This window comes from Mesorhizobium sp. M0340 (genome assembly GCF_040321535.1).
In the GTDB taxonomy this organism is placed as follows: Bacteria; Pseudomonadota; Alphaproteobacteria; order Rhizobiales; family Rhizobiaceae; genus Mesorhizobium.
The window spans coordinates 1-54,135 of the sequence record NZ_JAMYRR010000010.1; the positions used below are offsets into that span (position 1 = coordinate 1).

The 54,135-nt window shown below is 63.1% G+C and carries 58 protein-coding genes and 2 pseudogenes (1 of these 60 only partly in view); 26 read left to right on the forward strand and 34 right to left on the reverse strand.

Annotated features, from left to right (window positions below; all coding sequences use genetic code 11):
- The 4 genes and pseudogenes from NKI79_RS16105 to NKI79_RS16120 form a co-directional block, all read left to right on the forward strand.
- Positions 1–103 (forward strand): annotated as a pseudogene (locus NKI79_RS16105) (ADP-ribosylglycohydrolase family protein); the annotation flags it as partial.
- A 281-nt stretch (positions 104–384) separates the two neighbouring features.
- Positions 385–705, forward strand: a complete 321-nt coding sequence (locus NKI79_RS16110; RefSeq protein ID WP_352802669.1) for a hypothetical protein — start codon at positions 385–387, stop codon at positions 703–705.
- 80 nt (positions 706–785) lie between these two features.
- Positions 786–1,826 (forward strand): CapA family protein, encoded by a 1,041-nt coding sequence (locus NKI79_RS16115; RefSeq protein ID WP_352802672.1) that lies wholly within the window; start codon positions 786–788, stop codon positions 1,824–1,826.
- A 72-nt stretch (positions 1,827–1,898) separates the two neighbouring features.
- Entirely contained in the window at positions 1,899–2,870 is a 972-nt protein-coding gene (locus NKI79_RS16120; protein ID WP_352802673.1) for a hypothetical protein, read from the forward strand.
- A gap of 13 nt (positions 2,871–2,883) precedes the next feature.
- Here the strand turns inward: NKI79_RS16120 and NKI79_RS16125 are convergent, their stop codons facing one another.
- Complete coding sequence (locus tag NKI79_RS16125; protein ID WP_352802675.1) at positions 2,884–3,378, reverse strand: YegJ family protein; 495 nt, start codon at positions 3,376–3,378, stop codon at positions 2,884–2,886.
- A 247-nt stretch (positions 3,379–3,625) separates the two neighbouring features.
- Here NKI79_RS16125 and NKI79_RS16130 point away from each other — a divergent pair, with 247 nt between their 5' ends.
- The gene (locus tag NKI79_RS16130) at positions 3,626–5,191 is read left to right on the forward strand and encodes an FAD-binding oxidoreductase (RefSeq protein WP_352802678.1); all 1,566 of its coding nucleotides are present in this window, start codon (positions 3,626–3,628) and stop codon (positions 5,189–5,191) included.
- A 7-nt stretch (positions 5,192–5,198) separates the two neighbouring features.
- Here NKI79_RS16130 and NKI79_RS16135 read toward each other — a convergent pair whose 3' ends face one another.
- The 3 genes from NKI79_RS16135 to NKI79_RS16145 form a co-directional block, all read right to left on the reverse strand.
- Complete coding sequence (locus NKI79_RS16135) at positions 5,199–5,708, reverse strand: RAD23 family protein (protein ID WP_352802680.1); 510 nt, start codon at positions 5,706–5,708, stop codon at positions 5,199–5,201.
- A 158-nt stretch (positions 5,709–5,866) separates the two neighbouring features.
- Positions 5,867–6,997, reverse strand: coding sequence for a hypothetical protein (locus tag NKI79_RS16140; protein WP_352802683.1), 1,131 nt, complete (start codon positions 6,995–6,997; stop codon positions 5,867–5,869).
- 6 nt (positions 6,998–7,003) lie between these two features.
- Positions 7,004–7,438 carry a DUF4383 domain-containing protein gene (locus NKI79_RS16145; RefSeq protein ID WP_352802686.1) on the reverse strand — a complete coding sequence of 145 codons (435 nt, stop codon included), beginning with the start codon at positions 7,436–7,438 and terminating at the stop codon, positions 7,004–7,006.
- 735 nt (positions 7,439–8,173) lie between these two features.
- On the opposite strand from NKI79_RS16145, the gene NKI79_RS16150 reads away from it, so the two are divergent.
- Positions 8,174–9,112 carry a diacylglycerol/lipid kinase family protein gene (locus NKI79_RS16150; RefSeq protein WP_352506695.1) on the forward strand — a complete coding sequence of 313 codons (939 nt, stop codon included), beginning with the start codon at positions 8,174–8,176 and terminating at the stop codon, positions 9,110–9,112.
- A gap of 613 nt (positions 9,113–9,725) precedes the next feature.
- Here NKI79_RS16150 and NKI79_RS16155 read toward each other — a convergent pair.
- From NKI79_RS16155 to NKI79_RS16165, 3 genes are all read right to left on the reverse strand, one after another.
- Entirely contained in the window at positions 9,726–10,937 is a 1,212-nt protein-coding gene (locus tag NKI79_RS16155) for a mandelate racemase/muconate lactonizing enzyme family protein (RefSeq protein WP_352777026.1), read from the reverse strand.
- On the reverse strand, positions 10,934–12,550 hold the full coding sequence (locus NKI79_RS16160; RefSeq protein ID WP_352802689.1) for a GMC family oxidoreductase: 1,617 nt from the start codon (positions 12,548–12,550) through the stop codon (positions 10,934–10,936). The genes NKI79_RS16155 and NKI79_RS16160 overlap by 4 nt, the downstream gene beginning before the upstream one ends.
- 299 nt (positions 12,551–12,849) lie before the next feature.
- Positions 12,850–13,422 (reverse strand): GNAT family N-acetyltransferase, encoded by a 573-nt coding sequence (locus NKI79_RS16165; RefSeq protein ID WP_352704139.1) that lies wholly within the window; start codon positions 13,420–13,422, stop codon positions 12,850–12,852.
- 215 nt (positions 13,423–13,637) lie between these two features.
- On the opposite strand from NKI79_RS16165, the gene NKI79_RS16170 reads away from it, so the two are divergent.
- The 3 genes from NKI79_RS16170 (at position 13,638) to NKI79_RS16180 (ending at position 15,838) form a co-directional block, all read left to right on the forward strand.
- Positions 13,638–14,747, forward strand: coding sequence for an MBL fold metallo-hydrolase (locus tag NKI79_RS16170; protein WP_352802692.1), 1,110 nt, complete (start codon positions 13,638–13,640; stop codon positions 14,745–14,747).
- Between the two features lie 232 nt (positions 14,748–14,979).
- A complete protein-coding gene (locus tag NKI79_RS16175) occupies positions 14,980–15,375 on the forward strand; it encodes an acyl-CoA thioesterase (RefSeq protein WP_023678380.1) in 396 nt (131 codons plus the stop codon).
- A 142-nt stretch (positions 15,376–15,517) separates the two neighbouring features.
- On the forward strand, positions 15,518–15,838 hold the full coding sequence (locus NKI79_RS16180; RefSeq protein ID WP_352802695.1) for a hypothetical protein: 321 nt from the start codon (positions 15,518–15,520) through the stop codon (positions 15,836–15,838).
- 50 nt (positions 15,839–15,888) lie between these two features.
- Here NKI79_RS16180 and NKI79_RS16185 read toward each other — a convergent pair whose 3' ends face one another.
- Positions 15,889–16,257 (reverse strand): winged helix-turn-helix transcriptional regulator, encoded by a 369-nt coding sequence (locus NKI79_RS16185; RefSeq protein WP_352506704.1) that lies wholly within the window; start codon positions 16,255–16,257, stop codon positions 15,889–15,891.
- A gap of 90 nt (positions 16,258–16,347) precedes the next feature.
- On the opposite strand from NKI79_RS16185, the gene NKI79_RS16190 reads away from it, so the two are divergent.
- Complete coding sequence (locus NKI79_RS16190; protein ID WP_352477902.1) at positions 16,348–16,953, forward strand: NADPH-dependent FMN reductase; 606 nt, start codon at positions 16,348–16,350, stop codon at positions 16,951–16,953.
- Positions 16,954–17,028: 75 nt separating this feature from the next.
- Here the strand turns inward: NKI79_RS16190 and NKI79_RS16195 are convergent, their stop codons facing one another.
- Positions 17,029–17,421, reverse strand: coding sequence for a winged helix-turn-helix transcriptional regulator (locus tag NKI79_RS16195; protein WP_352802698.1), 393 nt, complete (start codon positions 17,419–17,421; stop codon positions 17,029–17,031).
- Positions 17,422–17,519: 98 nt separating this feature from the next.
- Here NKI79_RS16195 and NKI79_RS16200 point away from each other — a divergent pair, with 98 nt between their 5' ends.
- Positions 17,520–18,500 (forward strand): quinone oxidoreductase family protein, encoded by a 981-nt coding sequence (locus NKI79_RS16200; protein ID WP_352802701.1) that lies wholly within the window; start codon positions 17,520–17,522, stop codon positions 18,498–18,500.
- A 49-nt stretch (positions 18,501–18,549) separates the two neighbouring features.
- Here NKI79_RS16200 and NKI79_RS16205 read toward each other — a convergent pair whose 3' ends face one another.
- The 5 genes and pseudogenes from NKI79_RS16205 to NKI79_RS16225 all read right to left on the reverse strand — a co-directional run bounded on the left by NKI79_RS16205 (position 18,550) and on the right by NKI79_RS16225 (position 21,684).
- Positions 18,550–19,227, reverse strand: coding sequence for an HAD family acid phosphatase (locus NKI79_RS16205; RefSeq protein WP_352802704.1), 678 nt, complete (start codon positions 19,225–19,227; stop codon positions 18,550–18,552).
- 282 nt (positions 19,228–19,509) lie between these two features.
- A pseudogene (locus NKI79_RS16210) lies at positions 19,510–19,943 on the reverse strand (FKBP-type peptidyl-prolyl cis-trans isomerase).
- A gap of 235 nt (positions 19,944–20,178) precedes the next feature.
- On the reverse strand, positions 20,179–20,904 hold the full coding sequence (locus tag NKI79_RS16215) for an SDR family oxidoreductase (RefSeq protein WP_352753876.1): 726 nt from the start codon (positions 20,902–20,904) through the stop codon (positions 20,179–20,181).
- A 35-nt stretch (positions 20,905–20,939) separates the two neighbouring features.
- On the reverse strand, positions 20,940–21,425 hold the full coding sequence (locus NKI79_RS16220; RefSeq protein ID WP_352802707.1) for a VOC family protein: 486 nt from the start codon (positions 21,423–21,425) through the stop codon (positions 20,940–20,942).
- A gap of 73 nt (positions 21,426–21,498) precedes the next feature.
- On the reverse strand, positions 21,499–21,684 hold the full coding sequence (locus tag NKI79_RS16225) for a DUF1127 domain-containing protein (protein WP_352802710.1): 186 nt from the start codon (positions 21,682–21,684) through the stop codon (positions 21,499–21,501).
- Positions 21,685–21,888: 204 nt separating this feature from the next.
- Here NKI79_RS16225 and NKI79_RS16230 point away from each other — a divergent pair, with 204 nt between their 5' ends.
- A complete protein-coding gene (locus NKI79_RS16230; RefSeq protein WP_352506712.1) occupies positions 21,889–22,782 on the forward strand; it encodes a transcriptional regulator GcvA in 894 nt (297 codons plus the stop codon).
- Positions 22,783–22,815: 33 nt separating this feature from the next.
- Here NKI79_RS16230 and NKI79_RS16235 read toward each other — a convergent pair whose 3' ends face one another.
- The 3 genes from NKI79_RS16235 to NKI79_RS16245 form a co-directional block, all read right to left on the reverse strand.
- Complete coding sequence (locus NKI79_RS16235; RefSeq protein WP_352802713.1) at positions 22,816–23,610, reverse strand: class I SAM-dependent methyltransferase; 795 nt, start codon at positions 23,608–23,610, stop codon at positions 22,816–22,818.
- An 81-nt stretch (positions 23,611–23,691) separates the two neighbouring features.
- Entirely contained in the window at positions 23,692–24,165 is a 474-nt protein-coding gene (locus tag NKI79_RS16240; protein ID WP_352802931.1) for a VOC family protein, read from the reverse strand.
- Between the two features lie 252 nt (positions 24,166–24,417).
- Entirely contained in the window at positions 24,418–26,406 is a 1,989-nt protein-coding gene (locus NKI79_RS16245) for an ABC transporter ATP-binding protein/permease (RefSeq protein WP_352802716.1), read from the reverse strand.
- A gap of 312 nt (positions 26,407–26,718) precedes the next feature.
- Here NKI79_RS16245 and NKI79_RS16250 point away from each other — a divergent pair, with 312 nt between their 5' ends.
- Entirely contained in the window at positions 26,719–27,009 is a 291-nt protein-coding gene (locus NKI79_RS16250; protein WP_254819239.1) for a hypothetical protein, read from the forward strand.
- Between the two features lie 46 nt (positions 27,010–27,055).
- Here NKI79_RS16250 and NKI79_RS16255 read toward each other — a convergent pair whose 3' ends face one another.
- Positions 27,056–27,349 (reverse strand): hypothetical protein, encoded by a 294-nt coding sequence (locus tag NKI79_RS16255; RefSeq protein WP_352477886.1) that lies wholly within the window; start codon positions 27,347–27,349, stop codon positions 27,056–27,058.
- A gap of 217 nt (positions 27,350–27,566) precedes the next feature.
- Here NKI79_RS16255 and arr point away from each other — a divergent pair, with 217 nt between their 5' ends.
- Positions 27,567–27,974, forward strand: coding sequence for an NAD(+)--rifampin ADP-ribosyltransferase (gene arr, locus NKI79_RS16260; protein ID WP_352477884.1), 408 nt, complete (start codon positions 27,567–27,569; stop codon positions 27,972–27,974).
- A gap of 152 nt (positions 27,975–28,126) precedes the next feature.
- Here arr and NKI79_RS16265 read toward each other — a convergent pair whose 3' ends face one another.
- From NKI79_RS16265 to NKI79_RS16275, 3 genes are all read right to left on the reverse strand, one after another.
- On the reverse strand, positions 28,127–28,864 hold the full coding sequence (locus tag NKI79_RS16265) for a class I SAM-dependent DNA methyltransferase (RefSeq protein WP_352477882.1): 738 nt from the start codon (positions 28,862–28,864) through the stop codon (positions 28,127–28,129).
- A gap of 78 nt (positions 28,865–28,942) precedes the next feature.
- Positions 28,943–30,253 (reverse strand): hemolysin family protein, encoded by a 1,311-nt coding sequence (locus NKI79_RS16270; protein ID WP_352802721.1) that lies wholly within the window; start codon positions 30,251–30,253, stop codon positions 28,943–28,945.
- 76 nt (positions 30,254–30,329) lie between these two features.
- The gene (locus NKI79_RS16275; RefSeq protein WP_254819243.1) at positions 30,330–31,256 is read right to left on the reverse strand and encodes a LysR family transcriptional regulator; all 927 of its coding nucleotides are present in this window, start codon (positions 31,254–31,256) and stop codon (positions 30,330–30,332) included.
- A gap of 126 nt (positions 31,257–31,382) precedes the next feature.
- On the opposite strand from NKI79_RS16275, the gene NKI79_RS16280 reads away from it, so the two are divergent.
- Complete coding sequence (locus tag NKI79_RS16280; RefSeq protein ID WP_352802723.1) at positions 31,383–32,402, forward strand: zinc-dependent alcohol dehydrogenase family protein; 1,020 nt, start codon at positions 31,383–31,385, stop codon at positions 32,400–32,402.
- 43 nt (positions 32,403–32,445) lie between these two features.
- On the opposite strand, the gene NKI79_RS16285 is transcribed toward NKI79_RS16280, so the two are convergent.
- From NKI79_RS16285 to NKI79_RS16300, 4 genes are all read right to left on the reverse strand, one after another.
- The gene (locus tag NKI79_RS16285) at positions 32,446–33,153 is read right to left on the reverse strand and encodes an LssY C-terminal domain-containing protein (protein WP_352802725.1); all 708 of its coding nucleotides are present in this window, start codon (positions 33,151–33,153) and stop codon (positions 32,446–32,448) included.
- Between the two features lie 66 nt (positions 33,154–33,219).
- Positions 33,220–34,059 carry an extensin-like domain-containing protein gene (locus NKI79_RS16290; protein WP_352506723.1) on the reverse strand — a complete coding sequence of 280 codons (840 nt, stop codon included), beginning with the start codon at positions 34,057–34,059 and terminating at the stop codon, positions 33,220–33,222.
- A 115-nt stretch (positions 34,060–34,174) separates the two neighbouring features.
- On the reverse strand, positions 34,175–35,140 hold the full coding sequence (locus tag NKI79_RS16295) for an extensin-like domain-containing protein (RefSeq protein ID WP_352802728.1): 966 nt from the start codon (positions 35,138–35,140) through the stop codon (positions 34,175–34,177).
- Between the two features lie 76 nt (positions 35,141–35,216).
- Positions 35,217–35,642 carry a DUF3775 domain-containing protein gene (locus NKI79_RS16300; protein WP_254819248.1) on the reverse strand — a complete coding sequence of 142 codons (426 nt, stop codon included), beginning with the start codon at positions 35,640–35,642 and terminating at the stop codon, positions 35,217–35,219.
- 236 nt (positions 35,643–35,878) lie between these two features.
- Between NKI79_RS16300 and NKI79_RS16305 the strand changes: the two genes are divergently transcribed.
- Positions 35,879–36,418, forward strand: coding sequence for a tetratricopeptide repeat protein (locus NKI79_RS16305; RefSeq protein ID WP_352802733.1), 540 nt, complete (start codon positions 35,879–35,881; stop codon positions 36,416–36,418).
- Between the two features lie 316 nt (positions 36,419–36,734).
- Positions 36,735–37,208, forward strand: coding sequence for a transcription elongation factor GreA (gene greA / locus NKI79_RS16310; RefSeq protein ID WP_023719113.1), 474 nt, complete (start codon positions 36,735–36,737; stop codon positions 37,206–37,208).
- Between the two features lie 137 nt (positions 37,209–37,345).
- On the opposite strand, the gene waaC is transcribed toward greA, so the two are convergent.
- From waaC to rfaD, 3 genes are read right to left on the reverse strand one after another with little or no spacing between them, the layout of a single operon-like run.
- Positions 37,346–38,320 (reverse strand): lipopolysaccharide heptosyltransferase I, encoded by a 975-nt coding sequence (gene waaC / locus NKI79_RS16315; protein WP_352802736.1) that lies wholly within the window; start codon positions 38,318–38,320, stop codon positions 37,346–37,348.
- A complete protein-coding gene (waaF, locus tag NKI79_RS16320) occupies positions 38,317–39,324 on the reverse strand; it encodes a lipopolysaccharide heptosyltransferase II (protein ID WP_352802739.1) in 1,008 nt (335 codons plus the stop codon). The genes waaC and waaF overlap by 4 nt, the downstream gene beginning before the upstream one ends.
- On the reverse strand, positions 39,297–40,247 hold the full coding sequence (gene rfaD, locus NKI79_RS16325) for an ADP-glyceromanno-heptose 6-epimerase (protein WP_352646504.1): 951 nt from the start codon (positions 40,245–40,247) through the stop codon (positions 39,297–39,299). The genes waaF and rfaD overlap by 28 nt, the downstream gene beginning before the upstream one ends.
- A 168-nt stretch (positions 40,248–40,415) precedes the next feature.
- Between rfaD and NKI79_RS16330 the strand changes: the two genes are divergently transcribed.
- The 3 genes from NKI79_RS16330 to NKI79_RS16340 all read left to right on the forward strand — a co-directional run bounded on the left by NKI79_RS16330 (position 40,416) and on the right by NKI79_RS16340 (position 43,249).
- Positions 40,416–41,048 carry a LysE family translocator gene (locus NKI79_RS16330; RefSeq protein WP_352687813.1) on the forward strand — a complete coding sequence of 211 codons (633 nt, stop codon included), beginning with the start codon at positions 40,416–40,418 and terminating at the stop codon, positions 41,046–41,048.
- 139 nt (positions 41,049–41,187) lie between these two features.
- Positions 41,188–42,666 carry a D-glycero-beta-D-manno-heptose-7-phosphate kinase gene (gene rfaE1, locus NKI79_RS16335; protein WP_352802742.1) on the forward strand — a complete coding sequence of 493 codons (1,479 nt, stop codon included), beginning with the start codon at positions 41,188–41,190 and terminating at the stop codon, positions 42,664–42,666.
- 7 nt (positions 42,667–42,673) lie between these two features.
- Positions 42,674–43,249, forward strand: a complete 576-nt coding sequence (locus NKI79_RS16340; RefSeq protein ID WP_352802745.1) for a D-sedoheptulose-7-phosphate isomerase — start codon at positions 42,674–42,676, stop codon at positions 43,247–43,249.
- Positions 43,250–43,522: 273 nt separating this feature from the next.
- Here the strand turns inward: NKI79_RS16340 and NKI79_RS16345 are convergent, their stop codons facing one another.
- Together NKI79_RS16345 and NKI79_RS16350 are read right to left on the reverse strand one after the other, a co-directional pair.
- Positions 43,523–43,999, reverse strand: a complete 477-nt coding sequence (locus NKI79_RS16345; protein WP_023678347.1) for an Lrp/AsnC family transcriptional regulator — start codon at positions 43,997–43,999, stop codon at positions 43,523–43,525.
- Positions 44,000–44,044: 45 nt separating this feature from the next.
- A complete protein-coding gene (locus NKI79_RS16350) occupies positions 44,045–44,260 on the reverse strand; it encodes a hypothetical protein (RefSeq protein ID WP_352802748.1) in 216 nt (71 codons plus the stop codon).
- Here NKI79_RS16350 and trxB point away from each other — a divergent pair.
- Together trxB and NKI79_RS16360 are read left to right on the forward strand one after the other, a co-directional pair.
- Complete coding sequence (gene trxB, locus NKI79_RS16355; RefSeq protein ID WP_352802750.1) at positions 44,253–45,227, forward strand: thioredoxin-disulfide reductase; 975 nt, start codon at positions 44,253–44,255, stop codon at positions 45,225–45,227. The genes NKI79_RS16350 and trxB overlap by 8 nt on opposite strands.
- A 97-nt stretch (positions 45,228–45,324) precedes the next feature.
- Positions 45,325–46,221 (forward strand): LysR family transcriptional regulator, encoded by an 897-nt coding sequence (locus tag NKI79_RS16360; RefSeq protein WP_023719100.1) that lies wholly within the window; start codon positions 45,325–45,327, stop codon positions 46,219–46,221.
- A 270-nt stretch (positions 46,222–46,491) separates the two neighbouring features.
- Here the strand turns inward: NKI79_RS16360 and NKI79_RS16365 are convergent, their stop codons facing one another.
- Complete coding sequence (locus NKI79_RS16365) at positions 46,492–46,989, reverse strand: methyltransferase family protein (RefSeq protein ID WP_352802751.1); 498 nt, start codon at positions 46,987–46,989, stop codon at positions 46,492–46,494.
- Between the two features lie 24 nt (positions 46,990–47,013).
- Between NKI79_RS16365 and NKI79_RS16370 the strand changes: the two genes are divergently transcribed.
- Complete coding sequence (locus NKI79_RS16370) at positions 47,014–47,337, forward strand: hypothetical protein (protein WP_352802754.1); 324 nt, start codon at positions 47,014–47,016, stop codon at positions 47,335–47,337.
- Positions 47,338–47,829: 492 nt separating this feature from the next.
- On the opposite strand, the gene NKI79_RS16375 is transcribed toward NKI79_RS16370, so the two are convergent.
- Together NKI79_RS16375 and NKI79_RS16380 are read right to left on the reverse strand one after the other, a co-directional pair.
- Positions 47,830–49,881 carry an elongation factor G gene (locus NKI79_RS16375; protein ID WP_352802756.1) on the reverse strand — a complete coding sequence of 684 codons (2,052 nt, stop codon included), beginning with the start codon at positions 49,879–49,881 and terminating at the stop codon, positions 47,830–47,832.
- Positions 49,882–50,044: 163 nt separating this feature from the next.
- Positions 50,045–50,911 (reverse strand): alpha/beta fold hydrolase, encoded by an 867-nt coding sequence (locus NKI79_RS16380; protein WP_352802759.1) that lies wholly within the window; start codon positions 50,909–50,911, stop codon positions 50,045–50,047.
- A 146-nt stretch (positions 50,912–51,057) separates the two neighbouring features.
- On the opposite strand from NKI79_RS16380, the gene NKI79_RS16385 reads away from it, so the two are divergent.
- Together NKI79_RS16385 and NKI79_RS16390 are read left to right on the forward strand one after the other, a co-directional pair.
- Positions 51,058–51,654: a methyltransferase family protein gene (locus NKI79_RS16385; RefSeq protein ID WP_352704185.1), complete on the forward strand. Its 597-nt coding sequence runs from the start codon at positions 51,058–51,060 to the stop codon at positions 51,652–51,654.
- A gap of 31 nt (positions 51,655–51,685) precedes the next feature.
- Positions 51,686–52,081: a (R)-mandelonitrile lyase gene (locus NKI79_RS16390; RefSeq protein WP_352704186.1), complete on the forward strand. Its 396-nt coding sequence runs from the start codon at positions 51,686–51,688 to the stop codon at positions 52,079–52,081.
- Positions 52,082–52,087: 6 nt separating this feature from the next.
- On the opposite strand, the gene NKI79_RS16395 is transcribed toward NKI79_RS16390, so the two are convergent.
- Positions 52,088–53,290 (reverse strand): pyridoxal phosphate-dependent aminotransferase, encoded by a 1,203-nt coding sequence (locus tag NKI79_RS16395; protein WP_352802761.1) that lies wholly within the window; start codon positions 53,288–53,290, stop codon positions 52,088–52,090.
- A 204-nt stretch (positions 53,291–53,494) separates the two neighbouring features.
- Here NKI79_RS16395 and NKI79_RS16400 point away from each other — a divergent pair, with 204 nt between their 5' ends.
- Positions 53,495–54,135 carry the 5' portion of an EAL domain-containing protein gene (locus NKI79_RS16400; RefSeq protein ID WP_352802762.1) on the forward strand. The gene runs 253 nt beyond the window's last position, so only the first 641 of its 894 coding nucleotides appear in the window; it begins with the start codon at positions 53,495–53,497; the stop codon falls past the right edge of the window.

Sequence of the window (54,135 nt, forward strand, 5' to 3'; positions counted from 1 at the left end):
CGCCGGTGGTGACCCTTGGCAGGCGGCAGTCATCAGTGCCAATCTCGGTGGCGACACCGATACGATCGGCGCCATCGCGGCCGGGGGGGGGGGGGGGGGGGCCCGCGCCCCCGCCCCCCCCCCCCCCCCGCGACAGAGACGCCATGATCGCGGCGGCACTTTCGTCCGGCGCGATCTGGCCATCCTGTTGAGATCGATGCCGAGGCGGGTGAGGTCGATGACCATGCCGATGTCCGCGTCGGCGGGCACCGAGCCCAGCGTGGCTGCGGATTTCTCCAGCCGGTCGCGGAAGGCGACGAGAATGGCGCGGAATTGTCCGTAGGTCAGCGGCTCGGGATCGGGGTTGTCCGGCACCGGCAGCCGCATCAGCGGCAGCATGAAGGATTGCGGGCTTTCGAAACCGTGGCGATGCAGGCCGCTGGCCAGGATCTCCAGCGCGGTGAAGAATTCGCCGGCGCCGGCGGCGTAGGCGGCTGCCGGATCGCCTGGCGCGGCGGTTTCAAGCGCGGCAAGAGCGCTGTCGCGCTCAGTCACGGTTTTCGCCTCGAACAGGGCCGCGGCATCCGGCACTGCGGCGCCGGCCGAAGACAGCGGCAGGAAAAGAACGATGGCGCATGCCACCAGCCTGGAAAAACGCGTCATCGTGATCACCCCTTTTGTCGCTCCGCAGTGGATCATACACGCATTTGGTTCGCGCGCCTGTAGCCCTGTGGTTCAACGACAACAGTCAGCGCTTCAATCAGTCCGGCTGGCGGTCTACACAAGGCAAACCATTGGGCCGTCGCGTGTCGAATTATCCGCTTTCCTACAAACTGTCCTGGCTGCCACGCTTCCTCCGGCCTTCGCTCGATGGCGACGCGCGCGGCTTTGCTGCGGCGGCCGCAACCCTGCTCGACCCGCCGCCGGCGCGCACGGTGCGGCTGGCTTTCGTCGGCGATATCTCGGCGGTGGCCAATCGCAGCGCGCCGGACTGCGACCCGGCGATTGCGGCACTGCTTGCCTCGGCCGATCTGGTGGTCGGCAATTGCGAAAGCCCGGTGGTGGAACGGCCAAGCGCTGTTTTGGGTACGAGGTTTGGCACGCACCACGCGATGAACGAGCGGTTCCTTGCCGAGGCGCTGGCCGCTGCCGGCATTTCGCGCGAAAAACTGGTGCTGTCGCTGGCCAACAACCATGTGCTCGACCAGGGCATCGCCGGCTTCGACGAGACGGTCGCCGTGCTGGAGCAATTAGGCATCCGCACGATCGGCACTGCGGCTCCGGTCGAGCGGTTTGCGGTTGGTTCGCTGACCATAGGCCTTGCCGCCTTTACCTTGTGGCGCAATGCCGACGCGGCTCAGTTCGCGGGCCGTGTCTCGATGCAAGGCGATCCGGCGCAATGGCCGCGCGATGCCGCTTCGGGTGTCGACCTCCTCTGCGCGGTGCCGCATTGGGATTGGGAATTCCGGCATTTTCCACGTGCGAGGACGCGGGCACTGGCGCGGCTTCTGGCCGAACATGGCGTCTGCCTGATCGCCGGGCATCATGCCCATGTCGTGCAGCCGATCGAGCGGATCGGCAAGACGCTCGTCGCCTATGGACTCGGCGATTTCTTTGGCACCGCCTTCGCGCGCCAGCCTTGGCCTGGCCGCATCGGTGCCATTCTCGTCGTCGACATCAGCGCCGATCCCGGCACGCGCGGCGCCATTGCCGCCTACCGGCTGCATGCCTTCACGCGGCTGCGCGCCGGCGATCACGAGCGGCTGGTGCCGGTTGAAATGTTGAAGGGAAAATCAAGGCAAAGGGTTCTGGCCCGCCTCGATGCGATCTTCAGTGCCGGGCGCTGACGGCTGCGCTGACGCGGTCCACCAAACCGGCTATCATGCCCAGCGCGGGCAGGCTTGTGGCGGCGGTGGGTGATGGAAACTGCGGATTTCATGCCGAGCGAAGCGGTGATCGCCGGCCTCAGGAAGAACATCGAGGCCTATGAGGCCGAAAGAGCTTCGGCCCATCGCCGGACGCGCTGGCGGGTCCCACTTTTCATCGGGCTGGTGCTGGCGTTCGTGGTGTTTGTGGCCTGGCTCTTCAACGGGGTTGCCGACCCGAACGAGCAGTGGGTCTCGACCCCGCATGTGTTCCTCTATGTCGGCGGATTCCTGGCAGCGATCTTGCTCTATTTCCGGGCGATCAAGCCAGCGAGCAAATTGCAGCAGTCGTTTCGCAGCACGCTGTTGCCGATCATCTTCGGTTTCATCGAGGACATGCGGTATCGGAACAACGTCAAGCCGAATTCGTTCGACCGACTGCCGCGTGAGACGGTTGGTTCGTTCAACCGACAGTCTTTCGACGATGTTTTCTCCGGCCGCTACGAAGGGTTTCCATTCGAGCTGTACGAAGCAGATCTACGGGAAGGGACGGGCAAGAGCACGACGGCAGTGTTCAAGGGCGTGATCGTCGCCTTCGAGACGATCGTGCCGTTCCCCGGCACGTTGGTGGCCGCGCGCCGGACCAACAAGGTCGTCGGCTTTCTCCGCGGCATCTTCGGCGGCAAGATGCAGGAACTATCCAGCGGCGTGCCGGAGCTCGATGCCGCCTATGAGTTCCGCACCGACAATATCGAGGCGGCGCGGCCGCTGGTGACGGGCCGGCTGGCGCAGGCGCTGCAATGGCTCGGCGAGAGCCGGCCGAACGATCCGGCACGCGTCGCGCTCAACGGCAGCGACGGCTTCCTCCTGCTGCCGCAGGAAAGGAATTTCTTCGAGCTCCCGGATAGCTCCACGCGCCTCGACTACACCAAGCATGTCGCGCCGATGATCGCCGACATGGGCGCGATGCTGGCGACGGCGGCTTTGGTGCGCAAGATCGGGGCGAAGGACGAGGAGGCGAGGTAGTCCGGCTGGGCGGTCAGCAATCGAAGCCGCGTTGGCTACGCATGTAGTCGACTTCTTCCTTCGGCATCGACTTGAACATCACACAGACGGTGAAACTGCCAACCTGGTGACCGTTTTTGGTATATCCCCAGTCGGAAATATCGTCTCGGTTGAATTCTACATGCTGGCCAGCCACGACGTTGTGGACGCTATGTGGCTCATTCGCCAATATCCCCACGAATCCGGTTTCGTTCCGCTGGAACGGGATGACCCAGAAGTGTTCGGTCACATGTCCGTCCTTGATCATCACCTTCAGTTTGAATGTGTCCGTTCCAGGTGGCGGTGTCTGGGATAATGCCAGGAATGCATCCAGGGTGGCACGTGCCTGTGCAGTCGCCGCCGCCATATCTGGATCGTCAGGCGCGACTGCGACGACGCTGTCGTCGCCCTGACTGGAGTCGTGAGCCTCGGCGCATATCGGAGCAAGCTCTAGCATCAGGGACAGTATCGCGCGGGACACGAGCTTCATGGAATGGGCGCCCATACAATGGTCAGCATCATCATAGATCCGTTCGGATTTTCAATCATAGCGCGAATCATACCTAAATTGCAACCATAAGAAAATGCTCCTGATGCCGCAACTGCCGCTAGTTCTGCTACGCACTCCGGCTCTGGTTTTTGCCGGAAACCCGCGCTATCCCTGAGGCCGCGAGGGGTGTCATGGTCGAGGAACGCAAGGGGTTCGCCTGTCGCGGCGGCTGCTGCTGGGTGCGACGGTGGTCGGCGGCGCGATGGTCTGGGGCGGGACGACAGTGGCGCGGCTGGCGCGCGGTCCGTCGGGGCAGAAGAATTCCGGGCGCATCGCCGACATTGACGGCATCGATCTGGCGCAGAAGCCGCTGGAGGGCCCGCCAGCCTACGATCCGTCGCTGCCATGGCTGACCAAGGGCGGCGACATCAACGATGCCAGCGGCCTGTCGATGACGCCGGTCTACGGCGTTGTCGAAGTCAGCGAGGAAGACCACATTGCGAGCGCGCTGGCCTTTGCCCGCACCAATGGCCTGAAGGTCTCGGTCGCGGCGGTGCGCCATTCGATGGGCGGACACGCTTTCGACGACAACGCACTGGTCCTCGACATGCGCAAATTCAACAAGGTCAGCGTCGACCCGACTGCGAAGACGATGACCTTGCAGCCGGGCGCGCGCTGGCACGATATCCAGAACCTTTTGCACCCGCGCTTTGCGGTGAAGGCGATGCAATCGACCGACATCTTTTCGGTCGGCGGCTCGCTGTCGGTCAACGCGCATGGCATGGACCACCAGGCCGGCTCGGTCGCCGGCTCGATCCGATCGATGCGGGTGATGCTGGCGGACGGTTCGGTGACAACCTGCTCACCGACCGAAAACACCGAGCTGTTCCGCCACGTCGTCGGCGGCTACGGCCTGTTCGGCGTGGTGCTGGAGGCGACGCTCGACATTGTCGACAACGACGTCTACCGGACCTCGCGCGAGATCATCAAATCGGACGACTTTCCAAGGTTTTTCGCCGAGGTGCTGGAGCCAAACAGGGCGATCGGTCTGTTTTATGGGCACCTGTCGACAGCGCCGGGTAATTTCCTCGAGGATATGATCGTCTACCGCTATGACAAGGTGGCCAACCAGCCGCCGGCCGACCAGCCGGCAATCGGCGAACCGGGTTCAGTCGGGCTCAAACGGGTGATCATCAACCTGGCGAAATGGGGAAGCCTGTTCCAGGAACTGAAATGGTTCACCGAAAAGACGCTGGAGCCGCAATTCGAGAGCTGCACGGTGGCGCGCACGACGGCAATGGCCGAAGGCGAGGCCTGCCTCGTCACCCGCAACAATCCGATGCATGATTCAGTGCCCTATCTGTTCAACGATCTGCTCGATGAGACCGACATCCTGCACGAATACTTCATCCCGCGCGCCGCCTATAACCCGTTCATCACGGAAGCGCGCGAGATCCTGCGCAACCAGAGCCTGCCGGTGCTCAACGCCTCGGTGCGCGTCGTCCACAAGGAGGATGTGGCGCTGAATTATGCGCCGGAGCCGGCCTATTCGCTGGTGCTCTACATCAATCAGCCGACCGACGCCGACGGCAATGCCAGGATGCGGGCGCTGACAAGGGCGCTGATCGATGTGACGATCAAGCATGGCGGACGTTTCTTCCTGCCCTACCAGCTCCATTACACGGGCAAGGAGCTGCTTGCGTCCTATCCGGAACTGCCGTCCTTCCTGGCGAAGAAGCGGCAATACGATCCGGGTGAGCTGTTTTCGTCGACTTTTTATCGCGCCATCAGGGCATTGATCGGCACGGCCTGAGCGTCGGTTACAGACCGTCAGGCAGTTTCGCCGCCAGCCAGTTCGCCGAGCGCTTGGCGATGCCGATCGTTGCCGCTGCGGCGCGGCCGAGATCGGTCTTGACCACGGCGTAACCCGCCTTCGTGCGGTAGAGCACGGCGCGGCCGCCATCGACCGCCGCTTCATAGGCAACCGGCCGGACGGCTTCCGTTTCCGTCGCCGTTGCCTGCGTTCCGACGGCAGCACTGGGCCGGTGGCTCAGTTCCGGTGGCAGCGGGTCTGTCGCGGCGGTGCTGGCCGTCGTCAATTCGGGCTCGGAAGCGGTCGCCGCGAGCTGAGATGACGAGTTCTGTGTCCGGCAGATGCCGGAGACCAGCGGATAGTCAAAATTGCGCTCGTGCAGCATCTGGCTTTTCATCGCCGCTTCGCATTCGGCGATGGTCGACCATTTGGCGGGCGTCTCGCCGATATATTCGCAAAGCCTGGCGTCGCAATCGCAGCCGACGATGGTCATGGCGACAAGGGCGGTCTTGATCACAATCTTGTCCCTCCGAGTTGCCTGGCGATGTGCGCAAGACAAAGTGCTGCGGGGTCATCAATCGTTGCGGAACAAGGCGGGATTTGGCCGCGATTGTGGAATGAGCGCGGCGGAGCATCACGCAACGTCTTGCCGGGGCCGGCTGTGGCCGAAAGGCCTCAGTAATCGTAGACGTGCTCGAGCCTGGCGCCCGCCGTCATCAACGCCGGCAGCACGACGTGCAGCTTGCGCACGGCGACGGTCAGGCCGGTGCGTCGCGTCGAAGGTTCCGCCGGAAGCGGGTAGCTGAACAAGGTGCGTGCACCTTCGGGAACCTTGATTTCGTCGTTGGAAAGCATGGTGACCATGATCTCGTCATTGCCGCCGATCTCGACGAAGGAGATGCCCTTGCCGATCAGGCGCGGGATCATGTCGGTGAACACCTGATAGCGCCTGGTGACGAAGACCGTGCCGTCGGCGCCGAGATCGCGCTCCAGCAAAGTGTCGGGCTCGTTGCGCGTCACCTCGCTGACCGGACCCTTGGCCCAGACGTGAATGTCGAGCAAGGCCGGATCGGTGGTGGCGGCGAGCGCCGACTTGATCAGATCGGCGTAGCCTTGCTTGACGGTGTCGGCGAGGCCGAAGGCGAGCTTGCGTTCGCTGGTGCGGAAGGCGCTGTCGTCCGCTGCCGGCTGGACGGCGAACAGGCCGGCACGCTTTTCGGCATAGGGAAACTGGTACCACGGCACCTGGTCGAGAAAACCGGCATAGTCCGCCGCCACCTTGGCCTGGTAGATGTCGACGGCGGTGCGCTTGCCGGCGGTCGCTTCGGTGACGCGGCCGACCGTATTTTCATAGGCCCACTGGATGGCGTGCTCGATCGTGTGGCTGGTGCCGATGATCACCAGCATCTGGTGGTTGTCGAGGTTGAACTTGTAGGCGGAGCTGGCGCGGATGACCGTCGCATAGTCCTGCCAGAAACGGCCGATATAGGACAGATAGGGAAAACCGCTCGGCTGGTTCTTGTCGACGAAGCCGGCATATTCGCGGGCGGCGTAGACGATGGCCCATTCCGGATAGGTGAGAAAGGTCGATTCCTCCGGCCGCTGGTAGCCGGGGATTTCGGCACGGATCTTGTCGGCCAGCGCCTTCGGCGGGGCACCCTCAGCGACGCCCGACAATGGCGTTGTGTCCAGCGCCGGCGTCGTGAGAAAGCCGTAGGCCAGCCCGGCGATGGGGATCAACACGACAATGACGACGAGCCAGAGGATCGCCTTGATGATGCGCTTCAGCCAGCGGAACAGGAACATGGCCGGTCAGGCCGTGGCGAAATGGTCGTATACACGTTTCGACAGCCAGAACCCGACATAGACGGCGAAGCCGCCGATGACGATGTGCGGCAGGTTGGCGAAGAAGCGGGCCGGGAATTCGATGTCGTTCAGGGAGCGGAAGCCGTTGATGAAAATGCCGCCATCGAGGCAGCCGGAACCAGTGACCAGGCCGAGCACGCCGTCGAACAGATAGACCGAGCCGAACAGCTTGAAATAGAACACCGCCTGGCGGTGCGAGATGAAGGCGGCCGCCAGCGCCCAGACGCCGGAGAAGGCGTGCAGCAAATCATCATACCATTGCAGCGAGAACAGGCCGAACAGATTGCCGCCGGCATCGTTGAAGGCCGGCACATAGCCGATGGCAACAACGCCGAAGAACAGGAAAGCATAGGCAACAGCAAGCTTCTTGATGAGCGTCATGAAATGTCCCCCTGCCGTCAGCCCTTTTAACCGGCCTCCCACGGCAAATGGATAGTAGCTGATTTTGGCGCAGGGTGAAGCGTCGCCGGCAAAATCGCCAGGCGAGGCCACCAAGACAGTCGGCGCCGGGATTTCTCCCAGCGCCTCCCTGTCAGATCAGGACACGGTCGCGGCAGCAACTCCCGAAAGGTGTCGCGCCATGCCGGCCTTGATTTTGACGGTCCTGCCAGTCGACACCCGAGGGTAGCGTCCGTTCCGGACCACGCCGGTCTCCACTCTTGCGAGCTTTGCCCGGCGCGCCATCGAAGGTTTTTGCCGTCCTTCATGGCAGCATCGGTCCGCCGTCGGCGTTCGCACGCTTTCCGCGGCCCCGTAGGTCTCGGCTTCCATCCCTCCAACAGGCAAGCCTGTTCTCGTTCAGGGCCGTACGGGCCTCAGGAAATCCGCCGTTCCGCTGTGCCTTTCGGCGTGGCGATCGGTAGCCGCCTGAGATGGGTTTAATGTATGTCGGATAAGTGTTTGGCGGAACTGCCGCGTGCCTGTGGATAGCGGGATTATCGGGGACTGACCCTGCCAAAACAGGGACTTTCCGATCTCTGCCGCCGCCGGCCGGGATTTGCCGCCTCGAGGCCAAAACCGCATTGTCGGACATTCGATCTTGCCCCGCGGGCCGGCGCGGGCTTCAATGCCGGCAAATGATTGGAAGGCGTGTTCGATGGCCTTGGGGAGGCGGGCTTGAAGGTCGCGGTGGTTCTCAATCCGATCGCCGGCGGCGGCAGGCTCAAGCGGCATTGGCCCGAGGTTGCGGCGTCGCTGAAAAGACATTTCGGCGATTTCGAGCTGCGTGAAACGCAGGCCGAGGGCGATGCCGAACGGCTGGCGCTCGACCTTGCCGCCATCGGCTTCGAGTTGGTGATCGCGGCCGGCGGCGACGGCACCGCCAGCGAGGTCGCCGACGGGCTGCTGAAAGCTTTCCGAGAAAGCGGCCGGACGGCCGAGCTTGGGCTGCTGCCGTGCGGCGCCGGCATCGACTTCGCGCGCGGGCTCGGCCTGTCGAACAACGTCGACCTGACACTGAAGCGGATTGCCGAGGCCAAAGGGCGCAAGGTCGATGCCGGGTGCATCAGCTATGTCGACGACCACGGCGCGCTGGCCAGCCGCCATTTCATCAACATCGCCAGCCTCGGGCTCTCCGGCGTCACCGACCGTGCCGTCAACGCCGACAAGCGCAAGGGCAAGGTTTCGGCCAAGGCGTTGTTCTATTGGCGCACGGTCTGGGAGTTCCTCCGCTACCGCTTCCAGGACGTTGCGATCACCATCGACGACGGTGCCCCGGTCGAGGCGCGCATGGCACTGGTGGCGGTGGCCAACGGCAAATTCTTCGGCGGCGGCATGATGATCGCGCCCGATGCCGAGCTTAACGACGGCGAGTTTGACATCGTCATTCTGCGCGCCGCCGGCAAGCTGAAGCTGATCTGGGACATCCGCCTGCTCTATGGCGGGCGGCACCGCAACCATCCGGCGATCACCATCCTGCGCGGCAAGAAAGTGGTTGTCGAGCCGCTCGGCGATGTGCAAAAGAACGCCGCGCTGATCGACATAGACGGCGAATCGCCGGGTCGCATACCGGCGACCTTCGAGATCCTGCCCGGCGCCTTGACGCTGAGATATTGAATCAAGGCATTGAGGGGTTGATTCAAGTTCTTTCGGCGGTGATTCCAGCGATCCGGCCAATGTGCTGAAATCGCGTGACAATTGCCTGATGTCAGGCCTCGAGCTTGGCCGGGAAACCAGGCGCGCGAAGATCGGTTCCGATCGCATCTTCCAGAAGCCTGACGATCATGGTCGACCAATTCCTTGAAACAGTGATTTTGGCAGGTGGCGGCCCATCGGCAGCGAACGTCGGTCGTTCCTGTCGGTGGTAAATCGCAAACCCTGGAGATTGGCCGAATCCCCCCCAACTTCGTCATCCCAGGGCGAAGCAGGAGCGAAGCTCCGTCGCGGAGACCCTGGGATCATGCCGTAACCTTGATCAAAGAGTGCAGCGGAGCAGAATTTTGCACCGCAGCAGCGCTCTGAAGTCGCGGCATGGATCCCGGGGTCTGCGCCGCGTCGCTTCGCCCCTTGCTCCGCCCCAGGATGACGAAGCGATGGGCGTTTGCGCTAATCGCCAAGGCATGCGGTCCGTCAACGCAAGCGACCCGTCAAATCCTCTGTGCCGAGGAACCAGGCGCCGGGCCGCGGTCGTAGACGGTGACGGCAAAGCCGTTGCGGATCAGGCTGGCGCTCACGGCATCAGCGGGGTCTGCATCATCTGCAAATGCAGGTCCTTGCCGGTCCAGGGATGCGCTTCGCAAACGGCTTCATCGAGTTCGACGCCGAGGCCGGGCTCCTTGGACGGGATGACATTGCCGTCCTGCCATTCGATCTTCTTCTTGAGCAGCTTCTCGTGAAATCCGCCCCACTGCTTCAGCGATTCCAGAATGAGGAAGTTGGGCAAGGTCACCGCGAGCTGGATGTTGGCGGCGCCGACGATCGGTCCGCAATAGCAGTGCGGCGCGATCTGGATGTGATAGGCTTCGGCCATGGCGGCGATCTTCTTGGTTTCGAGAATGCCGCCGGAACGGCCAAGGTCCGGCTGCAGAATGGTCGCCGCGCGGTTCTCGATCACACGCGCGAATTCGAACTTTGTCGTCAGCCGCTCGCCGGTGGCAATCGGGATCGAGGTCGCGCGGGCGACCTGCGCCATCACCTCGGGCATGTCGGGCGGCACCGGCTCCTCGAACCACAGCGGGTCATAAGGCTCGATGGCGCGGGCGAGGCGCAGCGCACCCGAAGCTGTGAACTGGCCGTGCGTGCCGAACAGGATATCGGCGCGGGTGCCGACCGCCTCGCGGATCGCCTTGACCATACGGGCGGAGAGATCGATGTCGACGAGGCGAGGCTGGTGGCCGTCGAAGGCGGTGTAAGGGCCGGCTGGGTCGAGCTTGACCGCGTTAAAACCCTGCTCGACATATTCGAGCGCGCAGGCGGCGGCCAGATCGGGGTCGTTGTAGACGTTCTTGCCGCGGGCGTCCTCGGAGTGGACGCTGCCGCTGTGCGGGTAGAGGTAGGTATAGGAACGCAGCGTTTCGTGCACCTGGCCGCCAAGCAGCTTGTAGACCGGCTTGCCGGCCTCCTTGCCGATGATGTCCCAGCAGGCGATTTCGAGCGCCGAGAAACAGCCCATGCCCGACACGTCGGGGCGCTGGGTGAAGCCGGACGAATAGGCGCGGCGGAAGAAGTTTTCGACGTCGTGCGGATCGCGGCCGACGAGATAGCGCTCTGCCATGTCCTCGACCATTTTTGCGGTGACATGGGCCGAGAAAGTGGCGTTGTAAGCTTCGCCATAGCCGACGACGCCGCCATCGGTGGTCAGCTTGACGAAGATGAAATACTTGCCGCCGATGCCGGGCGGCGGATTGCCGACTACCCAGGTCTTGACGTCGGTGATTTTCATTTCTGATCCTCCAGAACCAGTTCGGCGCCCTTCCATCCGGTCATGATCGCGGCGGCGTTGGTGTTGCCGGTGATGTTGTCGGGAAAGATCGAGGCGTCGATGACGCGCAGGGCTTCGATGCCGTGCACCCGCAGGCGCGGGTCGACGACGGCGCGCGTAGCGTCAGGCCCCATGCGGCAGGTCGAGACCGGATGATAGACGGTGCCCGAGCGCTTCCTGAAATCCTGGATGAGATCTGCATCGGAGGTGATCGAGGGACCGGGCAGAACCTCCTCCTCGATGATCTCGGCCATTGCCGGCATCGATGCGATCTTTCTGACGAATTTCACCGCCGCCAGCATTTCAGCGACATCCGCCTCGGTTGAAAACGCGTTGGCGACGATTTTGGGATAATCGCGTGGATTGGCGGAGCGGATCATGATTTCACCGCGGCTCGACGGACGGCAGTTGGACAGCCCGATGGAAAAGCCGGGCCATGGATCGGGCGTCAGGATCGGCCGCTCGCCGCTCTTCGGAATGACGGTCGAGAAGGCCTGGAAATAGAGCTGCATAGTGGGCCGTGCCGCGGCCGGGTCGGTGCGGAAGAAGCCGCCGGCATTGTTCATCGACAGCGACAGCGGGCCTGAGCGCAAAAACACGTACTGCATGCCGACCAGCAGCTTGCCCCACCACGGGCGCAGGATCTGGTTGAGCGTCGGCAGCCTGCCCTTGAAGGTGTAGTTGATGCCGACGTGGTCCTGCAGGTTTGCCCCGACATTCTCGTTGGCGTGAACGACAGGAATGCCGAGCGCGCCAAGCAGCGCCGACGGGCCGATGCCGGAGAGCTGGAGAAGTTGGGGCGAATTGACCGAACCCCCCGACAGGATGATCTCGCGCCCGGCGCCGGCGGTTTTCGTGGCGCCATTCTGGAGATACTCGACACCGATGGCGCGCTTGCCCTCGAAAAGGATTTTGGTCGCCAGCGCGTTGATCTCGACGCGGACATTTTTGCGCTTCATCGCCGGGCGCAGGAAGGCGCGCGCCGCCGACATGCGGCGGCCGTTCCTGGTGGTGATCTGGTAGACGCCGACACCTTCCTGCGAGGCGCCGTTGAAATCCGGGTTGAGCGGCAGGCCGGCCTGATTGGCGGCGGCGAGATAGCGCTTGGTGAGCGGATGGACGGAGGTCGAGCAGTCGGTGACATGCAGCGGCCCGCCGACGCCGCGCCATTGGTCGGCGCCGGCCTGGTTATCCTCCAGCGCCTTGAAGGCGGGAAGCAGGTCGTCGAAGCCCCAGCCCGGGTTGCCGGCCGCTGCCCAAGCGTCGAAATCCTCACGCGCGCCCCTGATCCAGACCATGGCGTTGATCGAACTCGAGCCGCCGAGCAGCTTGCCGCGCGGCCAGTGGTCGACATTGCCGGCGAGACCCGGGTCCGGCTCGGCCTTGTAGTTCCAGTTGACTGCCGGGTCGAAGAAGGTCTTGCCGTAGCCAAGCGGCATCTGCACGTAGAAGCGACGGTCGCTGCCGCCGGCCTCAAGCACCAGCACAGAGAAGCGCCCGGAAGCCGACAGCCTTTCGGCCAGAACCGAGCCGGCCGAGCCGGAACCGACAATGATGAAGTCATAGGTCTGCATGGTGGATAAAGATGGCCCTGAATTTCGCCCAGCCTAGACGCCGCGGACCGCCGCCATCACCGGAGCTTCCGGCATCGCTTGTGAAAAAAGCGACTGGCGGTTCGTTTGCATTCAGTGTCCTGCCCAAAGCATTACAGTGCGTTACAGTGACAGTGCCACTAATTGGAGCGCGAACTCTGCGCAACGGGTTGCGATCATTTAGTGCACTGTCACCGTAATTCGAATTCAAGCCCCGCCATCTGAGCTCAGGACGTTTGTCACGCCTTCGCCTGTGCTTTGTCGGCAAGCCCGTCCGAGCATCACAGGCGATGATCGGCAATCTGCCTGAAATCATAGCGCATGATCGGGCGGGCCGGGGTCCTGCGGGCGACGACCCTGAACCCGGCGCGCGCGAAGGTGGAGGCATATCCGCTGCCGGAAGCGCTCGGCGATACGTCGGCATCGAAAGGATAGGCTTCGAGCGCCGGAGCATTTGCGTGCCTTGCGACTTCCAGGGCCTGTGCAATCAGCTGGGATGTTACGCCCCGCCGGCGGTATTGTTTTCGCACGTAGAGGCAGGACAGGGACCAGACCGGCCTGTCATCCACGCGCCTGAGCCGAAATAGCCGATCGAGCCAGGGCAGAGCATCTCGCGGCGTCACCTGGCACCAGCCGACAGCCATGTCGCCGTCGAAAGCAAGCAAACCCGGAAGCGGACCATGCTGGACGGCTTGCCGGAACGCTGCCTTGTTTTCCTCACCGGATCGCTTTCGATAGGAACGACCGATCCGCCCGTACATACACCAACAACGACTGCAGACGGCGCTGTCACCGAACAGGTCCTCGAGTGCCGGCCACAGATCGGGCGTCAGTGGGCGAAAGGTAAGCTTCATGTCAGCCGTCATCCGCTATCGATGTTGCCCAGTCTAGCCTGCGCTGCGCGCTACCGCATCATAGATTGCAGTCCATGCGGGTGATGTTCGAAAAGGGGATTTCGCTCAGCATCCCCGCCGTTCTCCGGCCCGGCGCAGAAAATTGATTGCTGCCTAATCTGCAGCAGTTAACTGCATCCCATCGCTATTCCCGCTGTTTATGAGGCGCATTATTGATGCCGCAGGAGTTCGCCGTTGAACCGCGCCGACCCGCTCTTCCACTTCCATGGAGGGGTCCGAGCGGTCGGCATCCGCCCTGGCGGCGATCCCGTAGCCTGCGCCCAGCTTTCAGCTGCAATTCGAAGGACAAGAACATGAATATCAACCGTCGAACGTTCGGCATCGGCACCTTTAGTGCCGGCGCCCTGCTACTTCCCCCGATCAGCCTCTTTGGGAGCAACGCTGCGGCTATCGCCGCCCCGTCTCCGGCTTCGCTTGCGAGCGCCCACAGGTTCATGCTCGGCGACCTTGAGATCACAGCACTGAGCGACGGCTATCTCAATCTCGGCCTCGAACTCTTCCCTTCCGCAGATCCGGCTGCCGTTGAAGCGCTGCTGGCAAAGGCATTCCTGCCAAAAACACTCCCGACCTCGGTCAATGCTTACCTTGTCACCAAAGGCGACAGACGGGTGCTGATCGATACCGGCACGGCGTCGGCGATGGGGCCCATACTGGGACACATACCCGAGGCGCTCGCCGCCGCCGGCGTCGGGCCGGAAGAAATCGACACGATAATCATCACCCACCTCCATCCCGACCATGCCAACGGCCTTGTCGGTATTGGCGGCACGGCCGCCTTCCCGGCAGCGGAGGTCGTGGTTGCCGCGCCGGAATTCGCTTTCTGGCACGATGACGGGATCCTATCCAAGGCGCCCGACCAGATGAAGCCGTATTTCGAAATAGCGCGCAAATCGCTGGTGCCTTACCATGGCAAGGTCCGGAAGATCGAAGGCGAAGTCGAGATCGCGCCCGGGATCAGCGCGTTGCCTGCGCCTGGACACACGCCGGGGCATCTCGCGCTTCGAATTGGCTCTGGTGATGCCAACCTGCTGCTCCTGACTGACGTCATCCACGCCTCCGCGCTGCAATTTGCGCATCCGGAATGGGCAATCGCCTTCGACGTGGACCAGGAGGCCGCAATCGCCACACGCAAGAAGGTGCTCGACATGGTGTCGGCGGATGGCCTGCTCGTCGCGGGTATGCACCTGCCCTTTCCAGGCATCGGTCATGTCATCCGCGACGGCAACGCCTATGCCTACGTCCCGACACCCTGGCCCGCTTTGTGAAGCACGCCTATCGGCGAGGGCTTGGTTCTGTCGCGCCATCGGGCGCGCCAGCCTTCTCACCTCGGCCATAGAATGCAATCCTACTGGTTGGGCTCGTCTAGCTGCGCACAGCATCCTTTCAACACTGTCGACCGATACCCGAACTTCAGGCCGCGACACCATTCAATGGCGTTGACCTGTCCGTGCCGCGACGGTACGGGGTCTGGGCGATCGGTTCGAGAGGATTGGCCAGATGGTGCATTACGCGGACGGGCGGCCGATCGGCGATCTGACGCTCAGGACGCTGGCCATGCCTTCGGACGCCAATGCGGCAGGCGACATTTTTGGCGGCTGGGTGATGGCGCAGATGGATCTCGCCTGCGGCATCCGCGCCGCCGAGCGCGCCAAGGGCCGCGTGGTGACGGCGGCGGTGAAGGAAATGTCCTTCGCCAAACCGATGAAGATCGGCGACACGCTGTGCATCTATACGCATGTCGAACGCGTCGGCCGCACCTCGATGACGCTCAAGGTCGAGGCCTGGGCGCAGCGCTATCTCTCCGACCTGATGGAGAAGGTCACCCATGCTGACTTCGTCATGGTGGCGCTGGACGGCGAAGGCAAGCCGAAGGCGGTTCCGGCCGAAGGCTGACCCGGCCTGATTCCAGAAGACGGATTTAGACAGCAGTCTCTCCCGCGCGGGGGATGCGGACAGCGATCCCGCGTGGTCTTTGGCTAACGGGTTCCCGCATGCGCGCCTGCAGCGCGACCGACGGGATCTTGGAGGAAAGACAATGCGTCAACACATGCTGAACGCTGCCCTGGCGGGTGCCTTTGCAACCTTGCTCTGCCTGTCGTCCGCAAGCGCTTTCGCCGAGGTCAAGAAAGGCGATCCAGGCGCTACCTGCACGTCGGAAAACCGCACCATCAACGGGCAGGCGGCCAAGTGCGAGATCTGCTCGGCGACGAAATGCGACACCAGCGGCCCGACGGTGAGCAATTGCCGCAAGGAGACGACCACGACTTGCACGATTGGCGGCAAGGTAGTCAGTCCCAACCCGAAATGGAACCGGATCGAGAAGCTGCCGAAGAGCAAGATGCAGTTACAGCAGTAGGGCTCGTCCGGAGCATCCCCGACAGGTTCAAACCCTTACAGCGCAAGGGTTCAGCTGTGCATGGCGTCGAATTTTTCTCGCGCGGCCTTGACGCGCTCGGTGTTCTTGCGTGCCCATTCGCCGAGCGCATCGACCGGCACCAGCAGCTCGTAGCCAAGGTCAGTCAATTCGTAGTCGACCCGCGGCGGGATGGTCGGGAACACGGTGCGGGTGACGAAGCCGTCGCGCTCGAGCCCGCGCAAGGTGGTGGTCAGCATCTTTTGCGAAATGCCGCCGACCGCGCTGCGCAGCTCGTTGAAACGCAGCGGCCCGTTGCCGAGTTTGCCAACGACGAGCACAGTCCATTTGTCACCGACGCGCTGCAGGATTTCCGAGACGGCGCGGCAGTCCTCGGTGCGGTACGGGTGCCTTGGTAACAAAAAAGTGCCTCCTTGCACATTGAGCGGCCGGTTACTCATATAGCTCAGGTATCTAAACGATACCAGTATTGCTGTAAGGAGAGCCCCTCTATGTCAAAACCCAAAATCGCCATCGTCATTGGTTCGACCCGCGCCGCGCGCTTTGCCGACGTGCCGGCCCAATGGATTGCCAGGATCGCCAAGTCGCATGCCGATATCGACGTCGAAGTCGTCGACCTGCGCGATTTCCCGCTGCCGTTCTTCGATGAGGTCGCATCCTCCGCCTGGGCGCCGTCGCAGAACGAAGTGGCGCAGCGCTGGCAAAAGAAGGTCGCCGGATTCGACGGTTTCATCTTCACCGCCGCCGAATACAATCATGGCCCGACGGCCGTGCTGAAGAACGCCATCGACTACGCCGCCAACGAGTGGAACAAGAAGCCGGCCGGCTTCGTCGGGTATGGCAGCGTCGGTGGCGCGCGCGCCGTCGAGCAGCTGAGGCTGCATGCGGTCGAGTTGCAGATGGCGCCGGTGAAGTCTGCGGTACACATCTCCTGGGCTGATTTCCTTGCGGTCAAGCAAGGTGACAAGAAGCTCGACGAGTTCGAGCACCTCAACCAGGCGGCAACCGCGCTGGTCAACGACATTGCATGGTGGGCCAGGGTGCTGAAGACGGCGCGTCAGGCCGATGCCGTCGCCGAGGAAGTCAAGGCGGCCTGAGCATAGGTTCGAACAGTCCTCCCAAGGATTAATTCTCCCAAGCATTGGGGCGGCGCATGCGCCGCCCTTTTTGTTTCACACGGCATGGGCGTACTGCGCTTGCCGTGGCCTGATGATGCAATCGGCAAGGCGGTCCATCTCATTCAACTCGTCGGCGTGATGCTGGCCCCACTGGCAAAGTGCCAGCAGGATCGGCTCGAGGCTGAGGCCGAGCTGCGTCGCCGAATATTCGACGCGCGAGGGGATCTCGGCAAAGATCTCGCGGCGGACGACGCCGTGCTCTTCCATTTCGCGAAGCTGCTGGATCAGGACTTTCTGGGTGATGCCGGGCATCAGCGCCTGCAGCGCCGACAGCCGCCGGGGCCCGTCGAAGAGATGGTACAGGATGACGGCCTTCCAGCGGCCCGAAATCACTTTCAGCGCGCGCTCCGCCGGCAGCATCGGCAGCCTCTTGATCAGCTTGGCCATGGTCACCTCCCGGTCAGCAGCGGACAAATCGGTGTGTAGTCGAAGCCAGGCAGATAGTGGCAAACAGCGGCCGATGCCAACAGCGATCGGTGCCTGCGATGAGAGCCATTCAACTGAACCGTTTCGGCGGGCCCGACGTTCTCGAGATAGTCGCGGTGCCGATGCCGGAGCCGAAAGCCGGCGAGGTTCTGGTCAGCGTTCAGGCCGCCGGGGTGAATTTCTTCGAAGTGCTGATGCGGGCGGACCGCTATGCGGTGACGCCGCAGCTGCCGATGGTCCCTGGTGTCGAGGCCGCCGGGATCGTGGAGGCGCTTGGGCATGGGGTGGAGGCTTCCTTGCTCGGCATGCGCGTCGCTGCGCCGTTGTTCGCCTCGAGCCAGCCGTTTGGCGGCTATGCCGAGTATGTGACGATCGACGCAAGCCTGGCCGTGCCGCTGCCGGATGCGCTCTCGTTCGAAGACGCGACGGCATTGATGGTGCAAGGGCTGACGGCGCTGCATCTATCGCGGCAAAGCCGGCCGGCCGGCAAATCGGTGCTGGTCGCCGCTGCCGCGGGTGGCGTCGGTTCGTTGCTCGTCCAGCTTGCCAAGCGCGCCGGCGCGAGCCGTGTCATCGCGGCAGCCGGCAGTAAGGCCAAGCTCGACCTTGCTTTGTCGCTGGGAGCTGATGCTGCCGTCGACTACAGCAACACGGATTGGCCGGAGCACGTCCGGGCAGCGACAGGTGGCGCTGGCGTCGACACCATCTACGACATCGTCGGCGCCCCGCTGACGGCGGCCGCGCTCGAGGCCCTTGCGCCTTGCGGTGAGTTGGTGTTTGCCGCACTTGGCAGATACGCGCTCGGCGCCCCGCAGATGGAGGCGATGATCGGCCGCAACCAGTCGCTGAGGGGTTTTGCCCTGCTGCCGTTGCTGTCTACGGACGGGATCCGTGACGGCCTTTTGGAATTTTTCGATCTGGCCGCCGGTGGTCAGCTTGTGGTGACCAAAGGTGGCCGCTTCCCGCTCGACCAGGCCAGCCACGCACATCGCCTGCTGGAGGAGCGCGGCGCGACCGGCAAGGTTATCTTGATACCTTAGCAGGTGCTCGGCAAGGAGCCGAGGATCCGGGCTTGTGCCGTTCCGGCCGTCAGCGAACCCGGTAGAACGGATTTGGCAGCAGGAACAGCTTCTCGGCATGCCCGCCGAACAGGTCGGATGGCTGGTCACCGACATTGGCAATTATTGTGTAGCCGGCCTTTTCGATTTCGGCCCTTATGGGTGCCTTGAAATCTGCGGCGGAGCCGTATTTGGCCCCGGGCTGGACCATGTAAAGGTGCTCATAACCGGCATAGCCGGCCGACTGCAGGTTCTGTTCGGTTGCCTGACGCTGGTCCTCCGGACGTCCCGTGATGAAGAACACCGCGACTTTCGCCGTTTGCGCCTGCCGGAAGACCTCCAGCACCGGGTCAATGGCCGGATCCTTCGCAAGCTGGTCCCAGGCGGCCCAGCCACAGGGACCGTCGATTGCGATGTCGCAGGCGCCGCCGATCGGGCGGCCGAAATTGTCACGTGTGATCACTTCCCAGTTGGCCAACGCCGTCTCGTCGATGTCGAGCACCAGTGCGGGGCGAGGCACCTCCATTGCGCGCTTGACGACCCAGTCGCCTGCCTGCTTCGCCACAGCGGCAAGGTCGCGATCATAGTCGCCGGAATCATGATAATTGGCAGCCGCCAGCATCGCATCGCCGACATTGGCTGGCTGGGACGGGCTTGTGAGAAGGAGCGAGTCGGAACGCGCCGGCCCAGGAACATTTGTGCCGATCATCAGCACCATTGCCCCTGCACGCGCAATTCTATTCCAACCAATCGCCCGCATCACGAGACTTTGCGGTCACGAGAAGTCGGCTGTCAAGCGAGGTCTTCCACAGGTCCTCGAGACTGCGACGCTGAATTGGACATTCCAGATCCCGAATGTCTCTATGGGTTGCTGCACGCTACACGATTTCCGCCGCCGCGGTCTTTGCCTCCGACAGGCGACGCACCGCCGGAACCGCCGGTCGAAATGCGTCACCCGAAAATCATGGCCGTTACGCGCTTTGCCGTGCCCCTACGCCGCCTGAACGATCTCGACCAGTTCAACGTCGAACACCAGATCCCGTCCCGCCAAAGGATGATTGCCGTCGAGCTTGACGCTGGTGTCGTCCACGCCGACGACTGTTACCGGCATCGGGCGCCCTCTGCGGTTCTGACCTGCAATCGAGTGCCGAGATCGACGTTGATGTTGTCTGGTACGCGGGCGCGGTCGACGGTCATCACCGCTTCGGGGCGGTGGGGGCCATAGGCGGCGTCGGCGGGAATGGTGACGGTGCTTTTCGCGCCCACCTCCATACCCTCGACATGGGTTTCGAGACCGGCGATCACTTGTCCTTCACCAAACGTGAATTGCAGCGGTTCGTTGCCGGAAGAATCGAACTGAGTGCCGTCAGCCAGGCGGCCATTGTAATTGATGCGCACGGTTTCGCCATTCTTGGCCTGTGTCATGATAGCCATCCTTTGAAAGTTTCGAGGGGCCGGCCAGAGCTCACGGTCCCGTCCTCGATCATCCACACACTCGGGTGCGCGGCGCGAAACGCTAAAACTAGGGACCTGGCTGCCGATGTAAACCCCGATTGGGCTACGCCGGCATGATCCGCCGGCGTTCGTCGCCTTCGGCAGGAGTGCGCCGGACTAGCGGGTCATGCCGACTCAACCCATTCAGGCGGCGTGCAAATGGCGGCTAGATCAGGTTATGGCCGCCATCGATGCGGATTGTCTCGCCGGTCGTGAACTCGCTTTCCATGAGGTAGACATAGGCGGCGGCGACGTCCGCAGCGGTCGGAATTTTTCTCGACGGCAACCGGGCAGCCATGTCGGCAAAGAAGCTGGATTTGGCTTCTCCAACGATGTCCCACATCGGTGTGTCGACCCATCCGGGCGACACGACATTGACGCGCGTCGGGGCCAGTTCGAGCGCCAGGGCGCGGGCGAAGTAGCTGAATGAGCCGGCAATCGCTGAGACGACCGAGCCTCCCGGCACTGGCGGCTTGTCCTTGTTGATGCCTGAGGTGAAGGTCATGGAGCCACCGGCCTTCAGGGTGCGCACAGCGTGCTTGGAGAGCATGACGGCCCCAATCAGCTTGTTGTCGACGAAGCCTCGCACAGCCTCCATGTCGGTACTGCCGATCGGATCGCCGGGCGGCAGTGTTCCGGCGGTCGATACCAGGTGGTCGAAGGGACCGATCTCCTCGAACAGGCGAGCGACGTCCGCTTCGTCGGTCATATCGGCAACCAAGCTGGTCACGTGCCCCGTATTGAGCGTCCGTTCGGCCGCCTGCAGTTTCGCGGGCGACCGGCTGACGATCACGACCTTCGCTCCGCAATTGAGAGCAGCTTCCGCGACGCCGAGACCGATGCCGGAACTGCCGCCGATGACGATGACTTTCCTGTCCACGAGCGATGTCATGGGAGGTCTCCATTCGTTTGCGATTTCGGTGAGGGTCAAGCTTTGCCGTCGTAGGCGGCTTCGAGGTCGGCGATGATGATCTTGCGCATCCCGTACATCGCCTGCCGGACGCGGTTGGCCTTTTCGCGATCCGGGTCGGCACTGAGCCGCGGCAGGATTTCCGGGATGACCTGCCAGTAGACGCCGAACTTGTCGGTGAGCCAGCCGCAGGGTTGTTCCCTGCCGCCGCCGGCGGTGAGCGCCTCATAGTAGTAGTCGGTCTCGGCCTGGTCCCTAGTCTCGATGTAGAGTGAGAGCCGCTCGTTGAAAGGCGGCTGCGGCCCGGCATTGAACGCTGTAAGGTGCAGACCCTCGAGCTCGAAATCGAAGGTGGCATGCGGGACCGTCTTGTTGGTTCCGGACACCCAGTCGGTGTATTCGAGCGTCTGGAGCGCTTTGCTGTTCTTGAAGACCGAGAGATAGAAATCGCGGGCCTCCTTGGCGTCGGTGTTGAACCAGAGGAATGGGTGGATGGTGGCCATGTCCGTTCTCCGTTAATTCCTTGCGACAGCGATCTTTGGCGAAGGGCCTGTCCGCTGTTGCTTTCATTCAGGCTTAGCGGTGATCCGACGGCCGATAGACCGAGCCGTCCCAGTCGCGGGCAAACCCAAGGTCTTCGAGCCGGCGGGTCGAGAAGCGTGCAACCTGCCGCTCGGTCCGGCGCCGGCTGCTCGATGCGAGGATGCGGCCGGCCATGCCGGTCAGGACGTCGACGATGGGTTCAACTCGTTTGGCATTCATGGTGCTCTCCCAGAGTGGCGGCAGTTTTGGTTTCAGCAGTTGCCCCGCGACTTTCGTCAGCGAGAGTATCAGTCACATCAAGTCGCCTTTTGAAGCGGCGGTGAATGACTGAATACGCGAGCAAATATGCCGTCTTCCGGCCTGGACGACAAACGACTTATCGGCGACAATGTGTGAGCACCGCTCACATATAGGTATCGATCCATGCCCCGGAAGCTGCCTCCCCTCACCACCTTGCCGAGCTTCGAAGCGGCGGCGCGCCTGTTGAGTTTCTCCAAAGCGGCAGAGGAACTTCATGTCACCCACGGTGCGATCAGCCGGGCGATCAAGAACCTTGAGGATCAGCTCGGTGTGCAGCTGTTCGAGCGCGGTACGCGTTCGGTGAGCCTGACCGCCGTCGGCGAGCCCTATGCGCGGGCGGTGCGCGAGGTGCTCGACCAGTTGGCCGCCGCCACTGCTGCGGCAACGGCCCGCTATTCGAGCTCGACACTGAACGTCAGCACCTCCGATGGCTTCGCGGGGAGATGGCTGGTGCCACGCCTCTACCGCTTTCACCGTGCGCATGGCGACATCGATGTGCGGGTTTCGACGAGCGGGAAGCTGACCAACTTCCTCGGCGACGGCATCGATGTCGCCGTCCGTTATGGCAGCGGAAACTATCCCGGGCTCACGTCGGAGTTCCTCACCGGCGAGGAGGTGTTTCCAGTGTGCAGCCCAAAGCTTCTTGAGGGTGCGCATCCGCTCCGCACGCCTCAGGACCTCAGACACCACACGCTGATCCGTGACAGCTTTCCGATCGACTGGGCGACCTGGCTGGCGAGCGCCGGGGTCGAGGGCGTGGACCCGCAGAGCGGGATTACCTTCGACTCTGCCACCTTTGCCATGGAGTCGGCCGCACAAGGCGAGGGGGTGGTGCTGGGTCGGACCATGCTGGTTGCGGCGGACCTTGCCGCCGGGCGGCTTGTCCGCCCCTTCGGGCACGCCCTGAAATCTCCTTCCAGTTTCTATCTCGTCTACCCGCCGGAGGCGATCCGTCAGCGCAAGGTCAAGGCTTTCAGGGATTGGCTGCTTTCAGAAGTCACGCCGCAAATGGACTGACAGGAAGGCCGAGAGAACAGGATCGTCTACGGGTCAATCGCCCGGTGACTGTCGGCTCGCCCGAACTGCGGTGATGATCCAGGCGCGCGATTCGAAAAGCACACCGTCCGCGGTCAAGTGCGCGTCGAGCAGATCGCGCAACCGCCGTAGCGCCGCGTCGACATCCACATCCGCGCGGGCGAGCGGATCCTTGACCAGTTGCAGGCCAAGCAAAGCGTCATAGGCCGCATCGACGTCCTGGCCGTAGAAGACCGGCTCACGCACTTCGGCGAAGTCGACCGAAACAAAACCGGATGCACGCAAGATCTCCGCGGTGATGGCGGGGTCGCCAAGCGAAAATGGGGTGGCGGCGCCCGCCGACATGGCGGACCCCGGCGCAATCGCCCGTTGAATGGCAGTTGCCCACTCGTTACGATCCTGGCATTGCCATACCATCCACACAAGACGTGCCCCTGGTCGCATTGCCCGGGCGATATTGGCGAACGCCGCCGCCGGATCGGCAAAGAACATCACGCCAAATCGACTGATGCACAGATCGAAGCCGGCAGCCGGAAATACCAGCAATTGCGCATCGCCGCGCTCGAAGGCGACGTTTCGCAATCCTTCTTCGGCGCTACGGCTCCGGGCGATCTCGAGCATCCGCGCCGATACGTCCACGGCGAGCACGCTGCCTTCCACCGCGACACGGGCGGCATCACGAGAGGATTGTCCCGAACCGCATCCGATATCGAGCACGCGATCGCGCGTTCCCGCCTTGACCGCAGCCCTGAAGACCTCGTTGTGCCGTCGCAGTTCGGCGTCGTAAAACTCAGCGCAGTTCAACACCATCGCACGCCTGTCTGGAGGTGGGCCGGCAGCATTTCCGGCCGCTCTGCCCTGATCTTTTCGCGTCGGGCTGACCCCGAACTGTCAGCCGCGCCGCGCCGCCTCGATCGCCGCAACGTCGATCTTTTTCATCTCCATCATCGCTTCGAATGCGCGCTTTGCTTCATCGCCGCCGGCGGCCATCGCTTCGGTCAGCACGCGCGGCGTGATCTGCCAGGAGATGCCCCATTTGTCCTTGCACCAGCCGCACGCACTTTCCTGGCCGCCATTGCCGACTATGGCGTTCCAATAGCGGTCGGTCTCCTGCTGATCGTCGGTGGCGATCTGGAAGGAGAAGGCTTCGTTGTGTTTGAACGCGGGCCCGCCATTGAGGCCGAGACAGGGGATGCCGGCGACCGTGAACTCGACCGTCAGCACGTCGCCGGCCTTGCCGGACGGGTAGTCGCTGGGAGCGCGGTGGACGGATTTCACCGAGCTGTCAGAAAAAGTCTCGGAATAGAAACGGGCCGCAGCCTCGGCGTCCTTGTCGTACCAAAGGCAGATCGTGTTCTTGGCGATTGTCATTGCTGGTCCCTTTGCTTTCGAAATCAATCTGGGCTTTTGAAATCAACCCGGGTTTTTCACAGCTGGCCTCGGCGTTGCACCGGACATGGAAATGCACTCTTGCCATCGACGTTCCGACAGCAGCTGCCCGGAACCAAGGTACCACGGCTGGTGCTTTCAGGACCAGATGCGGGCAGTGACTCGAACCGGAGATCCGCCTGGTCCGACCGGCGGCCTCACTCTTTGCGTAGGGCAGCGCCGCTTTGCTCAAGGTCGCGCTGGCTTTCCGTTGGCGCGCCGTTGCCTCAGAAGGCGCATGAGCAAGTTCCGTCTGTCCTTGCGCGGGACGAGTTCGATATCGCTGACGAGTTTTGCGCCGCCCTTGTGCCGCTCCAATGTGATCTTGCGGCTATGGAAAGCTTCCAGCTCGGCGCGATGCGCTACGCTTATGATGGTGACCTTCGGCAATTCGCGAATGATCATCTGCATCATGTTGTCCTGGCTCTTCTCATCGAGTGCCGACGTTGCCTCGTCCAGCACGATGATATCGGGGCGGTGCAGCAGAAGACGCGCGAAGGCGAGGCGCTGCTTTTCGCCACCCGACAAGGTCTGGTCCCATGGGGCGTCCTCCTCAATCCTGTCGTTGAGGTAGTCGAGTCCCACCTTGTCGAGCGCAGCCTTGATCTTATCCAGCGTCCAGCTGTCGGCGGCGCCTGGATAGGCGACAGCGCGGCGAAGGGTCCCGGTCGGGATGTAAGGCCGTTGCGGCAACATGAACAACCGTCTGTCGGCGCGGATGTTGACGCTGCCGCTACCCCATGGCCACAGACCCGCGATGGCCCGCACCAGTGTACTCTTGCCCGAGCCGGATTCGCCGGCGACAAGCACCCGTTCGCCTGGTTCGATCACGACCTCGGTTTCCTTGACCACGGCGGTGCCGTCGTCGAGCGACACGGAGAGATTGTTCAGGCTGAGCATCGCATCGCTGCCGGTCTCGCCGCGCTTTATGCGCCCCAGCGTGTTGCTCTGTTCCGCCCGCTCGAGCCCGTCGAGCGACATCATCAGCGAGGCGATGCGCCGTGCAGAGGCATTCCAATCGGCGAGACGGGGATAGTTATCGACCAGCCACCCGAACGCGCCCTGCACGATGGCAAAGGCCGAGGCAGCCTGCATGACCTGCCCAAGTGTCATGCTGCCTTCGAGGAACTTTGGAGCGCAAAGCAAGACCGGCACGACAGGCGCAAACAGGCTCGACCCTTGGGACACCAATGCCGTGCGCATGTGCTGGCCTGCAAGGAGCGCCCATTGCCTGAGCACATGGGCGAATGTCTTGTCCATGCCGCTGCGCTCCTCCTCCTCGCCGCCGAGCAATGCGATACTCTCGCCGTTTTCCCGCACGCGCGTTAGCGAGTAGCGGAACTCGGCTTCCGCCTGATTTTTTTCCCCGGAGAGGTGGACGAAATGGCGGCCGATGACCGCCATCGAGGTGGACGTGATCGCGGCATAGAGCACTGCGGTGATGACCAGGAAGCCGGGAATGGTGACGGTCGAACCTGCAATCGTCAGGGTCAGGGCGCCGCCGATCGTCCACAGCACCACGATGAAGGTCGAGGCCGACAGAAATGCGACGATGACACCGGCAATGAAATCGACCGGCGATTCGGTGGCAATCCGCAAATCCTCGGCGATGCGGGCTTCGGGGTTGCTGTGGTCGCCGCCGACGAGGTTCAGCTGATAGTAGCGGCCGCTTGCCAGCCAACGCGCGATGACCGCGGTGGTGAGCCAGGAACGCCAGCGGCGCTGTATCTTCATGCGAAAGAAGACTTGTGCCACCACAAGGCTGGCGCTTCCGAGCACGAGTGGCAGGAATACGGCGCTCAGCCAATATACGGTGTGGGCATTGCGTTGCTCAATGGCGTCGAAAATTGCGCGATTCCAGACATTGATCCCATACTGGAAGGCGACATTGGCGACGATCAGGACCAACAGCCCGATCGTCAACGGCCAGGCGACCCTGTCGCCACTGCCGCTCCAGTAACCGCGGGCGCTGATCCAGAAGCGCTTAAGCAGATATCTCTTGCGCACCCGCTCGGCCTCTTCAGGTGTCAGCTTAGGATCGGGTTCGGTGACATCCGGCGGCGGCGCGGGCTTGCCGACCACCTCGGACGCGACATCGACAGTCATCTGGCGCGACTTCTCGGCATCGCGCGATTGGGCGCCGTCAACCGATTTCAGCTTGAATTTAGCTTGGGGCATCCGGCGATAACGGCTTAAAAATCAGAAGGTTTCACAGCGTCCGCTCGAGACGCCGGCTGCCAACAGCACCAGGGCTTCTCCAGTGTTCCAGTGCTCGTAACACCCCTATGGTCGTTCTCGAAAATGACGGCCTGTGATCTGGTGCGGGACAGCTAACCGAACCCACAAGATGGAGATGTGTTCTGTTGTGTTTCGGCACCAGCCGAAAGTGAATGGTGTCGGGCCCGTCCGAGCTTGATAAAGTCAGCAGTGCATCGGCGTCGGAACAAGGGTGCGATTTTGCCGTTGAGCGAGAAACTGGAAGCGACCCGCATGTCCGAATTGCCGATTGAGGAGATCGAAGGGCGGCTGAACGCCCAGCGCGAGACTTTGGCGCTGGTCGTCGCGCTGCTTGCCAGCAAGGATACGGCCCCCGAGCGAATATGGGCCGAACTGGAGGACCGTTTTCAGTTTCAGAACAGTCAGGAGGACCCCGGCGTCCTGCCAAGCCGCGCATTCGCCATCGAGGCTGCGAAGATGCGGGAGTTCAAGCTGATCGCCGAAGAGGCGCGGGCGCGCAACGCGGAATGGAACGGCAGGGACAAGCCACAGGGCGCCAGCTGACACCCCTGCGAGTGCTTGCAGGACTATTTTGCCGTGACCGAGCATGTCAGCTTTGCTGCAAAAATGTACGCGCCAACTCCTCCCATTCCTCGTCAAGCGTTGAGGTCGACGGCGCGGCATTGCTGCGGCGATACCAATATTCCGCATTCGACTGGTCGCCTTCCTTGCGGTGGAGATAGGCATGTACGTGCATGCCGGCCGTATCGTCGCGCTGCTGCGCGCATTCGTGCGCCTTAGCCCAATCGCCCTTTGCATCCCACCACAGCGCCTGCAGGGCAGGACTCAAGCCGGCTGGCGGCTGTGGTTCGGCAATCGAATCCCTGAAGGCTTGCAGATCCATTTTGTTCACCATAGCGACGGTACAGGGCGTCTATAATAACCACGCCGGCGGCCGACCGATAGCGAGCATCGGGCGGGATGACTGACATAGATATCAGGACTGCCGAGAGCGGAGGTCCGATAACCGCACTGCCAGACGCTTGATTCGATGACGTGCATGAAATAGTGCGCGCCACGAAACCATGATGCCTGAGACAGCGAGGATAAGTAGCGAGCCGATGACAGCCTCCGACAACCCACGCCAATTCTACCACGGCACCCGGGCCGACCTTAAACCGGGAGACCTGATCGAAGCCGGCTACAGCTCCAATTACGGCGCGCGAAAGCAGGCAGCCTGGGTCTATCTGACCGGCACTCTGGATGCGGCTATCTGGGGTGCAGAACTGGCCGCCGGTGACGGACGCGAAAGGATCTACATCGTGGAACCAACCGGCCCGATCACCGACGACCCCAACCTTACGGACAAGAAATTTCCCGGCAATCCGACGCAGTCCTATCGCTCCCGCCAGCCGCTCAGGATCACGAGCGAGGTCACCGAGTGGCAGGGCCACTCGCCCGAGCGGCTGAAAGAGATGAAGGACCATATCGAACGGTTGAGGGCGCAAGGCATCGAGGCGATCGATTGATCGCGAAGTCCTGCGATTGCCAAGCTTGACCTGGCTGACGGTCGGCGGCAGTCTCATTTCTGCGTCGCAGCCGCCGCGAAATACGGCTCCACGTCCGCAATGGGTCCGTGAGTTGTCGTTGCTTGCAGGGGCTGGAGAGCGGATGCTTCCTTTCATCTCGTCGCGAACGTGATGATCTCGGAGCTCGAAGGGCCAACTGGGCTGCCGTCAAAGCCGCCGAATTGCCGTTCGATCCGTAGCCCCGCGTTCCCCAGCAGGCTCGATAGGGCGTCCATGTCGAGGAATCGCAAGGTGCTGCGACTAACTTTCGGAAGGCTCGGATGCTTTCCGCCGAACCTGTGGGTGAATGTCACGGTCTGGCCATCGAACGGCATGATCACCTCTGTTGTGATCTGCACCAGAGACCCGTCAGGCAGCTCAACGACGACAGCATTTTCGGGTGTCCAGTGCTCCCACGCCCGCACCGAAGGGTTCCGCGTTTCGAACGCGAAGCATCCGCCTGGCACAAGGGCGTGTCGCGCAGCCGCCATGAAATCCCCCAGATCTTCGTCGCTGACAAGGGCCTGGAATGCGTGCCCCGTCATCACAATGAGATCAAACTCGGCTGTCCAGCCGGCCGATTGGAGATCGCCGAGGACCCATTCGATATCCGTGCGCGTCCGTGCCCGATTCAACACGCCGGGTGCTGGGTCGATGCCGCAGAGCCGCCCTGAATGTCCGGCCAGGCGTGCCTCGTGAAGGAGGGTGCCCGTTCCACATCCGACATCAAGCACCGCGTTTGCTGTTAGAATGCGGGGCAGGTAGAAATCATAGTCGTCGCGCGCAGATCTCGGGTGCCAGGCATCATAGACGGCAGCGAGATACGGGTCGGCGAAAAACTGGTCGACCATAAGGCGATACCCCCCAATCAACTTTGAATGTGCGAGCGGTGTCGCCGAGAGCATATAGCCCATAAGTCGCGTCGCTCGTTACCGCACGACCTCGCGGTGACCGCCGGGCAGGCGGGTGGCGATAAGCTTGTCGATGCGGCGGCCGTCGAGGTCGACGACCTCGAAGCGCCAGCCCTGCGCGTCGACGCATTCGCCGGTCGCCGGCAGATGATGCAAATGCGACAGCACATAGCCGGCGACGGTTTCGTAGTCGCGGTTCTCGGGCAGGTCGATGCCGAGAATGTCCGCCATCTCGTCGGCCTGCATGTAGCCGGCAAGCAGCCATGAGCCGTCCTCGCGCTTGACGGCGTTTTCCTCTTCGCCGGCATCGAGATCCGAACGGAAGACGCCGGTAATCGCTTCCAGTATGTCGGCCGGGGTGACGATGCCTTCGAAATGGCCGTATTCGTCATGTACCAGCGCCATCGGCACGTCGGATTCCTTCAGCGTCGCAAGCACGTCCAGCGCATCGGCCTGGTCATGCACGATTGGGGCCGTGCGCACGTGCCGGCGCGGGTCGAGAGCGCGGCCGCCGAGCATCGCCGCCAGCACGTCGCGGGTCTGGACGACGCCGATCATGGCGTCGACGCCGCCGTCGCCGGCCGGCAGGCGCGAATGCTGGGTGTCCATCAGCAGCTTTCTGATGGCCGCCTCGTCGGATTGCAGATTGATCCAGTCGACCTCGGTGCGCGGCGTCATCACCGCGCGCACGGCGCGGTCGCCGAGCCGCATCACGCCGGCGATCATGCGCCGTTCGTCGGATTCGATGGTGCCGTGGTGCTCGGCTTCGGCGACCAGCATCTTGATCTCCTCGTCGGTGACCCTCTCCTCGCTCTGGCCGTGCTGGCCAAGCAGCCACAGCAGGGCGCGGCCGGAAAAATCGAGCAGGAAGACCAGCGGCGCCGAAACGCTGGCGAGGATGGTCATTGCCGGAGCGACCCTGACGGCGACCCGTTCGGGGTCGCGTAATGCGATCTGCTTGGGCACCAGTTCGCCGATGATCAACGAGCCATAGGTGATGATGGCGACGACAATGCCGACACCGAGCGGGTCGGCGAGGCTTTCGCGGACGCCGGCCGATGCCAGGAAGGTGGCCAGCCGCTCGCCGAGCGTGGCGCCGGAAAAGGCGCCGGACAAGACGCCGACCAAAGTGATGCCGATCTGCACCGAGGACAGGAACTTTCCCGGATTGGCGCCGAGCGCCAGAGCCCGGCCAGCGCCCTTGACGTTGCGGTCGATCATCGTCTTGAGGCGCGCCGGCCGCGACGAGACGATGGCGAGCTCGGACATCGACAGAAGGCCGTTCACGCAGATGAGGACGACCACGATGGCAATTTCAGCATAAAGCATGCCGGGTCCATAGCATTGCCGCGCGGTTTTCGAAAATAGGACGGTCGCGCTTTTTAAATTTAGCGAGCGGGGCAAATCAGGCGGCACCCCATGCCGCATCCCAGGGCGGCGCGGAAAAATGCTCGATCAGGGCGTCGACGACGACGCGCACCTTTGGTGCGAGATTGCGTGTTACCGGCCAGATGGCATGCACCACGGTGTTTTCGACAAGGCAGTCCGACAGAACCATTTCGAGCTCGCCGCGCCTGATGCTGCCGGCCGTCAGCCATGTCGGCAGATAGACGATACCGCAGCCGGCCAGTACCGCATCGAGCATCGGTTCGCCGTGGCCGAGCACCAGCCGCGCCTTGGGCGCGAATTTTTCGAGACGGCCGTCGGCATGCCTGACGGTCCAGGGATGGACCGTGCCGTCGCGGCCGTAGCCGATGAGGCTGTGCCTGGGCAGGTCCTCGATCGAGTGCGGCCTGCCATGGGCGTCGAGATAGGCGGGGGCGGCGACGATGGCCGAACGCTGGGCATAGATGCGGCGCGCGGCGAGCGACAAGCTGTCGTCGAGGTCGCCCATGCGCACCGCCAGGTCGATGCCTTCCTCGATCAGGTCGACGCGCCGGTCGTTGAACGAGATTTCCATCGTCAGATCCGGGAATTTTTTGGAAATGTCGAACAGAACCGGGGCGACGCACCGCCGGCCGAAGGCCAAAGGCAGGTCGACACGCAGCCGGCCGGAAGGCACCTGCTTGCGCGAAGCCAGCAGTGACTGCGCGGCTTCGATCTCGGCCAGTGCCCTGACGCAGGCTTCGTAGTAGCTCAGGCCCTCGCTGGTCGGGCTCAGGCTGCGGGTGGTGCGGTTGAGCAGGCGAACGCCCAATCGCTGTTCCAGCTGCGCGATCGACTTGCCGACCGCCGATTTCGTGACATGCAGCCGCGCGCCGGCGCCGGTGAAGCTGCCGGCCTCCACCGCGTGAACGAATGCGACGATGCCTTGCAAATTGGCCGATTCCAATGAAGCGCTCCTATTGTAGAGTTTTGCTCCTTAATCTGTCGCAGAATATGCCACATGGAAGCACTTTTCTCCATAGTGAAACGGCATAAATGTCTCGCGCACCATCAACCACGGAGCGCGAACCAAATGAGCACCCAAAACAGATCCTGGCAGATGACCGGTTTCGGCCTATCCAGTTTGAAGCCGGCCGAGGGAAAGCTGCCCCGACCCGGGCCGCATGATCTTCTGGTACGCGTCACAGCGGTATCGCTGAATTACAAGGACAGGATGATCGTCGATGGCGTGCTGATACCGGACCTCAGCTTGCCGTTCGTGCCGACATCGGACGCGGTTGGCGAAGTGGTCGCCACCGGCAGCGAAGTCAGCCGCTTCGGCATCGGGCAGCGGGTGCTCGGCCAGGTGATCGCCGACTGGCCGGACGGCAACGCCCCGCCGGTGCTCCACAAGCATACGCTTGGTTCGTCACTGCCCGGCATGCTGTCCGAGCATGTGCTCTTTCACGAGGATGCCGCCGTGGCGGCGCCGCCGTCGCTCAGCGATGTCGAGGCGTCGACGTTGCCGATCGCGGCGCTGACGGCGTGGTTCGCGCTGGTCGAGGCGGCCAAGCCTATCCCGGGTGAGACCGTTCTCATCCAGGGCACCGGCGGCGTGTCGCTGTTTGCGCTGCAGTTCGCCGCCGCTTTCGGCCTGCGCGCCATCGTCACCTCGAGCAGCGACGAGAAGCTCGAGCGGGCAAAAGCGCTGGGCGCCTGGAAGGGGATCAATTATCGCAGCCATCCGGCATGGGACGAGGTCGCCCGCGAGTTGACAGACGGCGCCGGCGTCAGGCACGTGCTGGAAATGGTCGGCGGCGACAATGCGCGGCGCTCGCTCAATGCGCTGGGCGCCGACGGCAGGCTGTCGCTCATCGGCCTTCTCGGCAGCATGGAGCTCAGTTTCCCGATCATTCCGTTCCTGCGCAACCGGATCGTCGTGCAGGGCATATCGATCGGCCACCGCCGCGCCTTCGAACGAATGAACCAGGCGATCGAGACGCTCGCGATCAAGCCGGTGATCGACAGGGTGTTTGGCTTCGACGAGGTGCCGCAGGCATTCGAGCGTCTGGAGACCGGACCGTTCGGCAAGATCGTGATCACCGTCCCCTGAGCCCATCGGGACGAAATGGCTGTCAGACGAGCCGATTGCGCGCCTACGGCAGTTGCAGCAGTACGCCGATGATGGCCTTGCCGTCGGTGAAATAGGGATCGCCTTCGCCGTTGCGCCCGGTCTTTGTTGCGCCGACCCCTGGTATCTCGCTGGTCGAGATCAGCATGCCGGCGGCGGAGAGGTCGCGCATCAGCCCGTCGCGCTCGGCGTCGATGTCGGGGCCGATGTGATGAGTGATCGCGCCGGTGTCATGGCTGAGGCCGACGCCGCGGTCAAAGCTTGCCGAGCCAAGCCAAAGCGGCCGGCCGTCGTCTCCGGTCGCAGCGGTCTGCCAGAAGCGGACGTGGTGGCGCCGGTCGGCGCTGTCGCCGACCGGCTTTTCGAAGGCTAGGTCCTGGGCGCGGCCTTCGAACAGCAGCCGGCTGACCGGCGCGTCGGGATAGGGGCGGTCAAACAGCACGCTTTCGCCGATCTCGATCGCCGTCTTCAGCGAGACCGCGTCTGCCGTATCCCAGCCGGCGACGACAAAAGCATGGACAAGCTCCTTCTTGGTGCCGACAAGGCCGACATTGATCGGATCGCCCGGAATGCCTTGCGGCGTGTGCGTGACCATCTCGAATTGCTGATTGCGAAAATTGCGGTCCCGCAACGTCCAGAACTCAGGCGCGGCGAAATAGGCGAGCGAAAGATAAGCGGCACAGCATGCCACCAACCAGGTCGTTGCACGTCGTCGAAGGCTTCGTTGGCTCAAGAGGCACCACCCAAGCGTCTGCGCACCATCTTAATCGGCGCAGCAGGTCTTGGGCAGGGGCTGCAATCAGCGGCAGGCGCGGTAGCCGTTCTTGCGATTCTTGATGTCGAAATGGAAATGGTTGCGGTGGTCGTAGTTGTAGCCGGGGCCGAGCACGGTGGTGAAATACTGGCAGCCGTCGGCCCGCACATTGTTGAGGAAGCCGCGCGTGCGGAAGGCGAACAGGCCGGGCTTGCGGACGTCGATGTCGTCGCCATTGTTAAGCTCGATGCTCATCACGTCGAGCGCATTGCCCTTGCCGTGTTCCGACAAAACACCTTCGCCGGCGATCCTGCGGCAGGAATAGCTCGAGCCCTGGTGGATGGTCTTGACGCCTGAAAAATAGCGCCAGCGGGCCGACGGGACGAGTTCATTCCTGGTCCAGCCGGCAAAGCTGGCGGCCATGTCGCAGGTCAGCGTCGCGGCCGGCTTCATCGCGACGCTGCCGATGGCCGAGACCCTGACCGGATAATCGATGCCGCATTGGCCTTCATGGATCGGCGCGACGTCGGTGTAGACGACGCCGAGGCGTTTCAGCTCCTTGCGGCAATCGATCTCTGCGGCCGGCATCTGTTCGGCCGGCGACATCGGATTGTCCATGCGCGGATAGGCGGCCGTCATATAGGGGTTGGATGGGACGAGGCGCTGCATGCCGGAATATTCTGGGCCGGAATCTTGCTGGCCGGAATAGGGCGGAACGGCAGCGGTCTGGCTGCCGACGTCGACGGCCGGCTGCAGCGACAGCACGCTGCCGGTGTTGCAGGCGGAGACCGCCGCAATGGCAATCACGACGGCAAGCCTGCCGGCCATGCGCGCGCGTCCTGTGTGCCGCGCAGCGACAAGCGCAGCGCGAATTAGCCCGGCCATCGGAAGGGTTCCTGTCCCCAGATGACACAGACTCTAAACCTGAAGAGTAAAGGAAAAATCAGCGGCGCCGTTCACGTCTGCGGCCAAATTGCGGCGCCCATCATCGCGGCCGGCGTCATTGGCAAAACGTGCCGCCATTGCGGCGCGGTTCGAGATCGAAATGGAGATGCTGCGAATGATCGGCATCGCTGCCGGGGCCAAGCACGGTCTTGAACGGCCCGCAGGCTGCCTTGCGCACTGCGTCCAGGAATTTCGCGTCCTTTTCCGGCGGCGCCGGGCCGACATCGATCTCCTTCCCGTCCGAAAGCTTGAAGCTGGCGATATCGAGCGCATTGCCGAAGGCGTGCTCCGACAATTTGCCGCCACCATTGCGCGACCGGCAGACGAAGGCGGAGGCCTGGCCAATCGATTTGAGGTCCTCGCCAAACTCCGCCTTTGCAGCAGGCTGGATGACCGAAGCAGCAAAGCGTGCGGCGGCCTCGGCCATCTGGCAATTCAGCTCGGGCTCCGGGCCGATGGCGATGGATTTGCCGAGCGTCCTCAGCACGATCGGGTAGGGGATCGAGCAACCGACCGCCGTATCATGCTCGGGCTTGCGCTCCTCGAAATCGACGCCCATCGATTTCAGCCGCCTGCGGCAGGCCAATTCCTCGGCCGGCATTTCTTTCTCGGCAATGGCGAGCGATCGAGGATCGGGAAGGATTTCTTGCTCCGTCTTTTTGTCTGCCTCGGCCGGGTTTGGTGGCGCGACCGATGAGTTTGCCGGCGGCTCGGCCTGCGCCGGCTTTTCAGGCGGCTGTGGTGCGATCGCCGGCGGTTTCGGCTGCTCGGTCCTGGATTGGCCATTTTGGGGCTGATCGTTTTGAGGCTGACCGTTTTTGGGCCGCTCAGCCTCCGGAGCGGGGCGTGGTTCGGGGACCGGGATCTCGGTTGGCGATGGCGAGGTGGCTTCCCGGTTGAACTGCGGTACCGGCGCAGTTTGCGGCAGCTCGGGCGCCTTGGCTGAAACAGGTCCCGCCAGCGGCGTAGCCGCAACGGCCAGCAGCAATCTGCCCAATCTGAAAAAGCCAAACGCCGCCATTGTATCGCAACGGCCAGAATGCAGGGAAGTTGCCTTGGGCGAAGGGGGCTGGCGATCACAATCGGTAACCGCGCTGTTACGCGCCGATCGCTTCCAGCCCCTCCTCGAGCCAATCCGCCAGCAGCGGCATGCCGAGCAGATATTTTGCCGTGCGCTTGTTGGCGCGCTCGCGGGCGGCGGTCAGCGCGTCCGTCCATTCCGTCGCGTCATAGTCGCCGCGGCCAACCCAGGCCAACGCAATCAGTTCGGCCGCTTCGTCGACATTGAGATCGTCGATCAGCTCGCGCAGTTCTTCCTCGGTGAGATCTTCGGAGCTTTCCTCGGCAAGGCCGTCATGATGGTGGTTGTCGTGCGCGTTGCCGTCGAGCTCTACCTCGTGCTCGGCGCCGTCGGCATAGTCTTCGTTGACGGCGGCGCTGAGCGCCTTCGCCTTCAGGATGAACAGGCGCACGGTGTCGGGACCGATCGAAAGCTCCCAGTCTCGTTCAACGCGTTGCTGCACCGGCCGTCTCCCTGCTTCGTGCTCGGTCGGCCCGATGATAGCGGATTTGCAGCGCTCGTCACGTTCTCTTGCGCGTGGGCGTTAATCGCGAACCATGATTTATGATGCCCTCTCTTCCCGGAATAAGATGGCCTTGCTGGGAGAGATCGCGGTTTTGAGATAGGATGACATTTTCCGGGACGAAACGGCTTTGACCCGGCGTTAGTGTTGCATTGTCAGGTTCAAAGGAGAGTGTAATGCGCAGACGATTGCTGATTTACGCCATGGCCATTGCCGCCCTGCCGCTGATTGCGGCTCCGGCGTTTTCGGCTGGTGAAGGCGGCGGCGGCAATGGCGGCGGCGGCCAGAGCCAGTGCAAGAAGGGGGAGGCCTGGGACAAGAAGCAGAAGAAATGTGTCTCGCCGAAGCAAGGTATGCTGGATGACGACAGCATCTATGATGCCGGTCGCGCGCTGGCGATGGATGGACGCTATGACGAGGCGATCGCCGTGCTCAGCCTCGCCGCCAACAAGCAGGACCCGCGCATCCTCAACTATCTCGGCTATTCGCACCGCCATTCCGGCCGCGTCACCGTCGGCCTCGGCTATTACGAAGAAGCGCTGCGCATCGACCCGAACTACACGCTGGTACGCGAATATCTCGGCGAGGCGCACCTGCAGATCGGCGATCTTGCCGGCGCCCAGGAACAGCTCCGCGAAATCGAGAAGCGCACGGGCAAGGGATCGCGCGAATACGGCATGCTGTCGGAGCAGATCGATCACTTCATGAGGAGCTGATCCGACCTCCGGACGCTGCTCAAACCGGCTGCGGCGATCGCAGCCGGTTTTTTGCTGTGCTCGCATGCTGCTCCGAACTGGAATTTGGCATCACGGTACACGTGATGCGCTCCTTGACGTTAGGTCAGCCGCGCAATCGGTGGATGATTTTTCAAAATCCGACTTTTTGGACGTGAAAAACCCGCGAAGATTGCTATATCTTGCAAAGATTGTGATGAGACGGTTCCGTTAGCGAGGCTGCCGGACCGTTTTCTTTTTGTACCATCGACAAGGTCGCTCCCGATTACGGGGGCGGCGGCAGGAAAGGTCAGGCATTATGAACAAGGTCCCGATGACAGGCGAGGGGTTCGCGTCATTGAAGGAAGAACTGCGCTGGCGCCAGCAACAGGAGCGGCCGCGTATCATCGAGGCGATTTCCGAAGCGCGCTCGCATGGCGACCTCTCCGAAAATGCCGAATATCACGCGGCAAAAGAGGCACAGAGCCTCAATGAGGGCCGGGTCAACGAACTCGAGGACCTGATCGCGCGGGCCGAGGTGATCGACGTCACCAAGCTCAGCGGCGACAAGGTCAAGTTCGGTGCCACCGTGGTGCTGGTCGACGAGGATACCGAGGAGAAAAAGACCTACCAGATCGTCGGCGACCAGGAAGCGGACGTGAAGTCCGGCCGCATCTCGATCTCCTCGCCGATCGCCCGCGCCCTGATCGGTAAGGAAGTGGGCGATGCCATCGAGGTCAACGCACCGGGCGGCGCCAGGGGCTACGAGATCGTCCAGGTGCAGTTCATTTAGGACCTTTGATAATTCTACTCTGGCGGCCGACTAGCGCGGTTTTCTGCGCTTCCGGTGCTCACGTACTTTAAGTACGCTCCGCTCCGGTTCTCGAAAACCACGCTGTTCGACTCGCCAGAGCGAATTCTGAAAAGGTCCTATGCAGCGCCTTGTAATTTAAGCGCCAGCAATCTCTCAGCTTCCGCCATCACCGCCGGCGGCGTGACGCTGCGGCCGGGCTTGGCCAGCAGCGTCGATGAGAATGGGCCGCGCGGGCCGGTCAGGCCGGGCTCCGTCGCCAGGAATACCGCCACCGTCGGTACGCCGAAGGCGCTGGCGAGATGGGTCAGGCCGGTGTCGGCGCCGATGACCAGCGCCGAGCCGCCGATGACGGCGGCGATCTCGGCAAGCGGCGACCTGGGAACCACCACGGTTTGCGAAACGGCGCGGGTGATCGCTTCGGCAACCGCCTGTTCCCGGTCGTTCGACCAGGTGGTGACCGGGGTCATCTCTCGTGCCACGAGAAGCCTGGCGATTTCGATCCAGTCCGCAACCGGCCATTTCTTGTCCTCGCGGCTGGTGCCGTGCAGCAGGAAGGCAGTTTGGCCGGCGATCGAGGCCGAGCCGTCGGCTGGCGGCACTATGCCGGAATCGAGGTTGGAGAGATCGGGCTGGTAACCTAGCGCCAGCCCGAACAACCGCCGCGTCCGTTCGATGGCGTGCAGGTCGCGCGGCACCGAGTATCGCCGGTCGTAGAACATTGTCGCCGACGGTTCGCGTGCGCTCGAGCGGTCGAAGCCGGCAATTGGTGCTGCCGCCAGCCGCGCCACCAGCGCCGATTTCAGCAAGCCTTGTGCATCGAGGACGAGGTCGTAGCGGGACGCGCGCAAGGCGCTGCGCAGGCCGACCACTTCCCGCCATGTGACGGGCTCGAGCAGCTTCCCGCGCCAGCGCCGGATCGCCACGCTGTGGATGGTTTGGATGGCTGGATGCAGCGCCGCGATGCCGGCAAAGGCCTCTTCCACGCACCAGTGGAAGGAAATATCCGGGCGGGCGCGGCGCGCGTCCTCCACTGCGGGAAAGGTGTGGATGACGTCGCCCATCGACGACGTCTTGACGATCAGCACCTTCATGCGGCGGCCGGCATTTCCAGCAGCCGCTCCGCCGCCGCCACGACGCGTTCGACCTCCAGCGTCTTCAGGCAGTTGAGATGACCGAGCGGGCAGATTTTTTTGTGGCAGGGCGAACAGGACAGGCCGAGCCAGACCAGTTCGCGACGCTCGGCGAGCGGCGGCGTGTTGTCGGGCGAGGTCGAGCCGTAGACGGCGACGACCGGCGTGCCGACGGCGGCGGCGACATGCATCAGCCCGCTGTCGTTGGAGACGGCGAGCCTCGCAGCGGCAATCAGGTCGATGGCATCCTCCAGCCGCGTCTGGCCGGCAAGGTCGGAGGCGCCCGGCGCCTGCGCCGCGATTTCAGCCGTCACCTCAGCGTCGTTCTTCGATCCGAACAGCGCGACGCCAAACCCTTTCGCCATCATCTCGCGGGCAAGGCCGGCATAGTGTTCGCTCGGCCAGCGTTTGGCCGGGCCGAATTCTGCGCCGGGCATGACTGCCACGAATTTCCCCGCCGTCAGCCCGAAACGGCTGAGCAGTGCCGCCTGGCTGGCTTGATCGACGGCGAGCTTCGGCGCCTGGAAGGCGCCGCCGCGGGCAAGGCTGAAATAGGCCTGCGCGGTGCGCCGTTTCAGTCGATCGGGCAAGGGCACGATGTCGGTCAGCAGCCCGTAGCGCATTTCCTTGAGATGGCCGACACGGCGCGGAATGCCGGCAAAGAACGGGATCAGCGCCGACTTCCAGCTTCCCGGCAGGACAAAGGCCATGTCGTAGCGGCCGCGCAGCAGGCGGCCGAAGCGCCTTCGGACGCGGAATTCGAACGCGCCGGATGGCAGCGGCAGATCGATCTGCTGGCGGATTTCGGGCATGCGCTTGACCAGCGGTGCTGCCCACGCCGGCGCCAGCACGTCGATGGCGGCATTCGGATGAAGCTCCCTCAGTGCCTGGAACAGGCACTGCGCCATCACCATGTCGCCCACCCAGCGTGGGCCGATCACGAGGATCGTTGGGCTTTCAGCCATTCGACATAGTCTCTGACGCCGGTTTCCACTGTGCGGAACTGGCCATTGTAACCGGCTGCGCGCAAGCGGGACATATCAGCTTGCGTAAAGCTCTGGTAGCTGCCCTTGAGGTGGTCGGGAAACTCGATGAATTCGATCTGGCCCTTGCCGAGCGTATCGATCACCGTTTCGGCAATGGCGCGAAACGGCTGGGCCTTGCCGGTACCGCAGTTGAAGATGCCGCTGGAACCGCGTTTCCACAGCCACAGATTGACGTCGGCGACATCGCCGACATGGATGAAGTCGCGGCTCTGCTCGCCGGGCCCGAAACCGCCATAGGCGCCGAACAGCTTGGGGTTTTCGCCGCGTTCGACCTGGTTGAACAAATGGAAGGCGACAGAGGCCATGGCGCCCTTATGCGCCTCGCGCGGTCCGTAGACGTTGAAATAACGCAGGCCCGCCACCGGCGAATGGTCGGTATCGAAAACGGTTCGGCGGACATAGTCGTCGAACAGCTTTTTCGAATAGGCATAGACGTTCAGCGGCCGCTCGCATTCCGGCTCCTCGCGAAACTCGGCTCCGCCGCCATAGACCGAAGCGGACGAGGCATAGAGGAAGGGTACGCGCAAGGCCAGGCAGGCGTGCAGCAGGTGCTTCGAATAGCTGTAGTTGACCTCCATCATGAACTTGCCGTTCCATTCGGTGGTGGTCGAGCAGGCACCCTGGTGGAAAACCGCCTCGATGCGGCCGAGGTCACCGGCCTCCATCCGCGCCAGAAAGTCGTCCTTGTCGAGATAGTCGGCGATCTCGAGATCGGCGAGATTGGCGATCTTGTGGCCGTCGGTGAGGTCGTCGACGACGAGGATGTCGCTGAAACCGTCGGCGTTGAGCGCGGCGACGATGTTGGAACCGATCATGCCGGCGCCGCCCGTGACGATGATCATATTAGTACGCCCTGACTTGCCGTTGCTTGCCGATTCCGGCCCTTATAGGGGAGGCCGGCAGGCCTGTCGATAAAGCAGGTGGCGGGGCGGTTGGATGAGCGCCACAGTGCCGCCGCAAAGGTCACGTTTCAGTCGGCCTGCCGGCCAACCGGCGACAGGAGCAAGGTAATGCCGTCAACCGAACTGCTTGTCGCCTTTTTCGCCACCACGGCGATCTTCGCCTATATCCCCGGCCCCGCCATGCTCTATGCCGCTGCGCAAACCATGGCGCGCGGCCGCTGGTCCGGCCTGATGGCGGCTCTCGGCATCCATCTTGGCGGCTACGTTCATGTCTTCGCCGCCGCTGTCGGCCTGTCGGTGCTTTTCCATGCCGTGCCGGTGCTTTACATGGCGGTCAAGCTGGTCGGTGCGCTGTATCTGATCTGGCTCGGTGTTTCGCTGTTTCGCGCCAAGGCGCAAAGCGACGTTGTCTTGCCGGGAATTCAGCCGAAATCCGCTCGCCGCGCCTTTTTCGAGAGCGTTGCCGTCGAGGTGCTCAACCCAAAGACGGCGATTTTCTTCATGGCGTTCCTGCCGCAATTCATCGATGCCTCGGCAGCGTTTCCGGTGTGGCTGCAGTTCGTCGTGCTTGGAACGATCGTCAATTTGATGTTCTCGTCAGCCGACATTGTTTGCGTGGTGCTGGCCGGCGCAGTGATCGCCAGGCTGCGGCAGTCGAGCCGGGCGCAGCGCCTGATGCGGCGGGCCGGCGGTGCGGTGCTTGTCGGACTGGGCGTGCATGTCGCGTTGCAGAAAAGCTGACGCATTGCCTCGCCACCGCGATCGGTCGAAGGCCTGCCGTTGCGTCGGCTGAAATTGCGGTATATCGGCATCGCCATGAACGGCCGGCCCTGCCAATCGAATTCCCCGTCACCGAAAATCGGCTCCCCCACGCGTTGACATGATCAAGCTGCCCTCTCCCGAACCTCTTCACCGCGCCATTTCGCGCTTCGGCAGCGCCACCGTGCTGGTGGTCGGCGATTTCATCCTCGACCGTTTCGTCAACGGCGTGATCGAGCGCATTTCGCCGGAAGCGCCGATCCCCGTGCTGCACGGGCGCGGCGAAACGCTGGCGATGGGCGGCGCCGGCAATGTCGTCGCCAATATCGTTTCGCTTGGCGCTTCCGTCATACCGGTCTCGGTGATCGGCGCCGACGAGGCCGGCAAGAACCTCATGCGCATGCTCGGCGAATTTAGCGTCGACACCGGCGGGCTGGCGCAGGATGCCGATCGCATGACGTCGTCCAAAAGCCGCTTCAGCGCGCTCAACCAGCAGGTGCTGCGTTTCGACGAAGAGGAAATCAAGCCGCTGGGCGATGCCGAGCGCGCGACATTGGTCGGGCATTTTCGCGAAGCGCTGGCGCGCGCCGATATCGTCATCCTGTCCGACTATGGCAAGGGCGTGCTGCTCGACGGCGTCGCCGGCGAGCTGATCTCGATCTGCCGGGAAGCGGGCAAGCCGGTGCTGGTCGATCCGAAGGGCAGCGACTATGCGCGTTATGCCGGCGCGACGGCAATCACGCCCAACCGCAAGGAACTCGGCGAGGCGGTCGGCCGCGCAGTGTTTGCCGATGACGAGATCGAGGCGGCGGCGCGCCAGCTGATTTCGGCGCACGGTTTCGATTTCGTCGTCGCGACGCGCAGCGAAAAGGGCATGAGCGTCGTCGGTGCGGACGACGCCCGTCATATCGCCACGCAGGCGCGCGAAGTGTTCGACGTTTCGGGCGCCGGCGACACGGTAATCGCGACCTTCGCGCTGGCTCTTGCAGCAGGGGCTGATCGTGTCGTGGCCGGATCGATCGCCAACGCCGCCGGCGGCGTCGTCGTCGGCAAGCGCGGCACCGCGCGGCTGACGATCGAGGAACTCACCGGTGCGCTGTTTCGCTCGCATGGTCCGGTCGCCCACAAGGACGCGATCCTCGATGCCGCGGCCGCGGCGCGGCTGGTGGCTGCCTGGAAGGACGAGGGCTTGAGCGTCGGCTTCACCAATGGCTGTTTCGATATCCTGCATGCCGGCCATGTCAGCCTGTTGCATGCGGCGCGCAGCCAGTGCGACCGGCTGGTGCTCGGCCTCAACAGCGATGCCTCGGTGCGCCGGCTGAAAGGGCCGGGACGCCCGGTCAACGACCAGCATGACCGGGCCTGCGTGCTTGCAGCACTTGCCTCGGTCGACGCCGTCGTCATCTTCGAGGAGGATACGCCGCTTTCACTGATCGAGGCGCTGAGCCCCGATATACTGGTCAAGGGCGCCGACTATACGGTCGATCAGGTGGTTGGCGCCGATGTCGTGCGGAAGGCCGGCGGGCGCGTCGTGCTGGTCGATCTCGTCGCCGGCAAGAGCACGACCGGCACCATCGGCAGATTGCGCGCCGGGAACTGAGGGTTTCATGTCCGAACTGAACGATTACCTGGTTCGCTCGGCGGCCGCGATTTCGGCGATGGTCGAGCGCGACCTGACCAGCGAGATGGAGCGGGCGGTCAGCGCCGTCGTCGCCGCGCTTTCGCAGGGCAAGGCGCTGCTGATAGCAGGCAATGGCGGCTCGGCCAGCGACGCCATCCATATCGCCGGCGAGCTGGTCGGCCGCTTCCTCAGGGAGCGCAAGGCCTACAACGTCATCGCGCTGCCGGCCAACGCGGCGGTGCTGACCGCCTGGGGCAATGATTACGGCTTCGACACGGTGTTTGCGCGCCAGGTCGAGGCGCATGGTTCGGCAGGCGCCGTGCTGCTCGCCATCTCGACCAGCGGCAATTCGCCAAGCATCCTCGCCGCCGCCCAACAGGCGCGCATGATGGGCATGACGGTGGTCAGCCTGACCGGCGATACTGGCGGCAAGCTGAAGCCGCTCTCCGACATCCTGCTCAACGTACCCTCGACCTCGACGCCGATTATCCAGCAGGGGCATTTGTGCCTCTACCACCATCTCTGCGAAATGGTCGAAACGCGCCTCTGCGACGCAGGGTGATTGCGCCAGGCTGGGTAGAGGCCGTCAATTGTCAACGGGGAGAAGTAGCCGCAACGCTGGCGACCCCTCTCCTCTTCACGGGGAGCGGGTAAGGGTGAGGGGCCAGCGCCAGCCTGTAGCGATTATTATTTGACGCATAGCCACATTTTGTTCTTGCTTTGTGCCGGCAGCTATGCTACTAATTCAACTGTGGTGATGATTCCCACCGACGATCCGCCCGCCGAGGCGGGTTTTTTGTTTCCGGATTTTGTTTCTCCGGCGCTTTGCCTGGTCTCAAGCCGAAAACGCCACCAGCCCTTCGTCCTTGACCCGGCGGATGGTCAGCGCGGTTCGCACCGTGTCGACATTTGGGGCCGAGGCCAGTTCCTCGATGACGAAGGTCTGGAAGGTGCCGAGATCGCTCGCCACGCAGTGCAGCAGGAAATCGGATTCGCCCGACACCATCCAGGCATCGCGAACGATCGGCCAGCCGCGGGTGCGCTCGGCGAAGGTCTTGAGCTCGGCGTCGGCCTGGTGATGTAGGCCGATCAGGCAGAAGGCGACGACGTCGAGGCCGAGTGCCGGAGCGTTAAGCAGGGCACGGTAGCCGCGGATGATGCCGGCCTCTTCCAGCCGCCGGACGCGGCGCAGGCACGGCGGCGCCGAAATGCCGACGCGGCTCGACAGTTCGACATTGGTCATGCGTCCGTCCTGCTGAAGCTCGCGCAGGATCTTCCAGTCGATGGCATCGAGATCGGCCTTGATCGGCATGGCGGCTTCCGTGGTGACGCGAAAGAATCTTTCGCGACTTTGTAGTTAAACGACTTTGCTGTCTATTCCATCCGCTGGATCGAGGATTTTCGCATCATCTTGCTGCGGTTGCTTGTCGCCGTCGCCGGCGCCGAAGCTTTCCGGGGACGAACGGCAACTTGCCTTGCTGGCGTCGCAGGCAACACTTACATTACGCGCAACAATCGACGAGAGTTCATGCCACAATCCATGGCTGCTCCCCGCAGAGGCTTTCATGATCACCAAGCACGCGCCTGTTCTCATCATCGGCTCCGGCCCCGCCGGCTATACGGCGGCAATCTATGCCGCCCGCGCCATGCTCAAGCCAATGCTGGTCGCCGGCCTGCAGCAGGGCGGGCAACTGATGATCACAACCGACGTCGAAAACTATCCGGGCTTCGCCGAACCGATCCAGGGTCCATGGCTGATGAGCGAGATGCTCAGGCAGGCTGAGCATGTCGGCACCGACATCGTCAGCGACATCATCACCGAGGTCGACCTCAACGTGCGGCCGTTCCGCGCCAAGGGCGATTCCGGCACGATCTATACCGCCGACGCGCTGATCATCGCCACCGGCGCGCAGGCGAAATGGCTGGGCATCCCGAGCGAACAGACCTTCATGGGTTTTGGCGTCTCCGCCTGCGCCACCTGCGACGGCTTCTTCTATCGCGGCAAGGATGTCGCGGTGATCGGCGGCGGCAATTCGGCTGTGGAGGAAGCGCTCTATCTCTCCAACCTGGCCAAGAGCGTCACCGTTATTCACAGGCGCAGCGATTTCCGCGCCGAGCGCATCCTGCGCGAGCGGCTGCTGCAGAAAGACAATGTCCGCATCATCTGGGACACGGTGGTCGACGAGATCACCGGCAGGCCCGGCAAGGCGCCGCTGCCGCCGTCGGTCGAAGGGCTGAAGCTGCGCAACGTGGTGACCGGGCAGGAGATGCATCTGGTGGTCGACGGCGTGTTCGTGGCGATCGGCCACGCGCCGGCGGTCGAGCTGTTTGCCGGCAAGCTGAAGCAGAAGCCGAACGGCTATCTGTGGACGGCGCCGGATTCGACCCGCACCGATATGCCGGGTGTGTTTGCCGCCGGCGACGTGACCGACGACATCTACCGCCAGGCGGTGACGGCGGCCGGTCTCGGCTGCATGGCCGCGCTAGAAGCGGAAAAATATCTGGCGGGGATCGAGGTTCACCGCGAAGCGGCGGAGTGATTGTTGAACAAGCGGCTGAGACAAGCCGTGCAAAAGCCTGATTTTTCATTCAGACGCCAAAACAGGCGGACGCCAGAAAACAGGACGAGGGGAAATCATGGCGTTGGATTGGGACAAGCTACGCGTGTTTCACGCCGCAGCGGAAGCGGGGTCGTTCACCCATGCCGCGGAAACACTGCATTTGTCGCAATCGGCGATCTCGCGGCAGGTCAGCGCGCTCGAGCATGACGTCGGCGTGCCGCTGTTCAATCGCCATGCCCGCGGCCTGGTGCTGACCGAGCAGGGCGAGATGCTGTTCCGCACGGCACACGACGTGCTGATGAAGCTCGAAACCATCAAATCACGATTGACCGAAACCAAGGACCGGCCCTCCGGCGTGCTCAGGGTGACGACCACGGTCGGCCTCGGCGCCGGCTGGCTGACCGAGCGCGTGCAGGAATTCATCGAGCTCTATCCCGAGGTCAGCCTGCAGCTCATCCTGGCCAATGAGGAGCTCGATCTCACCATGCGCCAGGCCGACTGCGCCATCAGGCTGCGCCAGCCGCAGCAGCCTGACCTCATCCAGCGCCGCCTGTTCACCGTGCATTTCCATCTCTACGCGGCGCCCTCCTATGTGAATAAATACGGCAAGCCGAATTCGATCGCCGAGCTGAAGGCCCATCGCATCGTCACCTTCGGCGTGCCGGTGCCGGCGCATCTGTCGGAACTGAACTGGCTGGAGACGGTCGGCGATTTCGAAGGCGGGCAAAGGGTGCCGACGCTGCAGATCAACGACATCCTGTCGATCAAGCGGGCGGTGCAGGGCGGCGCCGGCATCGCCATGCTGCCGGATTATGTGGTCAGCAAGGATTCCGGGCTGGTGCAGTTGTTGCCCGAAACCGAAGTGCCGTCCTTCGATACCTATTTCGCCTATCCCGACGCGATGAAGAACCAGGCGAAGCTGCATGTCTTCCGCGATTTCATCATCGCCAAGGCGCGCAGCTGGTCGTTCTAGTTCTGCAGCTCGCCGACTTTCTAAGTGACGCCGGCGATTGGCGAAAGCTTCGGCGGAAGAGTCCTTCTCCCCGTCACTATTGGGGAAGATGGCGGCAGCAGATGAGGGGCGGCGCCAGCCTTTGTCGTACTTGGGTTGGCTCGGCGATGGGGAGTCCTGATATGTCGCGCCGCCCCTCATCGCCCTGCCGGGCACTTCTCCCCGTATAGTGACGGGGAGAAGGGGGCCGTATCGCCGGTTTCGCCAATTGTCGGCGTCCAGAATCCAGAATTAGCCGTGCCAAGGCGTCAGGCGGGGCAGCCAGCCTGGTACGCCGCGGCGGTAGGCTTCGTATTCGGCGCCGTAGCGGCGGGCAAGCGTCGGTTCCTCATACAGTTTGACGAAGGAGATCATGGCGGCCGCGGCGATGACTAGATAGGCGGCGACCGTCCCGCTCGAAAACAGCAGTGCCTGGCCGAGGACGATCGACAGCACGGCGACGTGCATCGGGTTGCGGACATGGCGATAGATGCCGCCGACGACCAGCCTCTCGGTCGGCGCTACCGGGGCTGGCGTACCCAGGCCCTCCAGGGCAAAACGGGCAAATGCGTGCAGCAGCACGATTGTGCCGGCGACAATCAGCAGCCAGCCCACAGGAACGAAACCGGGCAGTCTCGACCAGGGCAGGCGATAGCGATCGGTCAGCAGCCAAGGCAGCAGTCCGGCGACCACGCCGGGCGCTGCCGCGAGAAAGATGACACTGCCGGCGATCGCCGAAGTGGCTCGCATATAGCTCTCCTTACGGGCGCGGCCTTGAACGGTCTCCTGCAAAGCGCATCAGGTCTTGTCCGGCATGTAACCCAAACCGCTACACCCTCAGGTCAAGCTCGATGGCGGGCTTTTTGGGCGGCATGCACCAGCAAGGTCTGGCTGCCGAAAAAACAAACGCGTGCTGCACGATTCCACGTCATCCTGCGCTTTTCGACTTTCCGAGCAGGAATCGCTGCTGATTCGCGGCTGCGGATCGATTTTTGCCTTGCCGCAGGCTGTATTTCAGCGATTCAACTGGTCCTATTGCGCTTCGGGACGGATTGGACCACAGCCGGCGCCTTTTTGCATGTGAGTGTTGCAAAATAGATGCTTGTTTCTTGGGCATGAAGAGCACATATATAGATCATCTCCTGAGCGCGTTCTCCTCCCATTAGCGCTCTCGAGTGTTCCCCTCTGGAGGTTAGCCTTAACAGGCACTTCCAATCAAACTCAGCCGGGTCTTCATTGATCCGGCTTTTTTGTTGCCCGAAACCAACACATCGCCAGAAAATCGGCCGGAACTGGCGCGTAACAGTGACATGTAACCTCGGGTAACATGCGTTGGCACGGCAAATCGGGTAAGCAGAGCATAGGACGCGGTGTGGCTCGTCCGGGGGATGGGGGCATCACTCGGACGACCCGGGCTCAGGCAGCTACCGCGTCCGAACCTTCCTCCGCCGCCAGACACCGGCGGCAAGCATGCGGCGGACCTGCCGTTTCGCCTCCCACGAAGACGGTCCGCAACGAAACGGCGCCCGAATGATCCGGGCGCCGTTTCCTTGTGTGCTTCCTTGTGTTCTGGCCGCCGCAAGCTGCTGTTCAGGCGGCCTTGCCGTTGGCGTTCAGCGCTTCGTCGGCCAACCGCCCGGTGAGTTCGGCCATGTGGTCGAAGACAGCCCGATAGCTGGCGACACCAGCCGTGGCCGAGCGCAGCTCGATGATGAGGTCGCCGATCTCGGCTTGCGGCATGGTCGCCTCAACCACGTCCCATCCCGGCCAGTCGGGCCGCGCGTCGTAGCCGAGGATCTGGCCGCGCCGCTGTGGGATCAGCGCGATGATCTTCGACGTCGCATCCGACGGCGTGACGATCTCGACCTTCATCACCGGTTCGAGCAGCACCGGCGAGCAGGCGGCCATGCCTTCCTTCATCGCCAGCTTCGCCGCCATCTGGAAGGCCATGTCGGAGGAATCCACCGCATGGTAGGAGCCGTCGGAAAGGTTGACGGCAACATCGACGACCGGAAAGCCGAGCGGGCCGGATTTCAGGTAATCGCGCACACCGGTCTCGACCGACTGGATGTACGTCTTCGGCACGACGCCGCCGGTGATCGTATCGGTGAACTGGAAACCGGACCCGCGCGGCAGCGGCTTGATCTCCAGCACTACGTCGCCGAACTGGCCGTGGCCGCCCGACTGTTTCTTGTGGCGGCCGCGCTGCTGCGTCGCTTTTCGGATCGTCTCGCGATAGGGCACGGCCGGCACATGGCCTTCAACCGGGATCTGGTTCTTGCCTTCCAGCCGCTCGCGCACGACGCGCAGATGCATCTCGCCATGACCGGACAGCACGGTTTCGGCGGAATCCTGGTTGTGATGCAGACTGAGCGAGGGATCTTCCTCGGCCAGGCGCTGGATGGCCGCCGACATCTTGACCTCGTCCTTGCGCTCTTTCGGCCGCAGCGCGAAGGCGAAGACCGGTTGCGGCGGGGTCAGCGTGACCAGCGGCTTGATGCCGCCCTTGGTCGAGCTCAGCGTCTGGCCGGTCCTGACGGCGTCCAGCTTACCGAGCGCCACCGTGTCGCCGGCCTTGGCCGAAGTCAGCTTGACCTGGTCCTTGCCGAGCATCTTGTAGATGCCGGAGACCTTTGCCGTCTCGCCGCTGGGAAGGAACAGCTCGGCGGCGTCGGCGACCTGACCGGACAGGATGCGCGAGACCGACAGCTTGCCGCCATGCGCGGTGTGGATGGTCTTCATCACCTGGACCACGGTGGCATTGCCGTCAGGAGCGCCGAGACGCCGGCGCGTCGCCGCGATATCGGGTGCGTCGTGACGGATCGCCTTCAACAGGCGCAGCACACCGTTGCCCTTCTCGGCGGTGCCGATCAGCACCGGCGTCACCGTGCCGTCGCGCAGATCCGCGGCGAGGTCATCGAAGATCGCGTCCTTTGGCGGTTCGATCTCGTCCAGCAATTGCTCCATCAGGCGGTCGTCATGGTCGGCGAGCGTCTCCAGCATGGAAAAGCGCGCCTCGAGCTCGCGCGCCTTGTCGTCGCTCGGGATCTGGGCGACCTCGCTCTCGGCATATTCGCGATAGATGTAGGCACGCTCCAGAGCGAGGTCGATCGAGCCGATGACGACGCCGTCCTTGCGCAGCGGGATCTGGCGCAGCAGCAATGGCACCGTGCTTGCCGGCTGCAGCATCTTCAGCGTGTCGCGCACGCCTGATATCGCCTTGTCGACCTTGTTCAGGAACAGCATACGCGGCACGCCGAGATCGTCGAGCTTGCGCATGATCAGCTGCAGGGCAGGGATCTTCTTCTCGTCAGCCTCGGCGACGACCACGGCGACGTCGCAGGCAGCCAGCACCGGCTCGGCTTCGAAGGAGAATTCGATGGAGCCGGGACAATCGACGAAGGTGAACGGCTCGCCCATGAAATCGGTTGTGGCGAAGGTCGCCTCGACGCTCATGCCGTGAGCGCGCGCTTCCGGCGAATGATCGGAAACGGTATTTCCGGACGAAACGGGATTCTGGCGGGGAATGGCGCCTGTACGGGCGAGTATGGCTTCGAGAAGTGTCGTCTTACCGCTTGCAAAGGGACCGACTATGGCAATGCATTTCGGTCCCGTGCGTCGTCCTCCGGCGCGAGTACCCATGGCTGACCTCCACTCAGGCGTTTCCCTGTGAGCGGCGGCCGGCCTGTCGGCCGTCGCGGGCGAGGCTTTTTTCAATTTGCCACCTACCCAAAGGGCATCGTCCCACGGGCAGGCCGGGAGGGCAAGGGATTTGAGGTTGAAGGGATTTGAAGTTGGGGCCGGTTCAGCCGGTGCCGGTTCGGCGCGACGCCAGTGGCGTTGCCTCAATGCGCTGCACTGACACCGTCTCGGCAAAGCGCGCGAGCAACGGATTGAACAGGTCCGCACGCTCCCAGAAAGGCGCATGCCCGGCACCGGGAATGATGTGGCAATGCTCCCACAGCGAGCCGTAGGCGAGCGTTTCAAAATAGCCGAGCCGGACGAACGGGTCGTTCTCGCCATTGACGATAGCGACCGGAAACGCCGCCTGCTCGACCACCTGTCTCTGGTCGGCGCCCTTGCCGGTGAGCATGCCGCGCGTCACCGCGGCGCGCAGCCGGCCGTCGGTGCGCAGGATGGTTTTGCGAAAGGACGGGTCGGCGGTGTCGCCGAAGCAGAGCGTTTCGAAGCGCTCGGCGTCGCGTTCGGAATACGTCTTTTTGGACGCCAGCAGCATGTCCCAATGCGCATGGAAGCCGCGCAGCATGCCGAAAGGGCCCTTCGATACCGGCGGCGCGCCGGTCAGCATCAGCCCGCCGACGGCGCGGTGAAAACTCGCGAGCTCGATTGCCACGTGCCCGCCAAGCGACCAGCCGAAGACAATGGCGCGACCGATGCCCAAGGCATCGAGGAGCTGAGCCGCCGATTGGGCAAGGCCGGCGATGGTGTAGTCCGTCGCCGGATCGCGGGCGTCCGACGATTCGCCATGGCCGGGCAGGTCGAAAGCAATCAGCCGATGGGCGGCGGCCAACGGGCTGTCGAACTGGCGGGCGAATACGGTGCGCGAACTGCCCGAGCCGTGGATCAGGACAAGCGGGATGCCGGGTCCCGACGACTGGCTGAGGCGCAAATCCGCTTGCGGCGTGCGGATCGTGCGGTGGGAAACGGCCATATCCGGTTGGACCTTCGAATTGTCTCGAGGTCAACATCGCATGCTGAGGTCACCATGTTGTTTAGAACGGTGGTTAAGAAATGATTTCTCGGTTTCTGCCGGGTATGATGACCGAATCCACCACAGCTAACCCCCGGAGCCTGATGATGGAATCCACGCTCGACCTTCTCCTTTCGATCAGCAGCATCGCGACGCTCGGCCAATATGCCTGGTCGATGCGCGGGCATTTCCAGTCGCCGAGCATGTCTCAAGGCGCCATGATCATTTCGGCCGTCGTGGTCGGCACGGCGCTGTTCTTTCTGGCGCTGCTGTGGATCGAGCGGCAACCGGTTGCGGCGAAGATCGGCGGGCTTGCCGTCGAACTGACAAGCTCGGCGCTGTTCTGGTGGGCGATCTCGGTCTCACGCAAGGCGCGGCTGCGTTTCGCGTTTGATCCGGACAATCCCGACAGCCTGGTGACCGAAGGCCCTTATAGCCATGTCCGTCACCCGTTCTACACATCCTACATCATCTTCTGGATCGGATGGGGTATCGCGACCTGGTCGGTGTGGGCGGTCGTGCCGGTCGCCGGCATCGTTGCGATCTATGTGATCGCGGCCTTGGACGAAGAGCGAAAATTTTCACGTACAAGGTTGGCCGGTGCCTACCAGGCCTATAGCGGACGTGCCGGCCTGTTCTGGCCGCGTTTTGCCCGCAGCCGGCAGGAGATGCAGCCGGCATCGGACGAAAGTGGTAGTCTCTAAGACACTGGATTGGATCGAGGATTTTGCGACGATGAAGATTATTGGCTGCGGCAGCGTGCCGACGATTGTTGCGCCGGAAAAATACTTCACTGGCCGGGTTTTGCAGACGCCGATCATCGAGAAGGAGGCACCGGCGCGGCTACGCGCCACGCTGGTCAGTTTCGAGCCCGGCGCCCGCACCCACTGGCACACGCATCCGCTCGGCCAGACGCTCTACGTCACCTCCGGCGCCGGTCTCGCGCAAAGCTGGGGCGGGCCGATCCAGGAGATCAGGGCCGGCGACGTCATCTCCTTTGCGGCCGGCGAAAAGCACTGGCACGGCGCCGCGCCGAAATCGGCGATGACGCACATCGCCATGCAGGAGGCGCTGGAGGGCGTGCATGCCGACTGGCTGGAGAAGGTCAGCGACGAGCAGTATGGCGGCTGAAATGTCTCAGACCAGCGCGGCGGTGAAGCGCTGGATGCGCGTGCAGGCTTCTTCGAGCAGAGCCTCCGACGTGGCGTAGGAGATGCGGAAGTTCGGGCCGAGGCCAAAGGCCGAGCCGAAAACAACCGCCACGCCCTCGGCCTCGAGCAGTTCCGAGCAAAAGGTTTCGTCGCTGTCGATCACCTTGCCGCTCTTGGTCGTCTTGCCGATCAGCTGGGCACAGGAGGGATAGACGTAGAACGCACCCTCCGGCGATGGGCAGGTGATGCCGCGCGCCTGGTTGAGCATCGAGACGACGAGATCGCGCCGGCCCTGGAAGATCGCCTTGTTCTTCGGGATGAAATCCTGCGGCCCGTTCAGCGCTTCGACCGCCGCCCATTGGGCGATGGTGCAGGCGCCGGAGGTCTGCTGGCCCTGGATCATGTCCATCGCCTTGATCAGCGGCACCGGGCCTGCCGCATAGCCGATGCGCCAGCCGGTCATGGCATAGGCTTTGGACACGCCGTTCATGGTCAGCGTGCGCTCATAGAGCTTAGGCTCGACCTCGGCGATGGTCTTGAAGACGAAGTCGCCATAGGTCAGGTGCTCGTACATGTCGTCGGTCAGCACCCAGACATGGGGATGCTTCAACAGTACGTCGGCCAGGCTCTTGAGCTCCGCTTCGGTATAGGCGGCGCCCGAAGGGTTCGACGGCGAGTTCATCAACAGCCATTTGGTGCGCGGCGTGATCGCCTTTTCCAGCACGGCCGCCGTCAGCTTGAAGCCGTTGTCGATCGAGGTGTCGGCAAAGGTCGAGGTGCCGCCGCAGATCGCCACCATTTCGGGATAGCTCACCCAGTAAGGCCGCGGGATGATCACCTCGTCGCCGGGGTTCAGCGTCGCCATGAAGGCGTTGAACAGGATCTGCTTGCCGCCGGTGCCGACCATGGTCTGCTCCGGTCGATAGTCGAGATTGTTCTCGCGCTTGAATTTTTTCGCGATCGCCTCGCGCAGCGGCACGATGCCGGAGACCGGCGGATATTTCGTCTCGCCGCGGCGGATGGCCTCGATCGCGGCGCTCTTGATGTTGTCGGGGGTGTCGAAGTCCGGCTCGCCGGCGCCCAGCCCGATCACGTCGCGGCCGGCGTTTTTCAGCTCGCGCGCCTTCTGCGTCACCGCGATGGTCGCGGAAGGCTTTACGCGGGAAAGGGCGTCGGCAAGAAAGGCCATGACAGATATCTCCAGGAAGGACCGGCGCGGCGAAGGCGCCGCGGCGCCTCTCATGTCGCATCATCTGGTCAAGCGCAAGCCCAGCGCAGGCATTGTCGAATGAGCCAGCGCGCAATGCTGGCAACAATAAATTCATCAACGATCAGTAAAAGCTTGAACGGCAGGGACCGTAGCCGGTCCGCCAGTCTCGCATAGCGAGGAACCGTGACGCGCAGCATCGAGCTTGCCCATATCATCCGCCACGATGACGGCACCGCCAGCGGTGTCTGGGGGCTCTATACGCTGCAAAGCGCGTTCCAGCCGATCTTCGCCTTCAACAAGGGCAAGCTGTCCGTCGTCGCGTTCGAGGGGCTGATCCGGCCGTTCCGCGAAGGCGAGCCGCAGCCGCCAATGAGTTTCTTCAACAGCTGTCCGGCGGTCGACCGCCTGCATATCGAGGCGCTGACACGGACGCTGCACCTTCTGAACGCCGGCGCCTGCCTGCCGCGAGACGCCTCCATCTTCATCAACTTCGATCCATCGGTGTTCACCGACCGCGGCATCGCCGACAAGGCGCTGCGCGACATGCGGCTGGTGCTGCACGAGGCCGACATCGATCCGCGCCGCGTCGTCTGCGAGGTCACCGAACAGAAATCGGCGTCGCAGGAAACGCTCTACAATTTCGTCGAGGCGCTCAGGGGTAATGGTTTGCGCATTGCGGTCGACGATTACGGCGCCGACGAATCCGACATCAATCGCATCAAGGAACTCAGGCCAGACATCGTCAAGTTCGACGCCGACTGGATCATGACGCTGATGGAGTCCGGTGCCGGCTTCGCCTTGCTGACCGCCATGGTGACAAGCTT

What these genes read in the sequence shown, in the direction of transcription:
- NKI79_RS16120 (WP_352802673.1), top strand. Translation starts at nt 1,899, where the DNA reads ATGGAAACTGCGGATTTCATGCCGAGCGAAGCGGTGATCGCCGGCCTC.
- NKI79_RS16125 (WP_352802675.1), bottom strand. Translation starts at nt 3,378, where the DNA reads ATGAAGCTCGTGTCCCGCGCGATACTGTCCCTGATGCTAGAGCTTGCT.
- NKI79_RS16140 (WP_352802683.1), bottom strand. Translation starts at nt 6,997, where the DNA reads ATGTTCCTGTTCCGCTGGCTGAAGCGCATCATCAAGGCGATCCTCTGG.
- NKI79_RS16145 (WP_352802686.1), bottom strand. Translation starts at nt 7,438, where the DNA reads ATGACGCTCATCAAGAAGCTTGCTGTTGCCTATGCTTTCCTGTTCTTC.
- NKI79_RS16155 (WP_352777026.1), bottom strand. Translation starts at nt 10,937, where the DNA reads ATGAAAATCACCGACGTCAAGACCTGGGTAGTCGGCAATCCGCCGCCC.
- NKI79_RS16160 (WP_352802689.1), bottom strand. Translation starts at nt 12,550, where the DNA reads ATGCAGACCTATGACTTCATCATTGTCGGTTCCGGCTCGGCCGGCTCG.
- NKI79_RS16165 (WP_352704139.1), bottom strand. Translation starts at nt 13,422, where the DNA reads ATGAAGCTTACCTTTCGCCCACTGACGCCCGATCTGTGGCCGGCACTC.
- NKI79_RS16170 (WP_352802692.1), top strand. Translation starts at nt 13,638, where the DNA reads ATGCCGCAGGAGTTCGCCGTTGAACCGCGCCGACCCGCTCTTCCACTT.
- NKI79_RS16175 (WP_023678380.1), top strand. Translation starts at nt 14,980, where the DNA reads ATGGTGCATTACGCGGACGGGCGGCCGATCGGCGATCTGACGCTCAGG.
- NKI79_RS16180 (WP_352802695.1), top strand. Translation starts at nt 15,518, where the DNA reads ATGCGTCAACACATGCTGAACGCTGCCCTGGCGGGTGCCTTTGCAACC.
- NKI79_RS16190 (WP_352477902.1), top strand. Translation starts at nt 16,348, where the DNA reads ATGTCAAAACCCAAAATCGCCATCGTCATTGGTTCGACCCGCGCCGCG.
- NKI79_RS16195 (WP_352802698.1), bottom strand. Translation starts at nt 17,421, where the DNA reads ATGGCCAAGCTGATCAAGAGGCTGCCGATGCTGCCGGCGGAGCGCGCG.
- NKI79_RS16200 (WP_352802701.1), top strand. Translation starts at nt 17,520, where the DNA reads ATGAGAGCCATTCAACTGAACCGTTTCGGCGGGCCCGACGTTCTCGAG.
- NKI79_RS16205 (WP_352802704.1), bottom strand. Translation starts at nt 19,227, where the DNA reads ATGATCGGCACAAATGTTCCTGGGCCGGCGCGTTCCGACTCGCTCCTT.
- NKI79_RS16215 (WP_352753876.1), bottom strand. Translation starts at nt 20,904, where the DNA reads ATGACATCGCTCGTGGACAGGAAAGTCATCGTCATCGGCGGCAGTTCC.
- NKI79_RS16220 (WP_352802707.1), bottom strand. Translation starts at nt 21,425, where the DNA reads ATGGCCACCATCCACCCATTCCTCTGGTTCAACACCGACGCCAAGGAG.
- NKI79_RS16225 (WP_352802710.1), bottom strand. Translation starts at nt 21,684, where the DNA reads ATGAATGCCAAACGAGTTGAACCCATCGTCGACGTCCTGACCGGCATG.
- NKI79_RS16230 (WP_352506712.1), top strand. Translation starts at nt 21,889, where the DNA reads ATGCCCCGGAAGCTGCCTCCCCTCACCACCTTGCCGAGCTTCGAAGCG.
- NKI79_RS16235 (WP_352802713.1), bottom strand. Translation starts at nt 23,610, where the DNA reads ATGGTGTTGAACTGCGCTGAGTTTTACGACGCCGAACTGCGACGGCAC.
- NKI79_RS16245 (WP_352802716.1), bottom strand. Translation starts at nt 26,406, where the DNA reads ATGCCCCAAGCTAAATTCAAGCTGAAATCGGTTGACGGCGCCCAATCG.
- NKI79_RS16250 (WP_254819239.1), top strand. Translation starts at nt 26,719, where the DNA reads ATGTCCGAATTGCCGATTGAGGAGATCGAAGGGCGGCTGAACGCCCAG.
- NKI79_RS16255 (WP_352477886.1), bottom strand. Translation starts at nt 27,349, where the DNA reads ATGGATCTGCAAGCCTTCAGGGATTCGATTGCCGAACCACAGCCGCCA.
- arr (WP_352477884.1), top strand. Translation starts at nt 27,567, where the DNA reads ATGACAGCCTCCGACAACCCACGCCAATTCTACCACGGCACCCGGGCC.
- NKI79_RS16265 (WP_352477882.1), bottom strand. Translation starts at nt 28,864, where the DNA reads ATGGTCGACCAGTTTTTCGCCGACCCGTATCTCGCTGCCGTCTATGAT.
- NKI79_RS16270 (WP_352802721.1), bottom strand. Translation starts at nt 30,253, where the DNA reads ATGCTTTATGCTGAAATTGCCATCGTGGTCGTCCTCATCTGCGTGAAC.
- NKI79_RS16280 (WP_352802723.1), top strand. Translation starts at nt 31,383, where the DNA reads ATGAGCACCCAAAACAGATCCTGGCAGATGACCGGTTTCGGCCTATCC.
- NKI79_RS16290 (WP_352506723.1), bottom strand. Translation starts at nt 34,059, where the DNA reads ATGGCCGGGCTAATTCGCGCTGCGCTTGTCGCTGCGCGGCACACAGGA.
- NKI79_RS16295 (WP_352802728.1), bottom strand. Translation starts at nt 35,140, where the DNA reads ATGGCGGCGTTTGGCTTTTTCAGATTGGGCAGATTGCTGCTGGCCGTT.
- NKI79_RS16305 (WP_352802733.1), top strand. Translation starts at nt 35,879, where the DNA reads ATGCGCAGACGATTGCTGATTTACGCCATGGCCATTGCCGCCCTGCCG.
- greA (WP_023719113.1), top strand. Translation starts at nt 36,735, where the DNA reads ATGAACAAGGTCCCGATGACAGGCGAGGGGTTCGCGTCATTGAAGGAA.
- waaC (WP_352802736.1), bottom strand. Translation starts at nt 38,320, where the DNA reads ATGAAGGTGCTGATCGTCAAGACGTCGTCGATGGGCGACGTCATCCAC.
- waaF (WP_352802739.1), bottom strand. Translation starts at nt 39,324, where the DNA reads ATGGCTGAAAGCCCAACGATCCTCGTGATCGGCCCACGCTGGGTGGGC.
- rfaD (WP_352646504.1), bottom strand. Translation starts at nt 40,247, where the DNA reads ATGATCATCGTCACGGGCGGCGCCGGCATGATCGGTTCCAACATCGTC.
- NKI79_RS16330 (WP_352687813.1), top strand. Translation starts at nt 40,416, where the DNA reads ATGCCGTCAACCGAACTGCTTGTCGCCTTTTTCGCCACCACGGCGATC.
- rfaE1 (WP_352802742.1), top strand. Translation starts at nt 41,188, where the DNA reads ATGATCAAGCTGCCCTCTCCCGAACCTCTTCACCGCGCCATTTCGCGC.
- NKI79_RS16340 (WP_352802745.1), top strand. Translation starts at nt 42,674, where the DNA reads ATGTCCGAACTGAACGATTACCTGGTTCGCTCGGCGGCCGCGATTTCG.
- NKI79_RS16345 (WP_023678347.1), bottom strand. Translation starts at nt 43,999, where the DNA reads ATGCCGATCAAGGCCGATCTCGATGCCATCGACTGGAAGATCCTGCGC.
- trxB (WP_352802750.1), top strand. Translation starts at nt 44,253, where the DNA reads ATGATCACCAAGCACGCGCCTGTTCTCATCATCGGCTCCGGCCCCGCC.
- NKI79_RS16360 (WP_023719100.1), top strand. Translation starts at nt 45,325, where the DNA reads ATGGCGTTGGATTGGGACAAGCTACGCGTGTTTCACGCCGCAGCGGAA.
- NKI79_RS16365 (WP_352802751.1), bottom strand. Translation starts at nt 46,989, where the DNA reads ATGCGAGCCACTTCGGCGATCGCCGGCAGTGTCATCTTTCTCGCGGCA.
- NKI79_RS16375 (WP_352802756.1), bottom strand. Translation starts at nt 49,881, where the DNA reads ATGGGTACTCGCGCCGGAGGACGACGCACGGGACCGAAATGCATTGCC.
- NKI79_RS16380 (WP_352802759.1), bottom strand. Translation starts at nt 50,911, where the DNA reads ATGGCCGTTTCCCACCGCACGATCCGCACGCCGCAAGCGGATTTGCGC.
- NKI79_RS16385 (WP_352704185.1), top strand. Translation starts at nt 51,058, where the DNA reads ATGGAATCCACGCTCGACCTTCTCCTTTCGATCAGCAGCATCGCGACG.
- NKI79_RS16390 (WP_352704186.1), top strand. Translation starts at nt 51,686, where the DNA reads ATGAAGATTATTGGCTGCGGCAGCGTGCCGACGATTGTTGCGCCGGAA.
- NKI79_RS16395 (WP_352802761.1), bottom strand. Translation starts at nt 53,290, where the DNA reads ATGGCCTTTCTTGCCGACGCCCTTTCCCGCGTAAAGCCTTCCGCGACC.